Source organism: Candidatus Binatia bacterium (assembly GCA_036504975.1).
GTDB lineage: Bacteria > Desulfobacterota > Binatia > UBA9968 > UBA9968 > JAJPJQ01.
The window spans coordinates 1-50,872 of the sequence record DASXUF010000110.1; the positions used below are offsets into that span (position 1 = coordinate 1).

The window sequence follows — 50,872 nt, forward strand, 5'->3', positions numbered from 1 at the left end:
CGCGCCTACGGCCTGGATAAAATCGAATCCAAAGACTTTCCCGCCGAGGAGCGCCTCACCGCCGCCGATTTGAAGCGCAACGAGGCGACCATCAAAAATATCCGGCTCTGGGATCATCGTCCGTTGCTCGCGACGTACGGCCAGCTCCAGGAAATCCGAACCTATTACAAGTTTGTCGACGTCGACAACGACCGGTATCTCATCGACGGCGGCTCGCGCCAGGTGATGCTTTCGGCGCGCGAGCTGTCCTACCAACACCTGCCGAGCCGCATCTGGATCAACGAGCACCTGACGTACACGCACGGCTACGGCGTCGTCTTCGGGCCGGTCAATCAAGTGACGCCCGAGGGGCTGCCGGAATTTTTCATCAAGGATATCCCGCCGGTGGCTTCGAAGCCGGCCCTCAGAGTCACGCGGCCGGAGATCTATTACGGCGAGCTGGCCAACGATTACGTTTTCGTGAAGACCAAGGCCAGCGAGCTGGACTATCCTGCCGGCGACCAGAACGTTTACACCAATTATGAAGGGAGTGGCGGGGTCTCGGTTGGATCGTTCTGGCGCAAGCTGCTCTTTTCGGCGCGCTTCGCAACGCTCCGAATCGCGCTCTCCAACGACGTCACAGGTCAAAGCCGGATTCTTTATCACCGCCAGATTCAAGAGCGTGTGGCCAAGATCGCGCCATTTATCAAGTTCGACCGCGACGCCTACCTCGTGATCGCTCAGGGCGGCCGGCTTTTCTGGATCATCGACGGCTATACGACATCGAGCCGCTATCCCTATTCGGAACCGGTGCCGAAACTGGGCAACTACATTCGCAACTCGGTCAAGGCCGTGATCGACGCCTATAACGGCGCGGTGGACTTCTATGTCAGCGCTCCAGACGATCCCATCATCCAGGCGTATGGCAAAATCTTCCCCGGCCTGTTCAAGCCGCCGGAGCAGATGCCGGAAGAGATCAGAGCCCACATCCGATATCCGCAAGACTTCTTTACCGTGCAGGCGCACATGTACGCGACCTACCATATGCAGGACCCGCAGGTTTTCTATAACAAGGAAGACGTGCTGAGTATTCCGCATAGAAGCATCGGCGGGCGGGAAACGGAGATGGAGCCGTACTATACGATCATGCGCCTTCCCGGCGAGACGCGGGAAGAGTTCGTTCTCCTGCTGCCTTTTACGCCTAACAAGCGCGACAACATGCGTGCCTGGCTGGCGGCGCGGAGCGATCCGCCCAACTACGGCAAGTTGATCGCGCTCGATTTTCCCAAGGCCAAGCTGATCTATGGGCCGAGACAGATCGACGCACGCATCGACCAGGACGCGGTGATCTCGCAGCAGCTTAGTCTTTGGAACCAGCGCGGCTCGCAGGTCATTCGCGGCAGCATGCTGGCGATACCGATCGAGGCGTCGCTGCTTTACGTGCAACCGCTTTATCTTGCGGCGGAGAAAGGATCGCTGCCGGAGTTGAAGCGGGTGATCGTCGCCTTCGGCAATCAGATTGCGATGGAGGAAACCCTGGAGCAATCGTTAGACCGTATTTTCGGCGGCAGATCGGCGCAGGCAAGAGCGCCCGAGGGGCGTGAAGCGGTGAGCAAGGAAAAAACCTTAGCCAATCAAGCCGCGGAGCACTTCGCACGCGCTCAGGAATATCTGCGCCAGGGGAATTGGGCGGCGTTCGGCGAAGAGTTGAAGCGCGTTGAGGAGCTGCTGAAAGAAATGGCAAGGCAAAAGTAAAAAGTTCGGCAGGAGTTTGGTAGATTGACAACGCTCGGGATTCTGAAAAGAAATAAAGAGAAGTAAAGAACGGAAGGCCGCATAGGTTTCTGTTAGCGCGATTTCGCGCAGCGGAGGTGAATATGTACGGCGCCAAGACTCTTGACCATGTCGCTTTTCCCGTCCGTGACTTGGAACGATCGGAGAAGTTTTATCTTGAGACGGTCGGACTCAAGTTCATGACGCAGCGGAAAAACGCCGACGGCTCGCCGCGGCACACCTACGTCCTGGCCGGCGAGAATATCGTCGGCTTGACGCTTCCCGGCGTGCAGGTTCCGCGCTCGACCACGGGCGCGCCGCGCTACGGCATCGCGCTGGATTCGGAGGAGAGCTTCGATGCGACGGCGAAAAGAATTCAAGCGAGCGGGGTTCCAACCGGCTCGGTCGCCGAACATGAATCGGACTCTCCGTGGATCAAATCCCTTTGCTTCGTTGATCCCGACGACAATCACATCGAAATATGTCTGCGCCGCGGCGGGCCCAGCGGAACGTGCTTGAGCCACGTGATCTTCGAGACCAAAGATCTGGCCAAGACGAGCCGTTTCTGGACCGAGGCGCTGGGACTCAAGCCGCTTGGGGACGAGCGCGGAGAAAAGCTCTTTCAGTTCGAGAACGAGCAGATTTTAGGAATCAAAGAAGTAGCGGAGCTGTCGGAGCGAACGAAAAAGAAAGGCCGGGCCTGTCACGTCGCCTTCAACGTGAGCCAGGAAGATTACGATCGCATGGTCACTCTCATCACGGAATTGGGCGGGCGTTCTCTTGGGGATCACCGCTCGACCGACGGTCTTCGGCCGCCCGGCGAGCGCAGCATCTATTTCTTTGACCCGGACAACAACTATCTTCAAATCACTGCCCACGGGGCGGAAAATTGGGATCTCATGTCGGACGAGGAGAAGTGGCGCCGGATTCAGGAGAACCGGGCGAAGCAGGGAAAAGGAATATCCAGCTTCGACGCAGGCAAAACGCCTGGCCGGTGAAAACGTTGGCATGCCGTCAGGACGCCTGGGTGTCTCTCTCCGAGCCGATGCGATACGTTCGGCTTACACTCAACGGTAAGTACCGAGAGTGTTTCTCTGTTCTGCTTGAATTTTCTCATCCCACGCATCGGCTCTCCGAGAAACACCCAGGCGTCCTCTGCGATCTTTTGACTCTCTGAAAGAGATTTTTTTGCTCAAATGGAAAAACCGATCATTCCGACTTTTTCCCGGCACGAGATGGAGCGGCGCTGGAGCGCGGTTCGCGCCGAAATGCGGAAGGCGAACCTCGACAGCGTGATCGGCCTTCCTGCTCAGGGCCACTGGGACCAGTTCGGCGCCGACACGCGCTATCTCACGCAGGTCGGCGGTTTTCAGACCGAGGTTGGGGTTGTCTTTCCGCTCGAAGGCGAGGTGACGGCGGTCGTCCGCGGCGCGAACGAGGTAGAGTGGTGGGGTTTGGCGCAGGACTCGGTCAAAGATATCCGTCCCTCGCGCCGCTCGTACGGCGAGCCGGTGATCCAGCGCCTGAAAGAAATCCGCGCCGAGCGCGTCGGCGTCATCGGCCTCGCGGGTCTGGTGCGCGCTCCGGAAGGCATAGTGCCGTGGGGAACCTATGAAAAGATTCGCGCCGCGCTGCCGCAGATCCGCTTCGAGAACGCGACGGATCTCCTTCAGGAGGCGCGCTCGGTCAAAAGCGCCGAAGAGATCGCTTTTATAGAAAAAGCCGGCGCGATCATCAGTAAAGCGATTGATGCGATGATGGAACTGGTCCGGCCCGGCGTGCCGGAAAATTATCTCATCGCCGAGATGTTGCGGGAGATCGCACGGCAGGAAGGGGAGCCGATCACCATGCTGCTTTTCGGCGCGGGCGGGCCGGAAGTGCCGTGGGCGCAGCGGGTGCCGACGGCGCGGCCGCTCAAAGCCGGCGATCTCATCAATACGGAAGTCGAGGCGAAATACGGCGGCTATATCGCGCAGGCGCTGCAGCCGATTTCTCTCGGGCCGCGGCCCAAAGATTTGGAGAAGATGTTCGACGTGACGCTCGCCGTATTTAAAAAAATGCTCGGGCTGTTGAGACCCGGGCTCGTGTTCGGCGACGTGGTTGCGTTCTATCAGGACGAAGTAGAGGCCGCCGGCTTCGAGCCGGGCGAAGCGTTGATGCACGGGCGCGGGTTGGGCGAAGACGCGCCGATGCTCCGGGGCGCAATTCGAGATTTTCCCGCGGCGCGAAAAGAGCTCAAAGAAGGTCACGTCTTCATCTTGAAGCCGGCGGCGAGAAAAGGCGAGATGAGAGATTCCATTCGCGCGGGCGACACGGTCGTGATAGAGGGAAACGGTGCGCGGCGGCTGGGGAGACGAGAGCTCAAGTTCATAAGCTTATAGCGGTGGAGTGGCGGACGATATGATTCGAGTGGAAAATTTGTGCAAATCTTTCAAGACCCAGGAAGGCGGGGTGGACGCGCTCGCCGGCATCGATTTCGAGGTCAAGCCGGGAAGTTTTTTTACTCTCCTCGGCCCATCGGGCTGTGGCAAGACGACGACGCTCAGAAGCGTCGCCGGCCTGGAGCGTCCCGACCGCGGCGAGATCACCATCGGCGAGCGCAAGGTCTTCTCTTCGAGCGAGGGACTTTTCGTTCCCGGCAACAAGCGCGACGTCGGCATGGTCTTTCAGTCGTATGCGATTTGGCCGCACATGACGGTTTTTAAAAACGTCGCGTATCCGCTCAAAGCTAAGTACCGGCCGCGCGCTGAGGTTCAGGAGAAGGTACAGAAGGCGCTCAAGCTGGTCGGCCTCGAAGAGCTGGGGGACCGGCTCGCGCCGCGGCTTTCCGGAGGGCAACAGCAGCGCGTGGCGCTCGCCCGCGCCTTGGTTGCCGAGCCCAAGGTCCTGTTGCTCGACGAGCCGCTGAGCAATTTGGACGCGAAACTCAGAAACCAGATGCGCTGGGAGTTGAAAGAGCTGCAGCGGCGTCTGCGGACGACGACGCTCTACGTCACGCACGATCAGGTGGAGGCGCTGGCGATTTCCGACGAAATCGCGCTGATGAACCGGGGCCGGATCGTTCAGCACGGCACGCCGCGCGAAATCTACTCCAGGCCGGTGAACGAGTTCGCCGCCGATTTTATCGGCGCCGCCAACATCGTCCGGGGCCGGCTCGTCGAAGGTCCGGACGCGCGTGGCCGGGCGCGCGTCGAGACGACGATCGGAACGCTCGTGGCGACGTTGAAAGGCGGCCCGGAGCCAACCGGAAAGGAAGTTCTGATCGCATTCAGACCCGAGCAGGTCGTGATATCCAACGACGGGCCGCTCGTCTCCGGCGACAACGTTCTCCACGGAGAGTTGCAGGGTTATACCTACCTCGGAGAGTCCACCGAGCTACACGTGCTGGTCGGGCAACAGAAGGTCCAGGCGAAAGGTCCGCCCAACATGACACTTGAGCGCGGCGCGCAGGTTTCGCTCCAGATTCCCGTCGAGGACTGTCTCGTCATCAGGAGCGGCGAAGTCTAGGTCAGTAGGCGGAAAGCAGACCGCAGAAGGCAGGGAAAGAGGGCTGCGTACTGCTTACTTACCAGAAGCGGCTCAAAATTTTATCCCTGACAATTTATAGTGTAGTATAAAAGCCATGAGCGCGGTTTACGTCGCCGGCGTCGGCATGACCAAGTTCGGCAAAAGCGCTCAGACGCTGCTGGAACTCTTCTCGGAAGCTGCCACCCTGGCTTTATCGAACTCGCCGGTTCAAGAGATAGACGCGCTTTATATCGGCGCGATGAATCCCGAGGAGTTCACCGGCGAGAGCAACATCGCCGCTCAGGTCGCCGGGACGCTCGGCGTGTCGGGAATCCCCGCGGTCCGTGTGGAGACCGCCTCTTCCGCCGGCGCCTCGGCGCTGCACGCCGCCTGTCATGCCGTTGCCGCGGGGTACTATCGCAGCGTGCTCGTCGTCGGCGGCGAGAAGATGACCCATCTCAGCACCAGCGCGGCGACCCGCATCCTCGCCGAAGTGATCGAGCGTCAGGAACGCCTGTGCGGCGCGACGATGCCCGCCCTGGCGGCGATGATCACCGAGCGCTATCGCAAGCGCTATCGTCTTTCTCTCTCGCAATTGGAGCGGGTTCTCTGCCTCGTGGCGATGAAAAATCATCAGAACGGCGCGCTCAATCCCCGCGCGCAGTTTCAGAAGCCGATCACCAAAGAAATGTACCTGGCGAGCAAGCTTGTCTCGACGCCGCTCAGGCTTTATGATTGCTCGCCTATGACCGACGGCGCGGCGGCGGTGATCTTGACGGCGGAAAAAACCGATCTGATCGTCTCCGGCATCGGCCAGGGGACGGGCCCCGCGGGTCTGAGAGAAAGAAAATCTTTTACCTCTTTCGAGGCCACACGGATGGCGGCCGAGCGCGCCTATCGGATGGCCGGGATCTCGTCCAAGGACATCGACTTTGCGGAAGTCCACGACGCGTTTACTCCGTTCGAGATCATCAGCACCGAGGACCTGGGTTTTTTCCCCGCCGGCAAAGGATGGCAGGCGGTGGAGGAGGGCAAGACTTCCGTCGACGGCGCATTGCCGATCAATCCATCGGGCGGTCTCAAATCGCGCGGCCATCCGGTCGGCGCCAGCGGAGTGGCGCAGGTGGTCGAGGTTGCCGAACGCTTGAGAGGCAACGTCAAGACAAAGCCTAGGCGCGAACCGAGACGGGCGCTGGCGCAAAGCACCGGCGGGCTTGGAGCCAACAACCTCGTGACGATTGTCGAGCGCGTGGACGGTGCTCGCGAGGCAAAATCTTGGTCGCCTGCGCCGAGCCTTGCCAGGCCGCTGCGGCGGCAGACGGCCGCTGCCGCTCTGAGCGAGGAAGGGCGAATCGAGACCTTCACGATCCTCTACGTTACGCCCGATGGATTTCTGCCTCCTCTCGCTCTGGCGCTCGTGCGCGATCGCGCCGGGCAACTTGTCATGGCCCAAGGAGAGGATATCGGCCATTTAAAGATAGGCCGCGAAGTCTACCTCCGACAGCTCGACGGCGGCTATGTTTTTACGGTGAAGAGCCAGCTGCTGAAGGTAAAAGAAGCGATGAGGCAGCTTGTGCGCGGATTGCCGTCGCTGCCGCTCCGCGCAAAGAAAACGCCCGGTGTGAAGGAGCAGTAGTGATCGGCAGAGGGGAAGACCGCGCCGAGAAGCGCTTTCGGTCGCTTACCCGGCTCATCGCCGAGGAGCTGAAGCGGGCTATTGTATCCGGCAAGCTGGCGCCCGGAGAAAGACTTTCCGAGGACCAGTTGACCGCTTCACTGAAGGTCAGTCCCGTGCCGTTGCGCGAGGCCCTGCGCTCTCTGGAGGCGGAAGGCTATGTAACCTTTTTGCCGAATGAGCACGTGGTCGTAAGCAAGCCCACCATGGAAGAAATCGAGGACGCCTACTCGATCACCGGCGTGCTCGAGGGATTGGCGACGCGGTTGGCGGTAGAGCGGGCGCGCCCCGAGGAGGTCGCGCGGCTGAGGGAGTTGCACCGGCTGCTCAAAGAAGCCTATAGAGCCAAGGACGCGGAGCGGTACTTCGAGGCCAACAGCCGCTTTCATCGCTTCATCGCCGAGCTGGCCCGCAACCAGCGCCTCTATCATCTCATCGTCCAGATGCGCCAGGAGATCCGCAAGGCTCGAATCGTCTCGCTGCACCTGCCGCAGAGGCTCGACTATTCCATGCGCGAGCACGATCAGATCATGGATGCGTTCCTCAAGAAAAATTCCGAGCTGGCGGAGGCCGCCGTCATCAAACATCTTCAGAACCACGTGGAGGCATTAAAGAAAGCGCTTCACGGCGCGCCCGGCCGGCCGCCCTGAGAGAAATCCATGGCGAGTCTTCTTGAAGTCCGCGGTCTCAAGACCTATCTCACCACGTCGCTCGGCGTCATCAAGGCGGTGGACGGCGTGTCGTTCGACGTCAAACAAGGCGAGACGGTGGCCATTGTCGGCGAGAGCGGCTGCGGCAAATCGATGACCGCGCTGTCGATCATGCGGCTCATCCCGCGCCCGCAAGCCGCCATCGTCGGCGGCGAGATCCGTTTTCAGGGAAACGATCTCCTGAAGCTCGACGACGAGGAGATGCGGCGCACCCGGGGCGCCGAGCTCGCCATGATCTTTCAAGAGCCGATGACCTCGCTCAATCCGGTTCTCACGATCGAGCGGCAGATCACCGAGACGCTGGAGGCGCACCGGCCGATCTCCAAGCCGGAAGCGCGGAGCCGCGCGCTCGAGCTGCTCCGGCTGGTGGGCATCCCCGATCCCGCCGACCGCCTGGCCGGGTATCCGCATCAATTCAGCGGCGGCATGCGCCAGCGCGTGATGATCGCGATCGCGCTCGCCTGCAACCCCAAACTCATCCTCGCGGACGAGCCCACGACGGCGCTGGACGTGACAATCCAGGCGCAGCTTCTCGAATTGATGCGCGGTCTCAGCAAGCAATTCGGCGTCGCGCTCGTCATCATCACGCACAATCTCGGTGTCGTCGCGCGCTACGCCGACCGCGTCAACGTGATGTACGCCGGTAAAATCATCGAGCGCGGCAGCGCGGCCGAGATCTACCGCGACCCGCGCCATCCCTACACGATCGGCCTGCTCCACTCGGTGCCGCGCCTCGACCAGCCGCGGAAATCGAAGCTCGAGCCGATCGAGGGCCAGCCGCCGGACTTGTGGAATCTGCCGCCGGGCTGCAGCTTCGCGCCGCGCTGCCGCTTCGTCGTCGAGAGGTGCGCTGAGGAAGCGCCTCCGCTTAGACAAGTTCAAGACGAACATCATTCCGCGTGCTGGGTCGCGGAAAACCTAAGCAAAGATATTTGAAATTTTCAGTTTGATTTTGGGTTGCGGGGTCAGAAAAACGATGACTCGCGCAAAGTCGCAAAGGACGCCAAGCTCGGAGACATAAGACTATATTTTTCTTTGCGCTCTTTGCGCCTTGGCGCGATAAATCTTCTTGCAGTCGTTGTGTTATAACATTTCAAAGGCAGGAGTCTCAGGTCATAAGTTTTTAGTTCGCGGTTTTTAGTTATGTCGGAAACTCAAAACTCAAACCTCAAAACTCAAAACACTGCTATCGTCGAGGTGCGCGGCCTCAAAAAATATTTTCCGGTTACGAGCGGCGTCATCACGCAGCGGATCGTCGGCTGGATCAAAGCGGTGGACGACGTGAGCTTTTCCATCCGCCGCGGCGAGACCTTGGGGCTGGTCGGGGAATCCGGCTGCGGCAAGACGACCACCGGCCGCTGCCTGCTTCAGCTCGAACGCCCCACGAGCGGCAGCGTGCTTTTCGAGGGACGGGACCTCGCGCGCATGAGCGATGAAGAATTGCGCCCGCTCCGCCGGCACATTCAGATCGTCTTCCAAGATCCTTACAGCTCTCTCAACCCGCGCATGACGATCGGACAGATCATTGCCGAGCCGATCCACGTGCACGCGCTCGCGCAGAACGGGACCAAGCGCGACGACCGTGTGGCCGAGCTTTTGCGCGTGGTCGGACTGAACCCGATCATGGCGCGCCGCTATCCGCATGAGCTTTCCGGCGGCCAGCGCCAGAGGGTAGGCATCGCGCGCGCTCTGGCGCTCGAGCCCAAGCTCATCGTGTGCGACGAGCCGGTCTCGGCGCTGGACGTCTCGATCCAGGCGCAGATCATCAATTTACTGGAAGAGCTGCAGGAAAAGTTCGACCTCACGTATCTCTTCATCGCCCACGACCTCTCGGTCGTGCGCCACATCAGCGACCGCATCGCGGTGATGTATCTGGGGAAGATCGTCGAGATCGCGGACCGCCTGGAGCTTTACGAGAATCCGCTCCATCCTTATACGAAAGCGCTGCTTTCGGCGGTTCCCGTGCCCGATCCCATGATCGAAGCCCGGCGCGAACGGATCGTCCTCGGCGGCGAGGTGCCGAGCCCTTCGAACCCGCCTTCAGGCTGCGTCTTTCATACCCGTTGTTCGATCGCCATCCCGGATTGCAAGCAGGCCGTTCCTGAATTGAGGGAAATTAGGCCGGATCACTGGGTGGCCTGCGCTCTGGCGTGAAATTACTCGCAGAGATTCATGGCCCCATCTCTTTGTGAATCGCGCGGAGCGTCGTGAAGTCGTAAACCTGCTCGGGGGCCACTTCACGCTCGACCTTGAGGGTCTTCCTCTGCAGCGCGATCGTCTTTTCCTGGAGCGCGCGTGGAATCGTGCCGTCGGCGGACATCCCTCGCTGCGCCGCCTTATAAGCCTCCGTAGCTTCGCTTTCCGTTACTTTCATCGCATTGGCCATTCTGCTCACGGCTTCCTTTTCGTTCGTCTTAAACCAGAAAAACCCTTTGAGCGTGCCGCGGAGAAAACGGCGCATAAAATCCGGCCGCTGAGCGAGCGTTTTCTCCGCAACGACGACCCCGGCGGTGACGAATTCGAGATGATCGCCGTAGAAGACGAGCTCGTGAAAGCCGTTTTTCTTGGCGATCAGGCTGTCGGTTTGATTGAGCACGGCCGCGTCCACGGCGCCCGCCATCAACGCGGCCAGCCTGCTGGGGGTGGGCTCGACCGCGCGCAGCGCGACGTCGCGCTGGGGATCGATCCCGCTTTTAGCCAGTAGCTCACGTGTCATCTGATCCAGGGCCGCGCCGAAGCTTGAGACGGCAATTTGTTTCCCCTTGAGCTCCTGCAGCGTTTTGACGTTCCTGGCGAAGAGCCAGTTGAGCGGGCGCGTATCGAAGACCATGACGATCCTGAGCGGCAGACCTCTTAAGATAGCGCCCGCGCCCTGGCCGAGGATCTGGCTGGCGTCGAAGTTGCCGCCGACCAGGCCTTGAATACCCGGCAACATCCCGGCCTGAACCGCCAACACCTCGAGTCCTTCCTCGTGGTAAAAGCCTTTTTCAATCGTGTAGCGATAGAGAAGAGTATTCGCGCTGATGCCGGCGGATATATGGATGTGCGCCCTTTCCGACGCGAGCGACGCGCCGGAAAACATGAGCCTCGACCCCAGGACCGCTATGAAGATGCTCCGATGCTTCCAGCTAGAAGCCATATTTCTCTACGGCGGCTATCGCGGTCTGGAGAGCGGATTTTAGTTGCGGTCTGCCGCTGACTTCCTTGTAAGCCGCGACGACCGGACCGTCACGCAGAACTTCCTCGACCGGAAGCGCCCGCTGAAGCTTTCCACGCTGAACCATTTCAGCGACGATTCTATTTACCGCCTCCGGCGCGACGCCGCCGTCTATCGGCAGCGCCCAACTGTCCAGCCGATCAGGCGACGTGACGATGGCGAGCCGGCGCTCGTCTTCGTTGTGTGTATTGGTTTTCCTGAGGCGCGCCTCAAGCTCCTTCAAATAATCGTAATTTTCGATATCGCGCATGAACCAGAAAGCGCGGATGATGGCGCGGAAGTACGCGCGTAATTCTTCGCCGCGCTGCTCGATCGTTTTGGCAGTCGCGACGGTTATTTTTCCCGGCCGCTTCGGAAAAATCTTGTTTGGGTCGAGGATCATCGGAAAGCCGTCCCTTTCAAGCTGATCGGAAAAAGGCGGCTGCGAGGTGACGGCGTCCACCTTTCCGGCACGGAGCATCTCGGCGTGGGCCGGGTTGTTGCGGTAGCCGAAGACCGGATCGTAGATCCATTCGACTTCGGTCTCCGGATCGACGTCGGCATCGCGCAGAGCTTGATGGATGAAGACCTGTACCAGGCCTTCTCGCTCGCGCATGCCGATCCTGCCGCCGCGAAGCGCGCTCATGTCTTTCACGCGCTTGGCGCCGTACCATTTCAGAAACGGCGTGTAGCGCCAACCGCCGACGATGTAACAATCCGCTCCCTTGGCGCGCTGGGAGATCGCCGCTTCGACGTCGACCGCGGTGGCGATGTCCACGCCGCGATTTTTCATCGCCAGCGCGAGCCCTTCACATTCCAACGGGCCCGGAATCAAGCCGCCCGCGTCGTAACGGTATGCGCCAAGCTTCTCGTCGCGAAAAAATCTCTGCTCCTCGGCGACGAAGATAGCGATCTGGTGGCCCACGTGGTAATTGCTGTTGGCGATGAGAAGAGGCTGGTCGAGCGCGCTCATGATTCAATTCATTTTCCGTGTGGCGCGATCATAGTATTGGCGATCGGAGGCAGTCAAGCATTATGCGTAGCGCCCGGCGAAGAGGCGGACCGCGTTCCCGGCCTTTGTGGTACCTCTGGCAAACTCTTGACTTTGCGAACGGAGATGGACTAGGTATTCGCAACGACACTGGTGTCCGGCTGCTCAAGCGGGGCGATGGTCGTAGACCCTAAAGGAGGTACTCAACGATGAGTGACAAAACCGGACGGCTCATTGCCGTTACATGCGGCGCGATTCTTTTTCTGGCGATGCTGATTTTCTCGCCGCCTGCCGAAGCCGCGCAGGCGGAGAAGGTCCGCACCGGCGGCGAGCTCGTCTTCGCCGTGGGTGGCACGCCTCCCTCCTTCGACGGTCACCGGGAAACTACTTTTGCGATGCTGCATCCGGTCTCGCCTCACTACAGCACGCTTCTACGCTTCGACCCGCAGGCGTACCCAAAAATAATCGGCGACGTGGCGGAGGATAAATGGACGATCTCCAAAGACGGGCTTACCTACACGTTCAAGATTCGCAAGGGGATCAAGTTCCATGACGGAAGCGATCTCACGTCCAGAGATGTGAAAGCAACTTACGACAAAATTATTTTTCCGCGGGAAGGTGTGGCCAGCGCCCGGCAAGCCTCTTATGCGGTCGTGAAAAAAATAGAGGCGCCGGACCCCGCCACCGTGGTCTTTGAGCTGAAGCAGTTGTCGGCCTCGTTCATCGCCAACCTGGCTTCGCCGTGGAATTTTATTTACAGCGCCGAGAAACTCAGTCAAGACCCGCGCTGGTACGAGAAGAACATCATGGGCTCGGGACCGTTCGTTTTCGTCGAGCACGTGGCCGGCTCGCACTGGATCGGCAAGAAGAATCCCAACTACTATATGAAAGACCGCCCCTACCTGGACGGCTTCAAGGCTATTTTCATTCGCGACACGGCGCCACGCGTCGCCGCGGTCCGGAGCGGCCAGGCGCTCATCGAGTTCCGCGGTTTTAACCCCGCAGCGCTCGCTGACGTTACGAAAACCGTGGGGAAAAACGCCGTCGTCCAGGAAAGCCCCTGGATTTGCAATCTGACGGTCACGATGAACAGCGAGAAGAAACCCTTCAACGACGCGCGCGTGCGCCGCGCCTTGAGTCTCGCCATCGATCGCTGGGGCGCGTCCAAGGCGCTCTCCCAAATCTCGCTGATGAAGTACGTCGGCGGAGTTTTCCGTCCGGGCTCGCAGTTCGCGACGCCGGAAGCGGAGCTCACCAAAGTGGCTGGCTTCAGTAAGAACATCGACGCGTCGCGCAAGGAAGCCCGCCGCTTGCTCAAAGAAGCCGGAGTGGCCGAGGGATTTTCTTTTACGCTCAAGAACCGCAACGTGAAAGAGCCCTACGAGGTTACGGGGGTCTACGCCATCGATCAATGGCGGCAGATCGGTCTCAACGTCAACCACGTCGCGCAGGAAGAGAATACCTACTTCAACGATTTGCGCCAGGGGAACTACGACGCCGCGATCGATTTTGCCTGCGATTTCATGGACGAGCCGGATCTGCAACTGCAAAAGTTTCTGAGCGCCAAGAAAAGCTCTCTGAATTACGCCCGCTATAACGACGACGAGTTGGACGAGCTATACGACAGGCAGAGCCGCATGACGGCGCTTGCCGATCGTCTGAAGGTTCTGAGACAGTTCGAAAAGAGAGTGCTGGACGAGCAAGCATACCAATTCCACATCCTGTGGTGGCAGCGCATTGTCCCGCATTGGGCGAAAGTCAAAGGCTGGAAGATCACGCCGAGCCATTACGTGAACCAGGACCTGAGGGACGTTTGGATCGCCGAATAACCAAGTAAAAAGGAAAAGGTAAAAAGGCAAAAACGATGCAGCTCGTTTTTACTCATACCTTTTACCTTTTGCCTTGAGATGTGGCAGTACATTCTTAAACGCCTCTTGTTGATGATTCCGACGCTGCTCGGAGTCGCGGCTCTGGTTTTTCTGCTCTTGCGAGTGTTGCCGGGCGACATCGTCGAACTCAAGTACGCGGGCAGCGGCACCTTCGCGCCCAGGCAGGTCATCGAGGTGGAGCGGAAGCAGCTCGGTCTCGACAAGCCGCTCTGGCGGCAATTCGTAAGCTGGATGTGGGGCATCGTCCGCTTCGACTTCGGCACTTCCATGTGGACCGGGAGGCCGATCGCTCACGAGGTCGCGATCCGTCTCGAACTGAGCCTCGAACTTGCGCTCATGGCGACGTTCGTCGCCGTTCTCATCTCCATTCCTCTCGGAACTCTGGCGGCCCTCAAACAGGACACCTGGATCGATTATTTCGTCAGGGTTTTCTCCATCGCCGGTCTGGCCATCCCCTCTTTCTGGCTCGGCATCCTCATCATTCTTGTTTTCATCATCTTCTTTAAATGGCTTCCGCCTTTGACCTTCACCTCGTTTTGGGTCGATCCCAAGGCGAATCTCACGCAGCTCCTCTGGCCCGCGCTGGCCGTGGGGTATCGTTATTCGGCTGTAGCCACGCGCATGACGCGTTCGGCGGTTCTGGAGGTGCTGCACGAGGATTACATCCGTACGGCGCGGGCGAAGGGGCTGTGGGAGAAAGTCGTGCTGACGCGCCACGCGCTCAAGAACGCACTGCTGCCGGTCATCACGGTGCTCGGTCTCGAGTTTGCGTTTCTCGTCGGCGGCTTGGTCGTGACGGAACAGGTATTCAACTTGAACGGCATCGGCAAGCTCTTTGTCGAAGCGATCAGCCAGCGGGACTACACGATGGTGCAGAGTCTCGTGCTGCTGACTTCCTTTGTGTTTATCTTCGTCAACTTCATTGTCGATCTCGTCAACGCGTGGCTGGATCCGCGCATCCGCTACCAATAGCGGGCTCGCCTATGTCCGGAGAAACGGCCGTCGCCGCCCATTCGTTTTCCAGAACACTGTCGTTGAATCGCTGGGCCGTCGTGGCTTTGCGCTTCGCCCGCCGCCGACCGCTCGGCGCCGCCGGAGCGGCGATCATCGTCATCATGATCGTCGCGGCCCTGCTGGCGGGTCTCATCTCTCCTTATGACCCGTTGACGACCGATTATGCTGCCATGCTTCAGGCGCCGAGTTGGGCTCATTGGTTCGGCACCGACGCCTTCGGCCGCGATGTCTTAACGCGCGTCATTTACGGGGCGCGGACGGCTCTCCTCGTGGGCTTTTGCTCTTCCTTTTGGGGCGCGACTCTAGGCGCTATTATCGGGGTCACCAGCGCTTACTTCGGCGGCAAGGTCGATCTGATCGTTCAGCGCTTCATGGACCTCTTGCTCTCGTTCCCATTGATCGTGCTGGCCTTGGTGGTCGTTGCGGTTCTAGGAATCGGCACGGTCAATGTGATTTTAGCCATCATGGTGCCGATGATTCCGCGCTCTGCCCTGGTCGCGCGCAGCAGCGCGCTCTCTCTCCGACAGACTCCGTTCATCGATGCGGCGCGTGCTTTGGGCTTCGGCCACACGCGGATTATTTTCCGCCACATGCTGCCGAACGTCATGGCGCCTTATCTCATCATGCTCACGGCGTTCCTCGGCCAGGCGATTTTGCTCGAAGCTTCGCTCTCTTTTCTCGGCCTCGGCGTGGCCGAGCCGGTGGCGGCGTGGGGACTGATGCTCCGCGGCGCTGCCGTGGAATTCGCCGAGCGCGCGCCGTGGATGGCGATTTTTCCCGGCATCGCGATCAGCCTCTCGGTTTTCGCCTTTAATCTCTTCGGCGATTCTCTCCGCGACGCGCTCGACCCGAAGCTCCGGGTGTCCTAGTGGACTGGTTCACTTAATTTGGCAACGCCGTTCTGGTTCGACAAGCTCACCACGAACGGCGTTTTCGTAGTCCGTTCGCACTGAGCCCGTCGAAGTGCGAGGGAGCCAGCTGTGCCTATCGCCTGTATTTGAGCCTTGCCAGGTTCCCCGCAAATCGCGTAAGATTCGCGGAAAACATGTCGAGTAAGGCAGATTGAACGATACGCTCAAGGGCCTTCATGCTGACTCCGGCTCCGCTTGTCGTTCCGCCAGATGAGCTAGAATCGACTTTCGGCGGAGGAGTTCCGAAGCTTTGGTATTGTGGAGAGCTCGCACTCCTTAAGAATCAGCTTCTGGGGGTAGTTTCGGCTAGAGAGATTGAGCCGGACTTGGCGCTAAAAACCGCTGAACTGATTGAACAGTTGACCTCGATCAAGGTTACCTTCATTGGAGGGTGGCACTCTCCGCTTGAAGAAGAAGCGCTGCGGATTCTACTTCGTGGTCGCGCTCCGATTGTGTTTTGCGTTGCCAAGACTCTGGAAAAATTCGTGCCGTTGGAAGATGTCCGGACGGTCGTCGCTCAGGGACGCGGATTGTTGCTGACACACTGTAGCCCAAAGGCGAGGCGGATCAGCAGAGATGCCTCGTTAAGACGGAACGAGATATTCTTGAGTCTCGCCAGGGCGTTGCTGGTGCTGTCAGCGCCTCCTCGCAGTGCGTCCGCAAAGCTCGCCGAAGGCGCTGTGAAGCTCGGCAAACCGGTTTTTGCGATTGATCATCGAGTCAACCAGGATTTGTTGGCTTCCGGCGTTTTGCCGGCGACGTTTGAAAACATCAGCCAAGCCTTTCAATGAGAAACTATGGCCACTGCAAAGACACTTGAAGACATCATCACCGAGCAGGCGCCGATAGTTTGCGAACAGATCGAAGCGGCGGTTTCGTTCGCCGATTCGGAAGAAGACCTTCGCATCGAATGCGAGAAGGCCATCGAGGTGTTTCGCAAGGAGGCCGATCTTCCGGAGTTGAAAGGTCACCACGAGGTAACGATCGGCAAAGGCCGGGCCGACTCGGTCTATGATTACGTTTTTATCGAGTACAAAAAGCCCGGCCGGCTGAAAGAGTCGAACGATACGCCGGGAAACCGAGAAGTTATCAAGCAGCTTCAAGAGCGAGCAAAGGCGTTCAAGTCCGAGCTGAAGCGAGATCCCAAAGAACTTTTCGGAGTCGGGACAGATGGCAACTTTTTCATCACCGCGAGATACCGGAGCGGTCGCTGGGAGATCAGTCCTGCCAGAGAGCGATCCGTTCATGTCGTAGAGGATTTCCTCAGAAAGCTCTCAAGTCTCGGCGTTGCCGGTAAACCATTCCTTGCCGACTATTTGGCCGGAGATTTCGGCGCAGAGAGCGAGCGCAAGCTGGCCCGCGAGGGAATCGAAAAACTTTACTGGCGCATCCGCGAAGCCGAAAAGGAGCCGGAAAAGTATCCCAAGGCCAAGGTCCTCTTCGACCAGTGGAGAATTCTCTTCGGTGAGGTCTGCGGTTATGACATTAAGAACCCCAGCAGCAAGATAAAACAACTAGGCGAATTCTACGGCGTCGGGAAAGACCCGAACCCAGCCGCTCTCCTCTTTGCCGTTCACAGCTACTATGCGCTTTTCATGAAATTCCTGGCTGCAGAGATCGCCACCACGTTTAACCCTTTGAGCGCATCGTTTCTCGCGCGGCTGCATCAAACGGGGTCCTCGGAAAGATTGCGCGGGGAGCTGCGAGAACTGGAGGACGGCGGCATCTACCGCCACCTTGGCATTAAGAATTTCTTGGAAGGCGACCTGTTCAGTTGGTACCTGGATGCATGGGATAACGACGTCGAAAGAATCATCCGCCAGATGGTGGCAGCTCTCGACGAGTACGATCCTAAAACTCTAAGCATCGACCCTATCGAATCCCGCGACCTCCTAAAGAAACTCTACCAGCAACTATTTCCAAAGACGGTCCGCCACGATCTCGGCGAATACTACACACCCGACTGGTTGGCTGAGGTTGTCATCGAACGAGTCGGCTATGACGGCGATCCCGACAAAAGGGTTCTCGATCCAGCTTGCGGTAGCGGGACCTTCCTGGTGATGGCGATCAATAAAGTCCGGGAATATGCCGACAAGCATATGATTCCCAAGCACGAACTGCTGCCCAAGATTCTCAACAACATTATCGGCTTCGATTTGAACCCGCTCGCTGTCATGGCTGCGAGAACAAACTATCTCCTCGCATTGCGCGAGCTGTTAAAACTTGGGGGTGAAATTGAGCTTCCGATTTATCTCTGCGATTCGATTATGACGCCTGCTGAGTATGGCGAGTTAATTACGAAAGAGGGAACTGTTACTGGCGGCATTGGAAAGGTCAAGGAACTGAAAACGAGTGCTGACCGATTTATGATTCCGACCGAGATCTCCCAAAGCCGGCAGACAGTAGCTGCATACACGGAGGAGCTGGAGCATTGCGTCAGAAACGATTACTCGGAGGATGAGTTTATCAGCCGATTGAAGGGCCAGAGGATTCCACTGGAGTCTGAAGAGTTGCATAAGGTGCTCTACCGCCAAGTTGTCAAGCTCAAGAAGCAAAATCAAAACGACATCTGGGCGCGGATCATCAAGAACAGCTTCGCGCCTCTGTTTACCGAACGGGTTGATTACGTGATTGGGAACCCACCATGGATTCGCTGGGGTTACCTACCTGAAGACTACCGGGATCAAGCAAAGCACCTATGGAGGAAATACGGGCTTCTCGCCAAGAAGGGCCTTGAAGCTATCATGGGAACAGGCGAATTGGACTTCTCCATGCTGTTTACGTACGCCTGTATTGATTCTTACTTGCTTGATCACGGCAAAATGGGTTTCCTGATAACACAGGAGGTCGTAAAATCTAAGGGAGCTGGTGAAGGTTTTCGACGATTCAGACTAGGACTAGAGGGTGTACCTTTCCAACTCTGTACATTCCACGACTTCGTAAAAGTCAGTCCATTCGAAGCGGGCAATAAAGCTGGTCTTATTATTGTCGAAAAGGGCAAGGAGACCGCATACCCCATTCCCTACTACGTGTGGAAAAAACGGGCAGGCATCCGCCAGATTGATAATAGCCTGCCTCTAGATGAAGTTTTAAAATTCATCGAGTGCGAAGTACTCTCTGCCAAGCCGATAAGCAGTCCAACAAGCGCATGGCAAACCGCGTCACCCGCCCAGAATCAAGTCTTGGACAAAATAAAAGGGCGTGGAAGTTACCGAGCAAGATGTGGCGTTTCAGTTGACCCGTATGGAGTGTTTCTCGTCGAGATGACGCAGGTCATAAGTCCAGATACTGTACTTGTATCAAACTTGCCTGAACTTGGTGACGCAAGTATTCCCAAACTTCCTCCGCAGGCAATTGAAAATACCTATCTGTATCCTGCTGTGAGAGGAAAAGATATACACCGCTGGATGGCAAACCCAGTTTATGCGGCGATCATCATAAATAAGAGTACAAAGCGGGCTGACATACCCTCGGAGTCTGAGGTTAAAACTAACAGCCCTAAAACATATGCCTTTCTCCGGACCTTGCAGGATTCGGCTCTTAAACGGGAAAAATACTGGCGCTACTTTGCCAAACCGCAACACTCGAAGGCACTTCTGACTACAGACCAGCAAGGTAAGAATCAAAAATATTTTCGGTTGCGCGAGCAATTGTCAGACGGCGGAGCGCTGTACGATGTTTCTGAGGCTCCCTTCTATACACTTTTTAATGTGGGCCCCTACAGTTTCTCCCCATTCAAGGTGGTTTGGCAGATGGGGGCGAATCAAATGAAGGCTGCGGTGGTTTCCACTCATGCCTTTCACGCTAGTGGGAAGTCTACGCCGCTCCAAGTAGTAATTCCTTGCACTGGTACTACGTCCTATGCTTCATTCCAGGTTGGGACAGAGGCACACTATGTTTGTGCACTTATGAATTCGTCGCTTGTTGGGGCACTGCTCAAGTCGTTTTCCTCGGGAGGGCGCGGATTCGGTGCTCCTTCAATTCTCAGTAATATTGCTGTTCCGAGGTTTAACTTCCAAGATAAGACTCATAAAACTCTTTCTGAACTCTCGGTGCAAGTGCACGAATTGACTACGGCGAAGAGGACGGATGATCTACCGAAGATAGAATTGGAGATTGATCAGGTGGCGGCGGGGATGTGGGACATCACATCGAAAGAACTTGAGCAAATCCAGAAAACCCTCAAGGAAAAATAATTTTCAGTCTGTCGGCTTTGAGTAAGAAAATGGACCTTCAAGTAGGCGACTCTGTAATCGGCACTAATCCAAGCCTCCGGCCTTACGGCGCTGGGCGGGTGCTGATGGTGAAGAACGGAATTGCGAAGGTCGAGTACTCGCCCGGGCTTTTCTCGGAACCGCCGCTTTATGCGCATACCAAACTACTGAAGATAGAAGAAGCAGAGAGGGTGCCGGCCCCTTTGGAGCTGGCTTTAAAGGGCCAATGGGAAAAAGAGACGTGGCGCTTCGATCTTAGGCAGATGGCCGCGCGGTTCCTGACGGGAAACATCGGCGGACAATTGAGCGACGCCCGAACGGAAATACTACCGCACCAAATTTTTGCGGCCCATAAAGTTGTAAGCAGCCCAAAGAGACGGTTTTTGCTTGCCGATGAGGTTGGTCTCGGCAAAACCATCGAGGCGGGGATGATCTGGCAGGCATTGGCCCAACGCGGTCAGGCAAAAAGAACTTTGATCATTTGTCCGGCGGGACTGACGGTTCAATGGCAGGAGGAGATGCAGGACAAGTTCGGGCAGTTCTTTGAAATCTTCCAGCGCGACTTTCACACGATCAACCCGCGCATCTGGGACCTGAAGGCGTGCGCGATCGCGTCGCTCGATTGCCTGAAGCGCAAGGAGCACAAGGAAAAGCTTCTCGAAAACCGCAAGTGGGATCTGATCATCTTCGACGAGGCGCACCGTTTGAGCGCGAGAGACTACGGAGAAGCCAAAACGGAGAAGACGCAGAATTACCGCCTGGCCGAGGATCTGGGAGAACACACGGACGCCTTGCTTTTGTTGACCGCCACTCCGCATCAGGGAGACGCGACCCATTCGCGCTTTCGCCATCTGCTCGGATTGCTGGATAACGAGATCGATTTCGGCGGCTTGGAAGACGGCCAGGTAACGCTTTGGAACTATGCCGTCAGGGAACCGAGAGGCAACGGCTATCGGCCCTACAAGGACTACATCTTACGGACACCGAAGCTCAACGTGACGGATTCCCAAGGAAGAAAAATCTTCCGCGGCCGCGATACGCATCCGCTCCGCTTCCCCATGTTCAAGGACGAGGCGGAATTCTACAAGGAAGTCAGCCGTTATATCTCCGCCGGTTATCGCATGGTGGAACACCTTAAGGATCGTAACAAGAAACTCGCGATCGGCTTCGTGCTCACGGTTTTCCAGAAACTAGCTTCCAGCTCGACGCATGCAATCAAGGCGGCTCTTTATGGCCGGAAAATGCGCCTACAAGATAAATATCGCCGGCTGCCCGATTCCGTCGATCGCTTGGAATCGCTTCTTGAGGAGGCGGACGAGCGCTTCGAAGGCGAGATGGAAGAGAAGGCCGCTTGGCGGCTCAAGACCGAGGAAGAGTTCGTTAAAGACGAGCTTGTGCAATTGGAACGGCTGATCGCCATGCCGGTCAAGCAGGATCGAAAGCTCGTCGAGCTGAAGCAATTGATCAAGCGGGTCTTCAGCGAAAGCGAGAGAGGGGAGCAAGAGAAGGTTTTGGTCTTCACGGAGTACAGGAGAACTCAGGACCATCTGGTCGAGGAGTTGGAAAAGAGCTTTGGCAAAGGCTCGGTCGTAGTGATCAACGGCGACATGAAACTGGACCAGCGGAAAACCAGCGTGCAGCGGTTCCGAGAGAATGAAAACGTCCGCTTTATGGTCAGCACCGAGTCGGGCGGCGAAGGCATCAACCTTCAATTCTGTCACGTCCTCGTGAATTACGACCTGCCTTGGAACCCGATGAGGATCGAGCAGCGCGTGGGGCGCATCTACCGCTTCGGCCAAACCAAGAGAGTTCAAATCTACAACTTCAGAGGCAAAGAAACCGTGGAGGATAAAATCTACGGCTTCCTCGAACAAAAAATTGAAATTGCCGCGAAGGCTTTAGCGAAAGTCACCGGGGAAGACCCGGAGGACATCAAAACCACGATGCTCGGTCAACTGGAGAGCGAGGTGGATTACAACTCGATCTACAAGCGCGCCATCGTCGAGCAGGACATCGAACAATCCAAAGAAGAGATAGAAGAGGGGGTCAAAAAAGCCCAGCTTGCGTATGAGATAGCGACCAACAGCTTGTTCCGAGATGTCTCCGGCTATTCCTTCGCCAATTACGAAAGGGAACTGAAAGCGGACGTGGACCTTGAGGCGTTGAGGGAATTGACCGAGCGGTTCTTGCAGCACCATCACCGCCAGGTTCAGAAGAAAGACGGTTTGTTTGAATTCCTCACGCCGGAAGACCTGCGCGGGCCCGGCATCGACGAGCGGTTTACCAAAGTGACCTTTGACCGCAAAGCGGCCATAGAAAACCCTGACCTTACCTTTTTTGCGCTGGGCCATCCCTTTGTCGATAGCATGCTCAAGACTTGCGGGGACGTGAAATTTGGCGGTTATTGCGCTCGACGGCATATCCGGGACGTGAAAGCGGGCCCGGCCTGCGGATACGCTTTTAATTTCATCGTCCGGCAACGAATTCACCGGGATGATCATGAGGAGTTTTTGTTTGCGCTCCATCCCATCTTTGTCGGAGATGACGGTACGATCGACGATATGACAGCGAAGTTGTGTTTGGAACGCTATAGCGATTCGCTCGGCGGAGAAATCGAAGTGAACCTCAAACCCAGCGATGCCTTTGAAATCGCAAAGGCACGCCTTCAGAAACAGGTTAAAACTATCTGGGATTGGGAAGAGGACGTATCCTTGCTTAATCTCGCCTTGGTCGCGATAGGGTCGTGAGTTTTCAGCGCCGTGGGTTAATTCCCCGCCGCTTGCTGGGCGGTGTTGGTTCGTAGCCCCGCCAGAGCCCGTCATTCCCGCGTGCTTTTAGCGGGAATCCAGGCGAACTTCGGACTGGACCCCCGATTATAACATTCGGGGGTGACAACTTGGGATAAATTATCCGAGGGGCCTCTCGATCTCCCGCAGCTTGCTGCGAGGTTGTTCCTTAAGTGCCGAATGACCCGGACTCTCAGGTTTACCTGCCTTCGATTCCACCAGGTTTTATTTTGGCAGCGAGAAGAAGAACGTCGCGCCTTTGCCCTCCTGGCTTTCCGCCCAGATCCTGCCCCCGTGCGACTCGACGATCATTTTACAGATGGCGAGCCCGAGCCCCGTGCCTTTGTGCTTGGAGGTCTTGCCGCTTTGGGTCTGGCGGTATTTCTCGAACAGGTCGCCCATTTCGTGCGCCGGAATTCCAGCGCCGCTGTCTTTGACCCAAATCGTCGTCTCGCCCTCGTTTTTCTGCGCGGCGCCGACCTCGATCGTGCCGCCCTCGCGGGTAAACTTGATGGCGTTGCTGATCAGGTTGGTAAAGACCTGTCCCAGGCGCGCGGGATCAGCGTTGACTCGAGACAGAGGCGGTTCGGTGCGGCCGGTGAGAGAGATCTTTTTCTCCCGGGCCAAGATAACGTAATCGTCGAGGCTCGCGCGGATCAGTCGCTCCACGTCCACTTCCTCCTTGATCAATTCCAGCCGGCCGGCTTCGATCTTGGAGAGATCGAGAAAGTCGTTGATGAGGTTCAACAAGTTGCGGCTGCTGGCGCTGATCTTGAATAGCCAGGTCTTTTGATCATTGGTGACAGGACCGACCAGACCGTCTTCGACGATGGCGGCGCTCGACATGATCGCCGTAAGCGGCGCCCTGAGATCGTGGACGATCATGGCGGTGAAATCCGCCTTGAGCTTTTCCAGTTCCTGGGCTTGAAGCTTGGAGGCGAGAATCGGCTCCAGCTCGCGGGCGGCGATCGCGAGCGTCTGCCGGGTTTCGTCCGTGTAGAGCGAGCGGTTGGCGGTAAAGACCGATAGACCGCCTTCGACGGCGGCGGAAAAGCGCGCCGAAAGCATGGCGAGCTTCCTCCTCTCCGCCGGCGCCTCGGCGCTCAGCAGCTCGGGGTTGAGCATATTCATCCGCGGCGACTCTTTATCCCGCGGCGGCACGAGATTTTCTTCCAGCAGGGTCTGCCGGGCAATTTCCAGCCACGCGGCCGGAACCCGCTCCGCAAAGTGGACTATCGTCATCGGCCCATTGGGCGCGCGCATCGAGAGCACGGCGATCTGATAATCGATGAGGGATTTAAAAAATTCGAAGAAATTGTTTAACACGGCGATGAGGTCGCTGGTCGAGCGGCCGGTCTCGCGGATGCGATTGCTGATGGTCGCCTCGAACAGAAGACGGTCCAGCAAATCGGTCAGGCGCGCGTGTGCGGTCTGGCGCGCGAACGGCACGGCGCCCTTGGAGACGGGCTTGTTCGTCGTCTTGCGCTTTTTCTCCGCCAGGAGTCGGGCGACCTCTTGTTCGAGTGGCCCCGTGCCGGTCCCTTTGAGTACGTAGCTGTCGGCGCCGGCCTCCTTGCCCCAAAAGCGGTGTTCCTGCTGGTCCAGGGTCGTAAGCAATATGATGGGCAGGTCCTCCGTCGCGGAGTCGTTCTTCAAGAGCCGGCAGACCTGATAGCCGGTCAGCTCGGGCATCACGATGTCCGAGACGAGGAGATCCGGGCTCTCGCTTTGAACGAGGTGAAATGCCTCCAGGCCGTTGCTCCCCTGCACCACCTGGTAGCCCCGGCGCTCGAGGGCCAAGGCGATCGTGCTGCGCTGCGTACGGCTGTCGTCGACGACCACTATTTTTGCGGCCATGCGGTTTTTCCCTCCTCTCTCAGGAAGGCTGCCTGGATGATCTCGTCGGCGATCTTTTCCAGGGGACTGACGATTTCCGCTGCGCCGGTGATCATGGCTTCCCGCGGCATGCCGAAGACGAGCGAGCTGGCCTCGTCCTGAACGATCGTCCGCCCCCCGGCGGCGCGGATCTTTTTCAATCCTTGAGCCCCGTCTTTTCCCATCCCGGTCAACAAGACGCCGATCGCCTCCGCGCCGTAGATTTGCGCCGCCGATTCCATAAGGCGATCCACGGAGGGGCGATGTCCTTGAAGCGGCGGGTCGTCGGTGAGGGTGAATTTCTTTCCCGCGCTGATTTCGAGGTGATGGTTGTCCGGCGCGATATAGACGTTCCCGTTGCGGAGCGAGACTCCGTGGACGGCGAGCCTTACCGGCAGCGAGGACTCGCGCTCGAGCCATTGCCGCAAGCCGGCAACGAAGCCGGGCGCAATGTGCTGCACGATGGCGATCGGGATCGGGAAGTAATGGGGCAGGGCTTTTAAGATTTTGGCCAGCGCCGGGGGGCCGCCGGTCGAGGCGCCGATGATCACCACTTCGGCTTTGGCGGGCCGATTGACCTCGGTCCTTGGCGCTGCGGAGGGCGGCGCGGGTTTGTTGACCAACCGCATCGGATGGACGTGCGCCACGGTTTTGACGCGGAATATCAACTCCTCGCCGATCTGAGAGAATCCTCCCGGTCCGATGCCGCTCGGCTTGCCCATGATGTCCACCGCGCCGCACCGGAGCGCTTCGAAGGCCACCTCCGAGTCGCGGCTTTCGATCATTTGGCTCACGACCAGAATAGGAACCGGACGGGTCGAAGCGATGATTTTCGTCGCTTCCAGCCCGCCCATGAGCGGCATGTTGAGGTCCATCGTCATGACGTCCGGATTCAGCGAATTTCTGAGATCGATGGCTTCCTGGCCGGTTTTTGCCCAGCCCACGACCTCGAGGTCGGGATCCTGGCTCAATAGATCCCGCATCATGGCGGCGATCGAGGGTGAATCGTCGGCGATCAAAACTTTAATCATAAGAAATTAAAAGACGTGTTCGTGTCCGTGCTCGTGTTGGTAAAGAGGGTTCTGCTATGCGCACGATCACGAGTCACGAGCACGCTTCTTTCTGTTTACGCGAAGCGTTGGACGATCTCCAAAAAACGCTTCTGGTCGAAGACCGCCTTGGTGAGGTAGGCGTCGGCGCCCGCCTCGATGCCGCGTCTCTTGTCCGCTTCGGTTTGCAGCGCCGTAACCAGGATCACGGGCAGGTCTTTGAAGCGCTGGTCTTTTTTTATCCTCTCGGTCAGCGCGAAGCCGTCGAGGCGCGGCATTTGGACGTCGCTCACGACGATGTCGAAACTTTTCTCGTACAGCTTGATCAGACCGTCCTCGCCGTCCACGGCCGTCGTCACGTCGAAGCCGGCCGCTTCCAGAATATTTTTTTCCAGCGTGCGGGTCGTAAGCGTGTCTTCCACGACGAGCACGCGTTTCTTGGCCGCCGGACGCGGCGCGATCGAGCGGACCGAAATCGGGGCGGCGGTCTTGGCCTGGTGCGAGACCGAGCGCAGCAGCTCGTTCGGGCTTAGGATCAACGCGATTTCGCCCTTGCCGAGAATGGTCCCGCCGGAGAGCAGCGGGACGTGGCCGAAAAATTTTCCCAAGGCCTTCACCACGACCTCCTCTTCTCCCAGCAGGGCTTCGACGCCGAACACCACTCTTCCTTTGCCGCCCTGCAGCAGAAGCGCGGGGATCGCGGCCTTCCGTTCGACATCGACTTTAGGCAAGTTGAGAACATCGGAAAGCCAGGCGAAGGCGAGGGGAGTCCCATCGATCACGACGGCGGTTTTGCCTTCCACGTGGACGATGTCGTCGGGCGCAAGGAGCAGGGTTTTTTCCAGCGCGTCGGTCGGGAGGCAGAAGACGTCGCCGCCGCATTGGAAGAGCAGCGCGTGGGTCGTGCTGAGGGTGAGCGGCAGCGACAGCGTGAAGGTCACGCCTTCCCCGGGTTTGGATTCCGTCGCGATCGAGCCCTTGAGGTTCTCCAGCCGCTCCAGGACCGCATCGAGGCCGATGCCGCGCCCGGAGATCTCGGTCACTCCGGCGGCGGTGGAAAATCCCGGATGAAAAATGAGATCCAGCACCTCGTCGTCGGGCCAACGCTGGATTTCCTCGGCCGAGGCGAGCCCCTTTCGGACCGCAGTCTCGGCGATGGCCTTGCGGTCGAGCCCTTTGCCGTCGTCTTTGACGACGACGAGGATCTTCGTCCCTTCCTGGCGCGCGCTGATGACGAGTTTGCCGCAGGCGGCTTTTCCTTTTCGCTCCCGTTCTTCGGGCGGCTCGATGCCATGATCGATGGAATTGCGCACCAGATGAATGAGCGGCTCGCGCAGCTCTTCGAGGATTTTCTTGTCCAGTCGGGTGGAGGTCCCCTCCAGCGCGAGCTCCACCTCTTTCCCCAGCTCGTGGCTCAAGTCGCGGACCATCCTGAAAAAAGGCTCCAGGATCGTGGAAACCGGGAGCAGGCGCAAATCGCGCACGCCTTCGTGAATGCCGTCGACGAGAAGCTCCAGCCGGCGGGTATTGTCCGAAAGCCGTTGCAGGGCTCGGGAAAGGTCGTCGCCGACTCTTTCGATGCGGCCGAAAGACGGGCTATGGGTTTCGCGCGCGAGCCTGCGCCGCCATTCTTCCAAGGAGTCCAGTGTGTCTTCGATCTGCCGGAGATTGTCCAGTGCCTCGATCTTGGCGACCAGAAGCTCTCCCGCCTGGTTCATCAGGTTGTCCAGCCGGTCGGTCTGGACCCGGATGCTGCTGAGGGCGCCGCCGCCGTCGCGGCTCGCCGGCGCCCGCGCTTCTGCCGCGGGAACGCGTTCTTTGGATTCGGCGGTCGCGGCGATTGGAATCGTCGCGTCGAGCGTTTTTTCTCCGGCGGCGACGCGTAGCTCATCGATCAACGCGTCGATGCTCGGCGGTTCCGCGCCTTCTACCAACGCGCCGAGAGCCTGAGTCACGGCGTCGATGTCGCGATACATCGCCTCCATCATCGCCGGCGTCGCTTCTCTTTCGCCGCGGTTCAACTGGGTGAGCAGGGTTTCGAGATAATGGGCGAGCATCTCGAGGTTTTTAAATCCCATCATCCGCGAAGCGCCCTTCAAGCTATGCGCCGAGCGCAGGATCTCGTCGATCGGCGCCTGTTGGGGCGCGCGCTCGAGCGCGAGGAGGCCGTCGTTCAGCTTCTGGATGTGCTCGTCGCATTCCTCGCGGTAGATCTGAAACAGCCGCTGATATTCTTGATCGCCCGGTTCCATTTTCAGTTTTTGGTGGTCTCGAATATTTCGAAATGGTCTCCCTCGGCGGTGCGGAACCGCTTGACCAACTGATCGAGCGATTGGCCGAGGGTCATCAATTGAGAGGCGGCGAGGTTGGTTTCCTTCGTCCCGATCACGGTCTCTCTCATGCCCTGATCGATCGCGCGCATCGCATCCGAGACCTGGTCCGCTCCGATGGCCTGCTGGCGCGTGGCGAGGGTGATTTCTTGCACCGATCCCATGGTCTGCTTGATCGTCGCGGTCACGCCCTGAAGCGTCTCGCCCGCCTGGAAGATCTGCCGGACGCCTTCTTCGACGCCTTTATTGCCCTCTTCCACGGCCAGGATCGTGTTCTGCGTTGCCGCCTGGATCTCCTGGATGATCGCGCCGATCTGCGCCGCCGCTTTCTGGCTTTGATCGGCGAGCTTGCGCACCTCGGTGGCGACGACGGCGAAGCCTTTGCCGTGCTCGCCCGCGCGCGCGGCCTCGATGGCCGCGTTCAGCGCCAGCATATTGGTCTGCTCGGCGATGCTCGACACGGTGAGAACGATCGAGCTGATGCGCTGAATCTGCTCGCTCAGGTTGAGAATGCTGTGGGCGATTCCCTGGGATTGGACCTTCAGGCGGTTCATCTCGTCGATGCCTTTTTGCACCGCCCGGTTGCCTTCTTCGGTGAGCCGGCTCACTTCGCGCCATTGCGCGGACATCTCGTCGGCCGTTTTTCCCACCTGATTGGACGATTGAGCCAGCTCCTGGATCGTGGTCGTGACCTGGTTGATCGAGGCCGCCTGCGACGCCACCGTGCGCTCCTGTTCTTCGGCGGCGGCGGAGATCTGGCTTGCCGCCGAGCTGGTGTTCTGGACCATCTCGGTGATGCGAATCACGATCTGGCTGAGGTCCTGGGCCATTTGGTTGAGCGATAGGGACAACATTCCTAGCTCCGATGAATCGTGAGCAGGGAGCGTCACGGTGAGATCGCCCTGAGCGACCTGTCGGGCAAAGCCGACGCCTTCCCGGATCGGGTTGGAAATCGTCCGGGCGATGACGATCGAAGCCCATCCCACCACCAGGAAAGTAAGGACGATGATCGACGCCACCACATAGCCCAGCTTATTGATCGGCGCCAGCCCTTCGGAAGCGTCCATTTTTGCGATCAGGACCGCGCCGATTTCAGGCAAAGGCCGGAACGAAGCGATGGCCGGGACGCCGCGGTAGTCTTTGAAGAACTCATGTCCCTTGTTTCCCTGGAGGCCGAGACGAATCGGGTTGCTGTCGGGAACGGTTTGGAGCACCGTCGATGGCTCGGAAAAGCGCGACTGCGTGAGCATCCTGAGTTCGCGATCGATGAGGACGGCTTCGCCGGTCTGTCCCAGGCCGGAGCGCTCGTCGATCAGCCGATCGATGGGCCGGAGCTCGACCTCGAGGATCACGCGGCCGACCACCTTCGCATTGTTGTCGTGGACGGGACTCACGACCATCATGACGTGCTGCTGGGCGATCGGGGAGAGAAACACCGGGGTTACGTGGGCAAGCTCGTTTCCGATCGGCTTGGCCAGGCCGAGCTCGCTCAGATTTTTTCCCTCCTGAGGCAGGATGCGGGAGCTCGAGACGAGGACTTTGCCTTCGCTATCGACGATCAGCACGTCGACGTAGGAAGGGTTGGTCTCTTGCCGCGCGACGATCAGGTCCTTGACCCTCTGGGTTCTCTCGGCGTCCGTCTTTGCGGCGAGGTTGGGATAGATCACCCTGAATGTGGGGGAAACGAGATCCTTGACCGCCTGACTGGCGGAGAGGCTCCCCGCGTCGGCCAAATGGGCTTTAAACCAGGCGGTGAGGATGTAAGCCTTGTTATCGGCGACGGCGTCGAGCTTGTTGGCGATCTCTCCCTGGAGGCTCGCGCGGCTGCTGGTGTAGGCGATGATCCCGATCGCGAGAATCGGGCCCAGCGACAGGAACAGGAACCAGAACGTGAGCTTCCCCCTTACGGTGGCGGGCATCAACTTCTGAAAGAAGGCGCGCGGCCAAAACCTTTTCATTTTTTTCTCCTAGAATTGTTCCGAGCCTTCTCGCCCCGGCCCCGCGAAACGGGGATCGGCGACGATTTTTTCCACGTCGAGCAGGCTCAGCAGCCGTCGCTCGGTCAAGTACACGCCCCGAATGAAAAGCGCGCGCTCGGGCTCGAGCGATAGAGGAGGCGGCTGAAGCTCCTTGGCGGGAAACGTAAGGATGTCCTGGGCTTGATCGACGGCAAGCGCCAGCTTGTTTCCTTGAAGCGAAAGGACCAGAATGGCGGGAAGCAGCGCCGCCATTTCTCTCTGGCCGAGACCTACGACCGGTCCCAGATCGACCACCGGCACGAGCTCGCCCCGGAGATTCATCAATCCGGCGAGGTGGGGCGGCGCGGAGGGCAGACGGCGTAGCGGCGTCGCCTGACGCGTTTCGGCCAGGTACTTGAGCTCGACTCCGTAAAGCTCGCCGCTCAATACGAACGAGAGGGCCGATATCTTTTCACCGCTTTCCTCGGGGGCCGGCACCTCGCTCAAGATCCGGGCCCGCTCGCGCAGGAGCTCGGCAAAATCCTCGCGCCCATTCTCGCCGCCGTCCACAATTATGTTTTTGTCATCCATCGGTCCTCGGGGTTTGCCAATCTCCGAGCTCGTGCGCCTCGATGACGGAGAAAATCCGCCCGGCGTTCAAGATCGGGACGAGCCGCCCTTCCCATTTCGCCACGCCGGCGATGAACTGGCTCTGCAGGCTGCCCAAAAAGGCGGAGAAGTCGGGGGCGGGCTCCGTCTCTGCGGACGAGATCTGGACGAGCGAGAGCGCCTGATCGACGATCAGCCCGAAGAGCTTCTCTTGATAAGGAGTCACGAGGATCGCCGTCTTGCGGTCCCATGGACGGCGGCCGAGTCCCATGCGCCGTCTTAAATCGATCGCGGTGACGACCTTTCCGCGCAGGTTGAAGATGCCGGCGACGAAAGGCGGAGCATCCGCCAGCGGCGTAAGCTCGGGGAGCGGAACCACTTCGCGCACCTCGTGAATGGAAATCGCGTACGATACCGGCTCGAGGGCGAACGTAAGCAGTATGAGATCATCCTTCATGGACGAGTTCCTTCATGGACGAGTTCCTTGTCCACCAGCGTGAGCAGTTGGCGGCTGGTGATCCCTTCGGCGCCGGGCAAATGGTCCGAGAGGGGAGCCGAGGCGAGCAGGCTTTTGACCACGGCGAAGTTGCGCCGCGCCTGGTGCGTTTTCCCCTGGGCTTTGTGAATCTTGCCGAGATAAAAATGACCCAGAGCGAAGTTCGGGTCGATGTAAACGGTCTTCTTCATCGCGGCGAGGGCATCGTCCGTTTTGCCCTCTTCCATCCACAAGAGTCCCATGAAGTAGTGGGCGCCGAGATTCAGCGGATCCAATGTGACGGTCCGCTGGAGCCAATAAGAGGCCTCGCCCAGATGGTGGCGGTCGGCGGCGAGTTGGCCCAACAGAAAGCAAACACTGGAATCACGCGGGTTCTTCTCCGCCTCGGCGGCGAGCAACACCAGGGCCGCGTCCACCTCGCCTTGAGATATCAAGGCCACAGCCTTAACTACGGGATCGTCGGGCCTGTTGGGCTCCACCGCGGCGGGCCTATGGATTTTCTTTATCGGAGCTTGCGGCGCTGGGCGCGGCAGGGGCGCGGTCCAGACGAGAGCAAGCGGGCCGGGAGAGTGGGCGGCCGCTTGGGGCGACGGCTTCTGATAAACGATGGTCTCCGGAAACACCCGGGCTTCGAAATGTCGATACGATGCCTGGGAATATTCCGCCGCTCCGGTTACGAGGAATCCTCCTTCATTGAGGCACTGGTGAAATCGACTAAGGATTTTTTTGATCGTATGCGGGCGAAAGTAGATCGTGACGTTGCGGCAGAAGATGATGTCCAGATCTTTCGTTCCGTTCGACGCCGCGGGATACGGGTCGCTTTCGAGGTTCAGCGGACGAAACTTCACCAGCGAGCGAACGCGGTCGTCCACGCGGCGCGATTCTTTCTTGACCGGGCGCCAGTACTTCCGGATCAGCTCTGGATCTACGCCTCTGAACGACCAGGGCCGGTAGAGGCCCCGCTCGGCGTGTTCGAGCGCTTCGAGGTCGATGTCCGTAGCGAGAATGTCGATCTCCCACGGCAGCAGGAGCGCGGGAAACTTCTCATACAGCAGGATGGCGAGCGAGTACGGCTCTTCTCCGGTGGAGCAGCCGGCGCTCCAGATCCGGAGCGTTTTCTCCCCGCGGGATTTCTTTTTCTCGACGAGCTCCGGGATGAGATAGTCCTTCAGCGTCTGGAAATGGGCGGAGGTGCGAAAAAAGTAGGTCTCGTTGGTGGCGATCGCCGCCACCAATTTGTCGAGATGGGCGATTCCGGCGGAGCTGCCGGCGTCGATGGCGCGAATGATCTCCTGGGGCGACGCCGTCAAAAGCGCGGCATGGAGTTCTTTAAATGGCTCCTCCAGGCGGCCTAGCTTCTCGTCGGGGAGGTAGAGTCCCGTCTTTTTCTCCAGTAAGTCTCTCAGCCGGAGGAGGTCGGCTCGGGTGTAAGCCAGAGATGAGTTAGACATCTCTGGGCAAGGGTAAATTTTGACTCTGGGAAAGTCAAGTTGATTCTCAAAAGCAGGAGTGATTTATAGCGGTGAATATGATATTCAAAGGACGTTCATGGTCGACGTCGCCGCCAATTGCCGCGAAGTCTTGGAGCGCATGGGCGAAGCGGCTTCACGCTCAGGCAGGAATCCGAAAGAGATAAAACTCCTGGCAGCTTCCAAGTCCCAAACCGTCGACAAAATCCGGGCGGCGATCGGGGCCGGGATCCGGCTCTTCGGCGAAAATTACGTCCAGGAGGCCGAGGCCAAAAGATCCGCTCTCGGGGGATCGTTACAACGGCCATCCGCCATGGGCGGATCGGTCGAGTGGCACATGATCGGCCACCTCCAGCGCAACAAGGTCAAAACGGCTTGCGATCTTTTCGCCGTGATACAAACGTTGGACAGCGTGGAGCTGGCGCGGGCGTTGGACAGGGAAGCGAAGCAGAGGGAGCGGCCCGCGCGCGCTTTCATCGAAGTCAATCTGGCCGGCGAGGAAAGCAAGAGCGGAGTCGCCCGAGGACGCGTCGCGCCGCTGCTGGAGGAGATCGGCAAACTGTCTTATATAAGGATAGAAGGCTTGATGGCTGTGCCGCCCTTCCGCGAAAGTCCCGAAGATGTCCGGCCCTATTTCCGCGCGCTCAGCGAGTTGCGCGACCGGCTAACGACGCTGAAAGCGCCGAACCTCGATCTCAAGGAGCTATCGATGGGTATGACGCACGACTTTTCGGTTGCCATCGAAGAAGGCGCGACGCTCGTACGCATTGGAACGGCCATCTTCGGCCCGCGGACTGCGTAACGGACTCTATGTTCATTGTAGCCAACCTCGTTGAAGCCTTAGCGGCGGTATTGAACACGTTGCTCTGGCTCTACATGTGGATCATGATTGCGCGCGCGGTGATCTCTTGGGTCAACGCCGATCCGTATAATCCGATCGTCCGCTTTCTCTACAGCGCGACCGAGCCGGTTCTTTACCGTGTGCGCCGGCTGTTTCCGCTCTACGCGGGCGGCATCGATTTTTCTCCTATAATCGTGTTCGTGGTGATTTACTTTCTCCAGCTATTCTTAATCCGCTCGCTTTACGACTTGGCGCAATCGCTCCGCTACGCGAGTTGAAAATGAAACTGTTGTTCGTCGGCGATATTCGCGAGAACCAGCAGGTCGACACGGTATTCATGTGCGCGGCCAAGAACCAGGGCGTGACCAAATCCGGCAGCGGCTATCTGATCCTCAAGCTCCTCGATCGCAGCGGCGAGATCGAGGGCAGGGTATGGGACCGGGCGAACGATCTGGCGCGAGGATTTGAGAAAAGCGACTACGTGCGCGTGCGCGGCCAGGCGACTCTCTACCAAGGGAAGCTTCAGATCCGCGTGCATGACGTAGTTCGCGTCAACGAAACCGAAGTCGCGGCCGAGGACTTTCTGCCCAAGAGCCCATACGATCCCGAGGTGATGGCGGAAGAACTGATGACGATATTACGGGGCATGAAAAATCCTCATCTGCGCGCGTTGACCGAGGCGTTTTTTGCCGACGACGCTTTCATGGACCTGTTCAAGCGGTCGCCGGCGGGAAAAAGCATTCATCACGCCTATCTCGGCGGCCTGTTGGAGCACACGCTGTCGCTGCTCAAGCTCATCCTCAAGGTCGTCGAGAATTACCGCGGCATCGACGTCGACCTGCTCCTCGTCGGCGGATTCCTTCACGACATGGGCAAGATCTACGAGTTCTCCTACGACCGCGCGGTGGAGTACACCGATAGCGGCCAGCTCCTGGGCCACCTCGTGATGGAGGTCGAAAAGGTCGACGAGAAAATCCGCTCGCTGCCGGAGTTTCCGCCCGAGCTGGCGCTGCTCGTCAAGCACATGCTCGTGAGCCACCACGGCCAGTATGAGTTCGGCTCGCCCAAACTACCCCAGACGGTCGAGGCGGTGATTCTCCACTACCTGGACGATCTGGACGGCAAGATTCAAAGCATCCAGTACCTGATGGAAAAGGAACCGGGCGCGCGCTGGACCTCTTTTCACCGCGCCTATGGACGGAGCTTTTTTCGCGGCGAGGGCGGCGGGAAGAAAGATTAAGTCCGGTAGCTAATTCGCGGGGAAATCAGCCATGAAAATGTATTTAGCAGGATCGTGGACCGACAAGCCGAAAAAAATCGAAGTTCGGAACCCGTATGACAATTCGGTCATCGACATCGTGCCGAAGGGAGAAGCCGCCGACATCGAGCGTGCGCTCAGCTTCGCCGAGCGCGGCGCCAAAGTCATGGCCAAGCTCTCCGGTTATGAGCGCTGGAAAATTTTGCGCAAGGCCGCCGATCTCATGGCGGCGCGCAACGAAGAGCTGGGCCGGATCATTTCCCGGGAAGAAGGGAAAGTCATCACGGAAGGGCGCGGGGAAGCCAATCGCGCCGTCGAAACGATGATGGGATCGGCGGAGGAAGCGAAAAGAATTCACGGCGAGACGGTGCCGCTCGACGGCGATCCCTCGGGAAGTAAGAAACTCGGCTTCACGCTCCGCGTGCCGTGCGGCGTCGTCGCGGCGATCAGCCCGTTCAACTTTCCGCTGAACCTCGTCTGCCACAAAGTCGGGCCGGCGCTGGCTGCGGGCAATTCGGTCATCGTCAAACCGGCGTCGGATACTCCGCTCTCGGCCCTGAAGCTGACGGAGTTGTTGCTCGAAGCCGGCCTGCCGCCGGAGGGCATCCAGTGCATCACCGGCCCGGGCGGCGAGATCGGCGACGCTTTGGTCGCCGATAAGCGCGTGCGTAAAGTCACTTTCACCGGCAGCCGGGAGGTCGGCGACCGGATCTGCCGCATCGCCGGCATCAAGAAGGTGACGATGGAGCTAGGCTCGAACAGCCCGCTCATCGTCATGTCGGATGCCGACTTGGACAAAGTCGCCGCCGCGGTGGTGGCGACCGGATACGCCAACGCGGGACAGGCCTGCATCTCGACTCAACGGGTGCTCACGGCAAGAAAAATCTACGGCGATTTTCTCGGCGCGCTGAAGCCTAAAGTGGAATCGTTGGCGACGGGCAACCAACTCGACGAAAAAACCAAGGTCGGACCGATGGTCAAAGAGAGCGAAGCGTCCCGCGTCGAGGATTGGATTCAGGAAGCGGTCGCAGGCGGCGCGCGGTTGGCGGCCGGCGGCGGCAGGCGCGGCGCCATCTACGTCCCGGCGGTCGTGGCCGACGTGAAGCCCGATATGCGCATTTCCCGCGACGAGCTATTCGGTCCCGCCGTGGCGGTTACGCCGTTCGATACGATCGAAGACGCGATCGCGCTCGCCAACGACAGCGTGTATGGTTTGGCCGCCGGCATCTTCACCGAGAACGTCGAATGGGCGATGAAGTTCGCGCGCGAGGCGGAGGCCGGGAACCTCCATATCAATTGGGGGCCGCAATGGCGTGTCGATCTCATGCCTTACGGCGGCCTCAAAGAATCCGGCTTCGGCAAGGAAGGCCCGCGCTACGCCGTCGAAGAGATGACTGAGCTCAAGATGATCGTGTTCCACCTGAACAGTTAGCAGCAGTTCGTGTCCCCCGACGGCAACAGTTGAGTAAGCAGTACGCAGAAAGCAGTAGTCAGAAAAAACTCGGGTTTCTTTTGCTGCTTACTGCATACTGCCGACTGCCTACTGGATTCTGCCAAACAGCCAACGGACAAAAATGAGAACCGACGGCCGCAAAGATAGAGAACTGAGGTCCATCCTCATCACTCCCGGCTATATCAAGCACGCCGACGGCTCGGTGCTGATCGAGGTCGGCGATACGCGCGTGATCTGCACCGCCAAGCTCGAAGATCGCGTGCCGCCGTTTCTCCGCAACAGCGGCAAGGGATGGATCACGGCCGAGTACGGAATGCTGCCGGGTTCTTCGCAGGAGCGGATCGCGCGCGAGTCGTCGCGCGGCAAGATCGGCGGCAGGACGCACGAGATCCAGCGGCTCATCGGGCGGAGCTTGCGCGCGATCGCCGACTTAAAATTATTTGGCGAAAAAACCGTCTGGATCGATTGCGACGTGATTCAAGCCGACGGCGGGACGCGGACCGCCTCGATCACCGGCGCGTACGTGGCGCTTGTCGAAGGAGTGCGCCGCTGGGTAAAGAACGGAATCATCGAGAAATCGCCGGTGCGCGATGCCGTGGCCGCTGTAAGCATCGGGATCGTGGACGGAAAAGTGCTTCTCGATCTCAACTACGCGGAAGACAGCCGCGCCGAAGTGGACATGAACATTGTGATGACCGGTTCGGGCAAGTTCATCGAGGTCCAGGGAACCGCCGAGCACGTGCCCTTTACCAGGAAGAAGCTCGACCGCCTGACCGAGGTCGCCCAACAGGGTATACGCGAGCTCATCAAAGCGCAGAAAAGGGTATTGAATGAAATGTATTTGACGAAAAGTGTTTAGAAAAATTTAAGTTTGCCGTCTTTCTGCCGATAGAAACGCACCGAGGAGGTTTGCAACAATGAGGAAGCGCGTGCTGCTGGTCGAAGATCACCCCGACACGAGCGACATCATACAGCGCGAATTGAGCGTTGTCGGCTACGATGTGCTGATCGCCGAAGATGGCCATCAGGCCGTGGCGTTCGCCGCCCATTTGCTTCCCGACGTGATCGTCATGGATATGAAACTGCCGAAGTTGAGCGGCCACGAGGCAACGATGCGTATTCGCGAGAACTCGAAAACGGCCTCGATACCCATTCTCGCCGCTACCGCTCTGACAGGACCCGGAGAACGCGAAAAATGCCTGGCCGCAGGCTGCAACGACTACCTGGCCAAGCCCTTCACCTACAGAGAACTCGACCAGGCGATAAGAAAGCTCCTCCAGCAAGCCAACGCTTCGAAAGAGAATGTGTCCGAGCCGGTCGCGACCAAGACGGGAAGCGGCTCGGAAAGAAGATAACCCCTCAGATCCCAATGAATGGAGCTTTTAGTAGCTACCACCAATGAGGGCAAACTTGCGGAGATCGAGGGATCTCTCAGGGAACTACCCGTTCAAGTTCTTCCTCTAGGAGCGCTCAAGAACCGCCCGAGCGTTGTTGAAGACGGAAAGACATTCGAAGACAACGCGCGTAAAAAGGCCCGCACGTTGGCTGCGTTCTGCGGACGTTTGACATTGGCGGACGATTCCGGGCTGGAAGTGGACGCGCTCGGTGGGGCGCCGGGCGTGCACTCGGCGCGCTACAGCGGCGAAGATGGCAATGACGCCCGCAATAACCAAAAGTTGCTTCAAGCTCTGTCGAGCGTTTCTGAGGAGAAGCGCGGTGCGCGCTTTGTCTGTGTGCTCGCTTTGTGCGCGCCTTCAGCGTTGGGTGGTGAAGAGTGGCTCTTCCGCGCGGAGTGTGAAGGCAGGATTACTTTCGCTCCAAGAGGAAAGAACGGCTTCGGCTACGACCCGCTGTTCTTTTATCCGCCGCTGGGTTGCACCTTCGGCGAGCTCGAACGTGAAGCCAAGAGCCACGTTAGCCACAGAGGCCGGGCACTAAAACAACTCATCGAAGCCTTATCCTCGCTGCCGTCGTTCCAAGGAAGACCTTGACTCCGATTCCAGTGGAGGCAGAGATTTTTCGGGGTTGATTTCAACCTTTGCCTGTGTAGAATGAATTGGTTTGGCTTTGACGGGGCGTAGCGCAGCCTGGTAGCGCACCTGCCTTGGGCGCAGGGGGTCGGACGTTCAAATCGTCTCGCCCCGACCAAAATAGTGAGCAGTGAGACGTGAGGAGTGAGCAGTAAAGAGGCGGCGGTTGTGGAGACTGCTTACCGCTCACTTCCTCACTGCTCACTTTTCAAGGCGCCAGTAGCTCAGGTGGATAGAGCAACGGCCTTCTAAGCCGTAGGTCAGGGGTTCGAATCCCTTCTGGCGCGCCAGTCTGTTTGCGATGCGGTGAGTGTAGCTCAATTAGGTTAGAGCACTGGACTGTGGCTCCAGGGGTTGAGGGTTCAAATCCCTTCACTCACCCCAAGCCCTTCGGGATGGCAAATCTCAGATTTCAGATCGCAAAGATTTTGAAATCTGAAATTTGAGATCTGAAATTCCGAGCGCAGCTCGGATGCGGGCCGCTAGCTCAGTTGGTAGAGCAGCTGACTCTTAATCAGCGGGTCCTCGGTTCGATCCCGGGGCGGCCCACCATTTTAAACATGCATTTGTACGACTCCCGGTTCCAAGCGATGCCGCCGTTTCATTCGCTTTAGCCTTGACTTAGCAGCGCTGGTTTCCTACTCTTTTTCTTCAGCCTGGTTGCTTTCAGAATTCCGATCAGAGAATGCGAGAGTGGCGGAACTGGCAGACGCACTAGACTTAGGATCTAGCGGGCAACCGTGGGGGTTCGAGTCCCCCCTCTCGCACCAAAAAGCCATCTACACCCGATGAAAATCGACGTTGACGTGGTCAGTCCGACCCAAAGAAAGATCCGCGTGGAGCTTCCCGGCGACGCCGTCAAGAAGGAGTTTCTGAGCGTGTATGAAAACCTGAGCCAGCGCGCGAAGATCAAAGGTTTTCGACCCGGGAAAGTTCCCCGCTCCGTCTTACAGGGGGTGTACGGCGACGAAGTTAAAGGGCAGGTGCTGACGCGCCTCGTGGAGCAATCGCTCGGCGAGGTCTTCAAGCAACGCGGGCTGAAGGTTATTTCGGAGCCGGAAGTCGAGACGGACGCCCTTGAGGAGGGGAGAGACTTTGTGTTCTCGGCGATGGTAGAGGTGAAGCCCGATATCGAGGTGAAAGACTATCGTGGACTGGAGCTAAAGAAAGCCCGGCTTTCAGTCGATGATGATCAAGTGGAGCGAACGCTTGAACGTATCCGGGACGCCTACGCCCAGTTGGTTCCCGTGGAAGACCGTGACGTCGTCGAGCGCGGCGATTTTCTCACGCTCGATTTTGTTGGTTCGATCGACGGCAAACCGCTTCCCGGAGGAAAGAGCGAGAACTATTCGTTGGAGGTCGGCGGCGGCAACACGCTGCCTGATTTCGAAGGAGCTCTCATCGGGTTGACGAAGGGTACCGAACATACTATTAGTGTGCCGTACCCTGCGGACTATTTTAATAAAGAATTGGCCGGAAAAGTGGCACAGTTTTCCGTCACCGTTCGCGAAATCAAGAACAAAGTCCTGCCTCCGCTCGACGATGAATTTGCCAAAGACCGCGGCGATTGCTCCACCCTCGAGGACCTGAAACAGAAAATCCGCGCGCAATTGGAAGCCGAGCTTAGGGAGTTCCAGACCGGGGAGCTCAAAGAGCAGCTCATAGACCGCCTCGTCGAGGCGCATTCGTTCGACGTCCCGCCGAGCATGGTCGATCGCCAGGTCCGCTATTTGCTCGAACGCCATCAGAGCCGGCAAAAGGCCCAGGGCACGGCGCCTGTCGGCGAGAAGCCTTCCACCGAAGAGTTGCGCAAGGGGTTCCAGCCTCACGCCAAGCGGCAAGTCAAGGCAACGCTCATTCTAGAGAAAATCGCCGAGCTCGAGAAGGTCGAAGTGTCGGACTCGGAGGTGCAGAAAAGGGTCGAAGAGACAGCCCGCGTCGCGGGCGAAAAGGCCCCGGCCGTGCGCCATTATTACGACCGGGCGGACGCGCGCGAGAACCTTCGGTCACAAATGATCATCGATCGCACCATCGATTACCTTTTGCAGCACGCCGCGATGAAAGAAGTGGAGCCGGCCGTTGATGCCCAGGGGAAAAACAGTTAAAATGTCTTCGAGTGGCAGGGAGTCATGGCGAGCATGAACTTCATTCCAATCGTGGTCGAGCAAACCGGGCGGGGAGAGCGCGCCTACGATATCTATTCGCGGCTGCTCAAGGACCGAATCGTCTTCCTCGGAACGGTTGTCAACGACGATGTCGCCAACGTCATCACCGCTCAGCTTCTGTTTCTCGAATCGGAGGATCCGGAGCGGGATATTTTTTTCTACATAAACACGCCGGGGGGATCGGTCACGTCCGGTCTCGCCATTTACGACACCATGGAATACGTGCGGCCGCAGATCTCGACCGTGTGCGTGGGACAAGCCGCCAGCATGGGCGCGATCCTGCTCGCCGCCGGGACGAAAGGGAAAAGGTACGCGCTGCCGCACTCCCGCATCATGATCCATCAACCGCTCGGAGGATTTCAGGGAACCGCGACCGACGTGGACATTCAGGCGCGGGAGATTCTCCGGATGCGGGAAGAATTGAACAATATCCTGGTGAAGCACACGGGACAAAGCCAAAAAAAGATAGAAAAGGACACCGACCGCGACTTTTTTATGACCGGGAAGCAGGCTCAGGAATACGGGTTGGTTGATGACGTGATCACCAACCGGCCGGTCAAGAAGTAAAGCGAGGATTGTATGCCAAAGCACGGCGACGAGCGTTCGGGAAATTTAGTTTGCTCTTTTTGCGGCAAGAGTCAGGACGAAGTCCGCAAGCTCATCGCCGGGCCGACCGTTTACATTTGCGACGAATGCATCGATCTCTGCAACGACATCATCGCGGAAGAGTGCGATCACGAAGAAGCGCTGGCTTCGTCATCAACCGTCCCCAAGCCGGCCGAGATCAAGCGGGTGTTGGACCAGTACGTCATCGGCCAGGAACGCGCGAAAAAGATACTGGCCGTCGCGGTCCATAACCATTATAAGCGCATCGACAGCCAGATGGTGACGGGGGACGTCGAGCTGCAGAAAAGCAATATCCTTCTACTCGGGCCGACCGGCTCGGGGAAAACGCTCCTCGCTCAAACCTTGGCGCGCTTTCTCCAGGTCCCTTTTACGATCGCCGACGCGACGAGCCTCACCGAAGCGGGGTACGTGGGCGAGGACGTCGAGAATATCATCCTCAACCTGCTCCAGGCGGCGGACTACGACGTGGAAAAGGCCCAGCGGGGAATCGTTTACATCGACGAGATCGACAAGATCTCGCGGAAGTCGGAGAATCCGTCGATCACGCGCGACGTCTCCGGCGAAGGCGTGCAGCAGGCGCTGCTCAAGATCATCGAAGGCACGATGGCGAGCGTGCCGCCCAAAGGGGGAAGAAAGCACCCGCAGCAGGAATTTCTCCAGGTGGACACGACCAATATTCTTTTTCTCTGCGGCGGCGCCTTTGTCGGTCTGGAAGACATCATTCGCAAGCGCACCGGCCGGAAACAGATGGGCTTCGGCGGCGAAATCGATCAGCGCGACGGCCGACGTCCGAGCGAGCTATTGCATGTAGTGCAGCCCGAAGACCTGCTGAAGTTCGGCCTCATCCCCGAATTCATCGGCCGCCTGCCGGTGTTGGCGACCTTGGACGAGCTCGAAGAGACCGCGCTGGTGCGGATCTTAAAGGAGCCGAAGAACGCTCTCACCAAGCAGTACTCCAAGCTCTTCGAGATGGAGAGCGTTCATCTCAAGTTTACCGAAGAGGCGCTAAAGGCGATCGCCAAAGAGGCGATGAAGAGAAAGTCGGGTGCGCGCGGCTTGCGGGCCATCATGGAAAACATCATGCTGGACGTGATGTACGACATGCCGTCGCAACCCAATATTAAGGAAGTGGTCGTCTCCGAGGAAGTCGTGACCCGAAACGAGGCTCCGATCATCGTTTACAGCAAAGCGGCAGAGAGCGCATAGGGAGAAAAATGGTTATGTTGTTTCGCAGCGACAAAAAGGACGACAAAGAGAAGGAAGGGACCGTTTTGACGGTGCCGCTGCTTCCCCTAAGAGACATCGTGGTCTTTCCGCACATGGTGGTGCCTCTGTTCGTGGGCCGGCAGCGCTCGATCAAGGCGCTCGAAGAGGCGACGCAAAAACAGGGGCCGATCTTCCTCTCTTCGCAGAAGGACGCCAAGACCAACGAGCCGACGGAGAACGACATCTATCGGATCGGCGTTCTCGGCAGCGTGGTGCAGATGCTCAAGCTCCCGGACGGCACCGTCAAGGTGCTGATCGAGGGCAAGAAACGGGCCCAGGTCTCGCGGTTCTTGAATCATCCGGATTTTTTCCTGGTCGAGGTGGAGGATGTCGCGGAGATCGTGGAGAAGAACACGGAAGTGGAAGCGCTCATCCGCGAGGTCCACACCACGTTTGAAAACTATGTGAAACTCAAGAAAAAGATCCCGCCGGAGATGGTCATGTCGGTATCGTCGATCGACGACCCGGGCCGCCTCGCCGACACGATCATCACGCATCTCGGCATCAAGATCGAGGACCGGCAGAATCTTTTAGAAACTTTGAACGCGTCCGAGCGCCTGGAAAAAGTTCTCGGCCACATGCGCGCCGAGATCGAAATCCTCGAAGTCGAACGCCGCATCCGCTCGCGGGTCAAGAAGCAGATGGAGCGCTCGCAAAAAGAATACTACCTGAACGAGCAGATGCGGGCGATTCAAAAAGAACTCGGCGAAAAAGACGAGTTCAAGAACGAGATCCAGGAGATCGAAGACAAGGTAAAGCAGAAAAAACTTTCGGCCGAGGCACGCGACAAGGTCGAAAAAGAGCTCAAGAAACTCAAGATGATGTCACCCATGTCGGCGGAGGCGACCGTCGTCAGAAATTACATCGACTGGATCTTGAGCCTGCCGTGGAATGAGTTTACCGACGACAAGCTCGACATCAAAGAGGCCGAGAAAGTTCTCGAAGATGACCACTACGGCCTGGAGAAAGTGAAGCAGCGGATTCTGGAATATCTGGCGGTGCAGAGCCTCGTGGGCAAGATGAAGGGGCCGATCCTCTGCCTCGTCGGGCCTCCGGGAGTCGGCAAGACTTCGCTGGGCCGCTCCATCGCGCGCGCCACGGGGCGAAAATTCGTCCGCGTTTCTCTCGGCGGAGTTCGGGACGAGGCGGAGGTCCGCGGCCATCGGCGCACCTATATCGGCGCGCTGCCGGGGAAGATCATCCAGTCGATGAAGAAGGCGGGCTCCAGCAACCCGGTCTTTCTCATGGACGAAGTGGACAAGATGTCCACGGACTTTCGCGGCGACCCGTCTTCGGCGCTGCTGGAGGTTTTGGACCCGGAGCAAAACTTCGCGTTCAACGATCACTATTTGGATCTGGACTACGATCTCTCAAGGGTCATGTTCATTACGACAGCCAACATGCTCGACCGCATTCCGCGGCCGCTGCAAGACCGCATGGAGATCATTCGAATCGCCGGCTATACCGAGCTGGAGAAGCTGAACATCGCTAAAAAATACTTGATCGGGAAGCAGCGCGAAGCCAATGGGCTTAGCTCGGGGAACGTTCTTTTTACCGACAGCTCGATTCTCGGCTTGATACGCCATTACACGAAAGAAGCGGGAGTTCGAAGTCTTGATCGCGAGATCGCTTCGATCTGCCGCAAGGTCGCCGTCGAGGTTGTCAAGAAAGATCGCAACGCCAAGATTCAAATATCGGGAAAGAGTCTCCACAAACATCTGGGCCCGCCGAAATTCCGCTACGGCAAAGTCGAGGGCGAGCAGAGAATCGGCGTCACCACCGGTCTTGCATGGACGGAACTTGGAGGTGAGTTGCTCGCGACCGAAGTGACCATTATGCCCGGCAAGGGGCAGCTCATCATCACGGGCAAGCTCGGCGATGTCATGCAAGAATCGGCGCAGGCCGCCATGAGTTACGTCCGCTCGCGCGCGATCGAGCTCGGCTTGGACAAAGATTTCTATCAGAAGCTCGATGTCCATCTGCACGTGCCGGAGGGCGCGATCCCCAAGGACGGGCCCTCGGCGGGAATCACCATGGCTACGTCTCTCGTCTCCGCCCTGATTCGCGTTCCGGTTCGCCACGACCTCGCGATGACCGGCGAAATCACACTAAGGGGAAGAGTTCTTCCCATCGGCGGTCTAAAGGAGAAGGTTTTGGCGGCCCATCGCGGCGGCATAAAAACCATCCTGGTGCCGGAGGAGAATGAAAAGGACATCGAGGATATCCCTTCCACTATTCTTAAGTCGGTCGATCTGATTCTGGTGTCGCACATGGACGCGGTTCTGAAGAAGGCTTTGATCCTCACCGACCCTGAGAGCCTCTTCAAAAACAAGACGGAACCGGAATCTAAGGAAGAGCCGCCCGGCTTCGAGGAGAAGGAAGAAGACGCCCCCGGAGCGCAAATCCTGCCCCAATAAGAGAGCTTGGCCTCGCAAACGGGTTGACCCCGAACCCGCCGGCTGTTATAAGAATCGGCATATTCTTGTGCGCTCATTTTTTGGCTCACGACGGGAGAGTCATGACTAAAGCCGAACTGATCGATTCGATAGCAAGCAAGGCCGCGCTTCCCAAGCAAAAGGCCGAAGAAATCGTCAACGGACTGTTCGACGATATCGTCGGCGCGCTGAAGAGCGGTGACAAGGTCAACATCTCCGGCTTTGGAACTTTCTCGGTGTCCGAGCGCAAGGCGCGGACGGGAAGAAATCCGAAGACGGGGGAGACGATTCAAATAGCTTCCTCTCGAGCCGCTAAGTTTAAGGCGGGTAAGGGCTTGAAAGAATCTCTCGGCTGATCCGTTCGTTTTTGATTCCAGATCGAAATCGGCATAGAGTGGCCTTGAGCAAGAACGGGCTGGTGTTTTCATCCGAAGGGGGCGGTTAGCTCAGCGGGAGAGCATCGGCCTTACAAGCCGGGGGTCACAGGTTCAAATCCTGTACCGCCCACCAGAGCAAAGTAAAAAGGCAAAAGTAAAAAGTTTTCTGATTTTTGACTTTTGCCTTTTTAACTTTTGACTTGTTCATCGGGGTCGTAGTTCAGCTGGATAGAACGCCGGCCTGTCACGCCGGAGGTCGCGAGTTCGAGTCTCGTCGGCCCCGCCATTTTATCGCGAAAGGACGAGAGGCTCCGCCGCAGAGAGGAGCGGATCCACCTCTGGCGGAGGAAGGCGAAGGGGAAGTTGCATCCCTCATTAGTTGGAGAACATGGGCACGTTTCAGATGAAAAACAGCGAGGCACTGGCGCAACGCCAGTGGTTCATCGTCGATGCCGCGGGAAAGGTTTTGGGGCGGCTCGCCACCGAAATCGCGAGGGTGCTCAGGGGGAAGCATAAACCCGGCTTCACGCGCCACGTGGATGGCGGCGACTTCGTGATCGTGATCAACGCGCGCGACGTCAAGCTCACGGGCACCAAGCCGAAGAAGAAGCTGTACTATCGCCATTCGGAATATCCCGGCGGGATTCGGGTCACCGCCGCGGAGAAAATGTTGGCCGAGAAGCCGGAGCATCTCGTTTGGTTGGCCGTAAAAGGCATGCTGCCCAAGAGCCGTCTGGGTCGCAAGCTGCGCACCAAGTTGAAAGTTTATGCTGGCGGCGATCATCCCCATGCGGCGCAAAAACCGCAAACCTTGACGATCAGAGCCTAGGAGTAAAGCGATGGCGCAAAAAGTTTTTTCGGCTACCGGAAGACGCAAAACGTCGGTCGCGCGGATCAATTTGAAAGAGGGCAAGGGCAACCTAAGGGTCAACGACCGCACCCTGGAGGAGTATTTCGGGCGTGAAACCGCGCGCATGGTCGTGCTTCAGCCTTTTCAGGTGACTCAGACAACGGGGAGTTTCGACACCGAAGTCAATGTACAAGGCGGAGGCATCTCCGGCCAGGCGGGCGCCATTCGCCATGGAATTACCCGCGCTCTTATGCAAGCGAATGCCGACTTTCGCGTGCCGCTCAAAAAAGCCGGATTCGTCACCCGTGACCCGCGCGCGGTCGAGCGCAAGAAATACGGCCGCCACAAGGCGCGGAAACGGCCGCAATACTCCAAGCGTTGAAATCCTTGCCTGAGAAAAAATCCGCTGCGAAGCACGAGACTCTGTCCGTGGCCGTGCTTGGGGCCACGGGATACGCCGGAGTCGAGCTGCTAAGAATCCTGCTCCGCCATCCTCGAGTCCATCTAACGGCAGTGACCTCGCAGCAGTATGCCGGCAAGCGGGTGAGCGAGATTTATCCGGCGCTTGCAGGAAAGTGCGACCTCGCTCTGGAAGAGCTTCAGGTCGAAAAAATCGCTTCTCACTGCGAACTCGCCTTCGCCGCTCTGCCGCACGAAACATCCATGGACGTCGTCGCCGGGCTGGTGCAGCGCTCCAAACGGGTCATCGACTTGAGCGCGGACTTTCGTTTGCACGATCCGAAGGTGTATCAGCGTTGGTATCGGGCGCACAAGGCCGCTCAGTTTTTGGACGAAGCCGTTTATGGACTGACGGAGATCCATCGTAGCGCGATCGGCAAAGCGCGTTTGGTGGCCAACCCGGGCTGTTATCCTACCGGCGCCGTTCTGGGTTTGGCACCTTTGTTCGATGAAAAAATGGTTCGGGGAACGGTCGTGATCGACGCCAAATCCGGCACGACTGGAGCGGGCCGAAGCAGCGCGGTGGACCTCTCCTTTAGCGAGGTCAATGAAAACTTCAAGGCGTACAACGTCGGCGTTCACCGCCACGCGCCGGAAATCGAGCAGGAGCTGGGCGAGTTGGGCGGCGAGCCGGTCGCCGTCCTATTCGCGCCGCATATCGTTCCCATGAACCGCGGGATACTTTCCACGATGTACGTGGAGCTCAAGAGCGCTCCCGACGAGGATGATTTGGCCAAGCTTTACCGAAAATTTTATCGGGATGAGCCGTTCATTCGCATCCTGCCGGCGGGCATGTTTCCGCAAACCAAAGACGTTCGAGGATCGAACGACTGCGCCATCGGATTCCGCTACGATTCCCCCACCGAGCGGCTGGTGGTGATCACGGCGATCGACAATCTGGTCAAAGGCGCCGCCGGGCAGGCGGTGCAGAATATGAATCTGATGTACGGGTGGGCGGAGACCGAAGGCCTTCGGGAAACCGCTCTCGTACCCTAGCGACTACTCCTCAGCAGTCGAATAGAAATACAGCCCCACCATGGCTATGGTGATGTTGGGAACCCATGCCGCCAACCAGGCGGGTATGGCGCCGCTATGGCCGAGGGAAATACAAAAAGCGAGCAAGAACCAGTAGCCAAAACCGATCAGCATGGTGAGTCCGAAGCTCAGGGTCAGGCCTCCGCCGCGGTTGTGCCGGGTGGCAAAGGGGATGGCCAGCAGCGCCATCAAGAGCGAGACAAGCGGAACCGCCAATTTCACGTGGAGATCGACTTTTTGCTCCGTGGCGTCGATTCCTTTCTCCTGGAGATCCGCGACCTGCTTCTTGAGATCCAGGAAGCTGAACTCTTCGGGATCGCGGGAGAGCAGTTTCAAATCTTCGGGCGTCTCGGAGATCGGGATGGCAACGTCGCCCTCCCGTTGGTCCATTCCGCCGTTGGGAAGCAGGACCCATTCGATCGCCCGCTGCGGCTGCCAGCGAGCGCCGTTCCAGCGCGCCGACGGCACTTCGATGAAACCTCTCAAGGTAAAATCCCGATTCAAAAGAAAGATCGTGAGCCCTTCGAGCACGCTGTTTTTCGTATCGAATCGGTTCACGCTGATAAAAGCCTCCTCCGAGCGGATCCACATGTCCTTGGTGCCGAGTAGGCTCTTCGGCTCTTTCTTTTTAACTTCCGTTTTGTAAATGTACTGAGACTCTCGGGTGAAGACGGGCACGAGCGCCTCGTTCCAGGCAAAATTGAGGGCTGAGATCAGGAGCGATGAGATAAACAGCGGCAGTGAAATCCGGTAAATGCTGAGACCGTTGGCGCGCATGGCGGTGATCTCTTGAGTACGCGACAGCATGCCGATGGAAAACAAAACGGAGAATAGGACGGCAAAGCCAAAAACCCGCGACATCAAAACCGGCAACTTATAGAGAAAATAGCGGCTCGCCGCCCACACGGACGCGCCCGATTTGAGAACGCCGTCGATCCGATCGAAGAAATCGACGATGAGATATAGGCTGGTGGTGCACAGGAGGCTGATCGCGACGACCTTTAGAAAGCCGCGGATGAGATAACGGTCCAGAATGCCGCCGAAAGACCAGGAGACGATAGCTGAGATTTTTTCCATGGGATTAGACGGTTCTTCCCTGTCGTAAGATTGCGATTCGGCGCGTTAAGGAGAAAGACCAGTCTTCCAACTTAGCTTGGATTAAAAAAGGGGATTCTTTCAGCGCCTTGCGAAAAAAATGAAACGCCGTGAGGGTGAGAACAATGTTGGGAAGCCAGGCGGCAAGCGCCGCCGGAAGTATCTGCCTTTCCCCCAAAGCCTTGCCCAGGGAAAGTAAGGCATAGTAGGTAAGCAGCCAGGATAGACATAGGGCGAAACCCCAGGACCGGCTGGCGCGCGAACGCGCCGGCACCATGACCAGGGCGACGGCAAGAAAACACAAAGTGAGCGGAGCGAAGGCGAAGGAAAATCTCTGATGGAGTTCGATCAGCTCCGCCGTGACCTGAAGGCCCTGTTCTCCTTTGCGTTGGATGGTTTTTCTTAGTCGCTCGAACGACATCTCTTTGGGCTCGGGATTTTTCTGCCGGCTGGGCCCCAGGATGTCCTCGGGATCGAGCCTGAAATCATAGGTGTTGAAGCTGGTGCGGCTGAAGCCCGGCCGCTTCTGTTGCCTCTCGTAGACCGTGCCTTCGAAGAGCTTGAAATTGATGGTTTGCGTCTCTTCATCCGAGAATATGAAAGCCACTTTGCCGAAGATGTCTTGCTCGCGATCCGCCTTGCGTCGATCGACGATGAGCACCCCCTTGGCGGTTTCCCCCGGGGGCACGAGTTCTTCGATGTATATGAGAACCTTGGGAAACTCATCGTTGAAAACTTTTTCTTTCAATCCACTGGCGACGCGATTCTTGGCGATGTCGTAAAGCGCCGTCCTGAGCGCGGCGTTTGCGCCCGGTCGAATCTGGGTGGTGATGAGCAAGGTGACCAGAGAAACAATCAAGGCGATAACGCCGACCGGCAAAAGAATTTGGACGGGGCTGATCCCGGAGGCCTTGAGCGCGAGAATCTCATGATCGGTCGACAGCCTGCCGAGTCCCAAGAATATTCCGAGCAACAGCGCCATCGGCACCGTCATTTCGAGGAACGTGGGGAGAACCAACGCGAACAACTTGCCGATTTCGAGAATGGGAACCCCGCGGTTGACCACCAACTCAACAAGCTTAAGAATGCGCCCGACCAAGAGAATGAGCGTGAAAGCCATGAGTCCGAAAAGAAAGGGAGGAAGCACTTCTGAGGCGAGATAAGTAGTCAGTGTCCGCTTCACGATGTAAACATGTTATCTGGTGCAATCTTTTTTGTAAAACGGCGCATGAGAAAGAATGGGAAATTATGGAGAAGCCGAAGCCGCTGGTTATTTTTGGTCTCAATCCGGTGCTGGAGAAGCTCAGAAGCTCGCCCGAGCAGGTATTTGAGCTCATGATCGTCAAGGGCCGCGAAAGCGCCCGTCTCAACTCCGTTATCGAAGAGGCTCGTCGCCATCATGTGCCGGTCGGTTACGTCGATGCGCACCGGCTTGATCTCCTCACCGAAGGCGGCTCTCATCAAGGTGTCGCGGCCAACACCGCTCCATATGGCTATCTTCCTTTTGCTCAACTGCTCCAGGCCTTAGCATCCGCCGCCCAGGGGCGGGTCTTGGTCCTCGATGGTTTAACCGATCCACGGAATTTTGGCGCTCTCTTGCGCTGTGCCGATGGTGCGGGCGTTTCTCATGTCGTGATCCCAAAGGATCGCGCGGTAGGTGTGACGCCGGCCGTGGTCAAAAGCTCGGCCGGAGCGGCTAACTACTTGAAAATTTATCGGGTTTCCAATTTGAGTCGTGCTCTTCAAGCTCTTAAAGAAGCCGGCTGTTGGATCGTGGGTCTCGATGCGGCGGCGCCGGAATCAATCTTCGAACGGCGCTATCCGGAAAAAGTGGCCGTGGTCCTGGGATCGGAAGGCACAGGCTTGCGTCCATTGATCCGCCGTGAGTGCGACTTTTTAGTTTCCATACCTATGCTCGGAAAAGTTTCTTCGTTAAACGTCGCCGTAGCCGGAGGAATATGTCTCTATGAACTGGCAAGGCAGCAAGGCCCCCTTCAAGCTGAGCACCGGTAAGTTTCCTGGGGGCCCTAAACAGGCAGAAAATTAGGGTAAAAAGGTAAAAAAGTGTTGACATCCAGTTGTGGAGGTGCTTTATATAATGGTTTACAATAGCTAGCCCGGGTAGCTGTCATCTGTCTAAGGGCCGTAGCCCATACATTCAAAACGGAACTTATTCACTTCTTTTTTTAAGGCCAGCAGGAGAGTTTCGCGTCGGCGCGCGGTATGGTTCGTTTCGAATTCAAAGCTGGCGTAGCTCAATGGCAGAGCAGCTGATTTGTAATCAGCAGGTTGTAGGTTCAAGTCCTATCGCCAGCTCCAGTGCAACAAGATTCGGCGGTAGCATTTGCGTTGACTCAAAAATCGTGAACGGTCGGATTCGTTTTCCAGACAGTGGAGGACCAGACAGTGGAGGAGAGGTTCCCGAGTGGCCAAAGGGAGCAGACTGTAAATCTGCCGCCGTAAGGCTTCGTAGGTTCGAATCCTGCCCTCTCCACCATCATGCGGGAATAGCTCAGTTGGTAGAGCGCGAGCCTTCCAAGCTCGGGGTCG

Annotated in this window: 41 protein-coding genes and 9 tRNA genes; 39 read left to right on the plus strand and 11 right to left on the minus strand. The window is 58.1% G+C overall.

Annotated features, from left to right (window positions below; genetic code table 11):
- From VGL70_14750 to VGL70_14785, 8 genes are all read left to right on the plus strand, one after another.
- A partial coding sequence (locus VGL70_14750) for a UPF0182 family protein (protein ID HEY3304788.1) occupies positions 1-1,734 on the plus strand: 1,734 nt, incomplete at its 5' end.
- A gap of 122 nt (positions 1,735-1,856) precedes the next feature.
- Positions 1,857-2,750, plus strand: a complete 894-nt coding sequence (locus VGL70_14755; GenBank protein ID HEY3304789.1) for a VOC family protein — start codon at positions 1,857-1,859, stop codon at positions 2,748-2,750.
- A gap of 198 nt (positions 2,751-2,948) precedes the next feature.
- A complete protein-coding gene (locus tag VGL70_14760) occupies positions 2,949-4,133 on the plus strand; it encodes a M24 family metallopeptidase (GenBank protein ID HEY3304790.1) in 1,185 nt (394 codons plus the stop codon).
- A gap of 19 nt (positions 4,134-4,152) precedes the next feature.
- Entirely contained in the window at positions 4,153-5,259 is a 1,107-nt protein-coding gene (locus tag VGL70_14765) for an ABC transporter ATP-binding protein (GenBank protein ID HEY3304791.1), read from the plus strand.
- Positions 5,260-5,374: 115 nt separating this feature from the next.
- Positions 5,375-6,895, plus strand: a complete 1,521-nt coding sequence (locus VGL70_14770) for a beta-ketoacyl synthase N-terminal-like domain-containing protein (GenBank protein ID HEY3304792.1) — start codon at positions 5,375-5,377, stop codon at positions 6,893-6,895.
- A complete protein-coding gene (locus VGL70_14775; GenBank protein HEY3304793.1) occupies positions 6,895-7,584 on the plus strand; it encodes a GntR family transcriptional regulator in 690 nt (229 codons plus the stop codon). The genes VGL70_14770 and VGL70_14775 overlap by 1 nt, the downstream gene beginning before the upstream one ends.
- A gap of 9 nt (positions 7,585-7,593) precedes the next feature.
- Positions 7,594-8,580, plus strand: a complete 987-nt coding sequence (locus tag VGL70_14780; GenBank protein ID HEY3304794.1) for an ABC transporter ATP-binding protein — start codon at positions 7,594-7,596, stop codon at positions 8,578-8,580.
- Positions 8,581-8,787: 207 nt separating this feature from the next.
- Positions 8,788-9,798: an ABC transporter ATP-binding protein gene (locus VGL70_14785; GenBank protein ID HEY3304795.1), complete on the plus strand. Its 1,011-nt coding sequence runs from the start codon at positions 8,788-8,790 to the stop codon at positions 9,796-9,798.
- Positions 9,799-9,814: 16 nt separating this feature from the next.
- Here the strand turns inward: VGL70_14785 and VGL70_14790 are convergent, their stop codons facing one another.
- Positions 9,815-10,783, minus strand: a complete 969-nt coding sequence (locus VGL70_14790; GenBank protein HEY3304796.1) for an ABC transporter substrate-binding protein — start codon at positions 10,781-10,783, stop codon at positions 9,815-9,817.
- The gene (locus VGL70_14795; protein HEY3304797.1) at positions 10,773-11,813 is read right to left on the minus strand and encodes an ABC transporter substrate-binding protein; all 1,041 of its coding nucleotides are present in this window, start codon (positions 11,811-11,813) and stop codon (positions 10,773-10,775) included. Before VGL70_14795 ends, VGL70_14790 begins: the two co-directional genes overlap by 11 nt.
- A 227-nt stretch (positions 11,814-12,040) precedes the next feature.
- Here VGL70_14795 and VGL70_14800 point away from each other — a divergent pair, with 227 nt between their 5' ends.
- From VGL70_14800 to VGL70_14825, 6 genes are all read left to right on the plus strand, one after another.
- Positions 12,041-13,660 carry an ABC transporter substrate-binding protein gene (locus VGL70_14800; GenBank protein HEY3304798.1) on the plus strand — a complete coding sequence of 540 codons (1,620 nt, stop codon included), beginning with the start codon at positions 12,041-12,043 and terminating at the stop codon, positions 13,658-13,660.
- A 78-nt stretch (positions 13,661-13,738) separates the two neighbouring features.
- The gene (locus VGL70_14805; GenBank protein ID HEY3304799.1) at positions 13,739-14,692 is read left to right on the plus strand and encodes an ABC transporter permease; all 954 of its coding nucleotides are present in this window, start codon (positions 13,739-13,741) and stop codon (positions 14,690-14,692) included.
- A gap of 11 nt (positions 14,693-14,703) precedes the next feature.
- On the plus strand, positions 14,704-15,603 hold the full coding sequence (locus tag VGL70_14810; GenBank protein ID HEY3304800.1) for an ABC transporter permease: 900 nt from the start codon (positions 14,704-14,706) through the stop codon (positions 15,601-15,603).
- Between the two features lie 218 nt (positions 15,604-15,821).
- A complete protein-coding gene (locus VGL70_14815; GenBank protein HEY3304801.1) occupies positions 15,822-16,436 on the plus strand; it encodes a DNA-processing protein DprA in 615 nt (204 codons plus the stop codon).
- Between the two features lie 6 nt (positions 16,437-16,442).
- The gene (locus VGL70_14820; protein HEY3304802.1) at positions 16,443-19,841 is read left to right on the plus strand and encodes an N-6 DNA methylase; all 3,399 of its coding nucleotides are present in this window, start codon (positions 16,443-16,445) and stop codon (positions 19,839-19,841) included.
- A 29-nt stretch (positions 19,842-19,870) separates the two neighbouring features.
- Entirely contained in the window at positions 19,871-22,606 is a 2,736-nt protein-coding gene (locus VGL70_14825) for a helicase-related protein (protein HEY3304803.1), read from the plus strand.
- A gap of 264 nt (positions 22,607-22,870) precedes the next feature.
- Here VGL70_14825 and VGL70_14830 read toward each other — a convergent pair whose 3' ends face one another.
- The 7 genes from VGL70_14830 to VGL70_14860 form a co-directional block, all read right to left on the minus strand.
- Complete coding sequence (locus VGL70_14830) at positions 22,871-24,502, minus strand: hybrid sensor histidine kinase/response regulator (protein ID HEY3304804.1); 1,632 nt, start codon at positions 24,500-24,502, stop codon at positions 22,871-22,873.
- Entirely contained in the window at positions 24,487-25,551 is a 1,065-nt protein-coding gene (gene cheB / locus VGL70_14835; GenBank protein ID HEY3304805.1) for a chemotaxis-specific protein-glutamate methyltransferase CheB, read from the minus strand. The genes VGL70_14830 and cheB overlap by 16 nt, the downstream gene beginning before the upstream one ends.
- Positions 25,552-25,646: 95 nt before the next feature.
- Entirely contained in the window at positions 25,647-27,821 is a 2,175-nt protein-coding gene (locus VGL70_14840; protein HEY3304806.1) for a hybrid sensor histidine kinase/response regulator, read from the minus strand.
- Positions 27,822-27,823: 2 nt separating this feature from the next.
- Positions 27,824-29,857, minus strand: a complete 2,034-nt coding sequence (locus VGL70_14845) for a methyl-accepting chemotaxis protein (GenBank protein HEY3304807.1) — start codon at positions 29,855-29,857, stop codon at positions 27,824-27,826.
- A 9-nt stretch (positions 29,858-29,866) separates the two neighbouring features.
- Entirely contained in the window at positions 29,867-30,448 is a 582-nt protein-coding gene (locus VGL70_14850; protein HEY3304808.1) for a chemotaxis protein CheW, read from the minus strand.
- Positions 30,441-30,923, minus strand: a complete 483-nt coding sequence (locus tag VGL70_14855) for a chemotaxis protein CheW (protein ID HEY3304809.1) — start codon at positions 30,921-30,923, stop codon at positions 30,441-30,443. Before VGL70_14855 ends, VGL70_14850 begins: the two co-directional genes overlap by 8 nt.
- Positions 30,920-32,413 carry a CheR family methyltransferase gene (locus tag VGL70_14860; GenBank protein HEY3304810.1) on the minus strand — a complete coding sequence of 498 codons (1,494 nt, stop codon included), beginning with the start codon at positions 32,411-32,413 and terminating at the stop codon, positions 30,920-30,922. The genes VGL70_14855 and VGL70_14860 overlap by 4 nt, the downstream gene beginning before the upstream one ends.
- A 97-nt stretch (positions 32,414-32,510) precedes the next feature.
- Between VGL70_14860 and VGL70_14865 the strand changes: the two genes are divergently transcribed.
- The 22 genes from VGL70_14865 to argC all read left to right on the plus strand — a co-directional run bounded on the left by VGL70_14865 (position 32,511) and on the right by argC (position 47,188).
- A complete protein-coding gene (locus VGL70_14865; protein ID HEY3304811.1) occupies positions 32,511-33,233 on the plus strand; it encodes a YggS family pyridoxal phosphate-dependent enzyme in 723 nt (240 codons plus the stop codon).
- An 8-nt stretch (positions 33,234-33,241) separates the two neighbouring features.
- On the plus strand, positions 33,242-33,550 hold the full coding sequence (locus VGL70_14870; protein ID HEY3304812.1) for a YggT family protein: 309 nt from the start codon (positions 33,242-33,244) through the stop codon (positions 33,548-33,550).
- Between the two features lie 2 nt (positions 33,551-33,552).
- A complete protein-coding gene (locus VGL70_14875; GenBank protein ID HEY3304813.1) occupies positions 33,553-34,512 on the plus strand; it encodes an HD domain-containing protein in 960 nt (319 codons plus the stop codon).
- A gap of 31 nt (positions 34,513-34,543) precedes the next feature.
- Positions 34,544-35,962: an aldehyde dehydrogenase family protein gene (locus tag VGL70_14880; GenBank protein ID HEY3304814.1), complete on the plus strand. Its 1,419-nt coding sequence runs from the start codon at positions 34,544-34,546 to the stop codon at positions 35,960-35,962.
- A 142-nt stretch (positions 35,963-36,104) separates the two neighbouring features.
- Complete coding sequence (gene rph / locus VGL70_14885) at positions 36,105-36,842, plus strand: ribonuclease PH (GenBank protein ID HEY3304815.1); 738 nt, start codon at positions 36,105-36,107, stop codon at positions 36,840-36,842.
- Between the two features lie 58 nt (positions 36,843-36,900).
- A complete protein-coding gene (locus VGL70_14890; GenBank protein ID HEY3304816.1) occupies positions 36,901-37,338 on the plus strand; it encodes a response regulator in 438 nt (145 codons plus the stop codon).
- Between the two features lie 18 nt (positions 37,339-37,356).
- A complete protein-coding gene (locus tag VGL70_14895) occupies positions 37,357-37,974 on the plus strand; it encodes an XTP/dITP diphosphatase (GenBank protein HEY3304817.1) in 618 nt (205 codons plus the stop codon).
- Between the two features lie 80 nt (positions 37,975-38,054).
- A tRNA-Pro gene (locus VGL70_14900) sits at positions 38,055-38,131 on the plus strand.
- Positions 38,132-38,226: 95 nt separating this feature from the next.
- A tRNA-Arg gene (locus VGL70_14905) sits at positions 38,227-38,303 on the plus strand.
- Positions 38,304-38,319: 16 nt separating this feature from the next.
- A tRNA-His gene (locus VGL70_14910) sits at positions 38,320-38,397 on the plus strand.
- A 92-nt stretch (positions 38,398-38,489) separates the two neighbouring features.
- Positions 38,490-38,565: transfer RNA gene (locus tag VGL70_14915), tRNA-Lys, on the plus strand.
- A 135-nt stretch (positions 38,566-38,700) separates the two neighbouring features.
- Positions 38,701-38,783 (plus strand) — tRNA-Leu (locus VGL70_14920).
- A gap of 18 nt (positions 38,784-38,801) precedes the next feature.
- Positions 38,802-40,118 (plus strand): trigger factor, encoded by a 1,317-nt coding sequence (tig, locus tag VGL70_14925; GenBank protein ID HEY3304818.1) that lies wholly within the window; start codon positions 38,802-38,804, stop codon positions 40,116-40,118.
- Between the two features lie 33 nt (positions 40,119-40,151).
- Positions 40,152-40,745, plus strand: coding sequence for an ATP-dependent Clp endopeptidase proteolytic subunit ClpP (clpP, locus tag VGL70_14930; GenBank protein HEY3304819.1), 594 nt, complete (start codon positions 40,152-40,154; stop codon positions 40,743-40,745).
- Positions 40,746-40,757: 12 nt separating this feature from the next.
- Complete coding sequence (gene clpX / locus VGL70_14935) at positions 40,758-42,011, plus strand: ATP-dependent Clp protease ATP-binding subunit ClpX (GenBank protein HEY3304820.1); 1,254 nt, start codon at positions 40,758-40,760, stop codon at positions 42,009-42,011.
- A gap of 14 nt (positions 42,012-42,025) precedes the next feature.
- Positions 42,026-44,488: an endopeptidase La gene (lon, locus tag VGL70_14940; GenBank protein ID HEY3304821.1), complete on the plus strand. Its 2,463-nt coding sequence runs from the start codon at positions 42,026-42,028 to the stop codon at positions 44,486-44,488.
- Between the two features lie 101 nt (positions 44,489-44,589).
- Complete coding sequence (locus tag VGL70_14945; protein HEY3304822.1) at positions 44,590-44,862, plus strand: HU family DNA-binding protein; 273 nt, start codon at positions 44,590-44,592, stop codon at positions 44,860-44,862.
- A gap of 79 nt (positions 44,863-44,941) precedes the next feature.
- A tRNA-Val gene (locus VGL70_14950) sits at positions 44,942-45,016 on the plus strand.
- Positions 45,017-45,092: 76 nt separating this feature from the next.
- Positions 45,093-45,169: transfer RNA gene (locus VGL70_14955), tRNA-Asp, on the plus strand.
- 102 nt (positions 45,170-45,271) lie between these two features.
- A complete protein-coding gene (rplM, locus tag VGL70_14960) occupies positions 45,272-45,712 on the plus strand; it encodes a 50S ribosomal protein L13 (GenBank protein HEY3304823.1) in 441 nt (146 codons plus the stop codon).
- A gap of 10 nt (positions 45,713-45,722) precedes the next feature.
- Positions 45,723-46,115, plus strand: a complete 393-nt coding sequence (gene rpsI / locus VGL70_14965; protein HEY3304824.1) for a 30S ribosomal protein S9 — start codon at positions 45,723-45,725, stop codon at positions 46,113-46,115.
- Positions 46,116-46,120: 5 nt separating this feature from the next.
- Positions 46,121-47,188, plus strand: coding sequence for an N-acetyl-gamma-glutamyl-phosphate reductase (gene argC, locus VGL70_14970; protein HEY3304825.1), 1,068 nt, complete (start codon positions 46,121-46,123; stop codon positions 47,186-47,188).
- A 3-nt stretch (positions 47,189-47,191) separates the two neighbouring features.
- Here argC and lptG read toward each other — a convergent pair whose 3' ends face one another.
- Positions 47,192-48,304 (minus strand): LPS export ABC transporter permease LptG, encoded by a 1,113-nt coding sequence (lptG, locus tag VGL70_14975; protein HEY3304826.1) that lies wholly within the window; start codon positions 48,302-48,304, stop codon positions 47,192-47,194.
- 4 nt (positions 48,305-48,308) lie between these two features.
- Positions 48,309-49,505 (minus strand): LPS export ABC transporter permease LptF, encoded by a 1,197-nt coding sequence (lptF, locus tag VGL70_14980; protein HEY3304827.1) that lies wholly within the window; start codon positions 49,503-49,505, stop codon positions 48,309-48,311.
- Positions 49,506-49,570: 65 nt separating this feature from the next.
- On the opposite strand from lptF, the gene rlmB reads away from it, so the two are divergent.
- From rlmB to VGL70_14995, 3 genes are all read left to right on the plus strand, one after another.
- Complete coding sequence (rlmB, locus tag VGL70_14985) at positions 49,571-50,335, plus strand: 23S rRNA (guanosine(2251)-2'-O)-methyltransferase RlmB (GenBank protein ID HEY3304828.1); 765 nt, start codon at positions 49,571-49,573, stop codon at positions 50,333-50,335.
- Between the two features lie 231 nt (positions 50,336-50,566).
- A tRNA-Thr gene (locus VGL70_14990) sits at positions 50,567-50,641 on the plus strand.
- A 92-nt stretch (positions 50,642-50,733) separates the two neighbouring features.
- Positions 50,734-50,819: transfer RNA gene (locus tag VGL70_14995), tRNA-Tyr, on the plus strand.
- The last annotated feature ends 53 nt before the right edge of the window (positions 50,820-50,872 follow it).

Excerpts from the sequence above, each read along its gene's own strand:
- rplM (HEY3304823.1), top strand. The coding sequence starts at position 45,272 with ATGGGCACGTTTCAGATGAAAAACAGCGAGGCACTGGCGCAACGCCAG.
- VGL70_14945 (HEY3304822.1), top strand. The coding sequence starts at position 44,590 with ATGACTAAAGCCGAACTGATCGATTCGATAGCAAGCAAGGCCGCGCTT.
- VGL70_14805 (HEY3304799.1), top strand. The coding sequence starts at position 13,739 with ATGTGGCAGTACATTCTTAAACGCCTCTTGTTGATGATTCCGACGCTG.
- VGL70_14875 (HEY3304813.1), top strand. The coding sequence starts at position 33,553 with ATGAAACTGTTGTTCGTCGGCGATATTCGCGAGAACCAGCAGGTCGAC.
- VGL70_14855 (HEY3304809.1), bottom strand. The coding sequence starts at position 30,923 with ATGAAGGATGATCTCATACTGCTTACGTTCGCCCTCGAGCCGGTATCG.
- VGL70_14790 (HEY3304796.1), bottom strand. The coding sequence starts at position 10,783 with ATGGCTTCTAGCTGGAAGCATCGGAGCATCTTCATAGCGGTCCTGGGG.
- VGL70_14830 (HEY3304804.1), bottom strand. The coding sequence starts at position 24,502 with ATGGCCGCAAAAATAGTGGTCGTCGACGACAGCCGTACGCAGCGCAGC.
- rph (HEY3304815.1), top strand. The coding sequence starts at position 36,105 with ATGAGAACCGACGGCCGCAAAGATAGAGAACTGAGGTCCATCCTCATC.
- VGL70_14785 (HEY3304795.1), top strand. The coding sequence starts at position 8,788 with ATGTCGGAAACTCAAAACTCAAACCTCAAAACTCAAAACACTGCTATC.
- VGL70_14845 (HEY3304807.1), bottom strand. The coding sequence starts at position 29,857 with ATGAAAAGGTTTTGGCCGCGCGCCTTCTTTCAGAAGTTGATGCCCGCC.
- cheB (HEY3304805.1), bottom strand. The coding sequence starts at position 25,551 with ATGATTAAAGTTTTGATCGCCGACGATTCACCCTCGATCGCCGCCATG.
- VGL70_14765 (HEY3304791.1), top strand. The coding sequence starts at position 4,153 with ATGATTCGAGTGGAAAATTTGTGCAAATCTTTCAAGACCCAGGAAGGC.
- VGL70_14760 (HEY3304790.1), top strand. The coding sequence starts at position 2,949 with ATGGAAAAACCGATCATTCCGACTTTTTCCCGGCACGAGATGGAGCGG.
- lptG (HEY3304826.1), bottom strand. The coding sequence starts at position 48,304 with ATGGAAAAAATCTCAGCTATCGTCTCCTGGTCTTTCGGCGGCATTCTG.
- VGL70_14755 (HEY3304789.1), top strand. The coding sequence starts at position 1,857 with ATGTACGGCGCCAAGACTCTTGACCATGTCGCTTTTCCCGTCCGTGAC.
- tig (HEY3304818.1), top strand. The coding sequence starts at position 38,802 with ATGAAAATCGACGTTGACGTGGTCAGTCCGACCCAAAGAAAGATCCGC.
- VGL70_14890 (HEY3304816.1), top strand. The coding sequence starts at position 36,901 with ATGAGGAAGCGCGTGCTGCTGGTCGAAGATCACCCCGACACGAGCGAC.
- rpsI (HEY3304824.1), top strand. The coding sequence starts at position 45,723 with ATGGCGCAAAAAGTTTTTTCGGCTACCGGAAGACGCAAAACGTCGGTC.
- VGL70_14850 (HEY3304808.1), bottom strand. The coding sequence starts at position 30,448 with ATGGATGACAAAAACATAATTGTGGACGGCGGCGAGAATGGGCGCGAG.
- VGL70_14865 (HEY3304811.1), top strand. The coding sequence starts at position 32,511 with ATGGTCGACGTCGCCGCCAATTGCCGCGAAGTCTTGGAGCGCATGGGC.
- VGL70_14815 (HEY3304801.1), top strand. The coding sequence starts at position 15,822 with ATGCTGACTCCGGCTCCGCTTGTCGTTCCGCCAGATGAGCTAGAATCG.
- VGL70_14825 (HEY3304803.1), top strand. The coding sequence starts at position 19,871 with ATGGACCTTCAAGTAGGCGACTCTGTAATCGGCACTAATCCAAGCCTC.
- VGL70_14810 (HEY3304800.1), top strand. The coding sequence starts at position 14,704 with ATGTCCGGAGAAACGGCCGTCGCCGCCCATTCGTTTTCCAGAACACTG.
- VGL70_14795 (HEY3304797.1), bottom strand. The coding sequence starts at position 11,813 with ATGAGCGCGCTCGACCAGCCTCTTCTCATCGCCAACAGCAATTACCAC.
- rlmB (HEY3304828.1), top strand. The coding sequence starts at position 49,571 with ATGGAGAAGCCGAAGCCGCTGGTTATTTTTGGTCTCAATCCGGTGCTG.
- lon (HEY3304821.1), top strand. The coding sequence starts at position 42,026 with ATGTTGTTTCGCAGCGACAAAAAGGACGACAAAGAGAAGGAAGGGACC.
- VGL70_14880 (HEY3304814.1), top strand. The coding sequence starts at position 34,544 with ATGAAAATGTATTTAGCAGGATCGTGGACCGACAAGCCGAAAAAAATC.
- VGL70_14840 (HEY3304806.1), bottom strand. The coding sequence starts at position 27,821 with ATGGAACCGGGCGATCAAGAATATCAGCGGCTGTTTCAGATCTACCGC.
- clpP (HEY3304819.1), top strand. The coding sequence starts at position 40,152 with ATGAACTTCATTCCAATCGTGGTCGAGCAAACCGGGCGGGGAGAGCGC.
- VGL70_14860 (HEY3304810.1), bottom strand. The coding sequence starts at position 32,413 with ATGTCTAACTCATCTCTGGCTTACACCCGAGCCGACCTCCTCCGGCTG.
- clpX (HEY3304820.1), top strand. The coding sequence starts at position 40,758 with ATGCCAAAGCACGGCGACGAGCGTTCGGGAAATTTAGTTTGCTCTTTT.
- VGL70_14870 (HEY3304812.1), top strand. The coding sequence starts at position 33,242 with ATGTTCATTGTAGCCAACCTCGTTGAAGCCTTAGCGGCGGTATTGAAC.
- VGL70_14895 (HEY3304817.1), top strand. The coding sequence starts at position 37,357 with ATGGAGCTTTTAGTAGCTACCACCAATGAGGGCAAACTTGCGGAGATC.
- VGL70_14800 (HEY3304798.1), top strand. The coding sequence starts at position 12,041 with ATGAGTGACAAAACCGGACGGCTCATTGCCGTTACATGCGGCGCGATT.
- VGL70_14770 (HEY3304792.1), top strand. The coding sequence starts at position 5,375 with ATGAGCGCGGTTTACGTCGCCGGCGTCGGCATGACCAAGTTCGGCAAA.
- VGL70_14820 (HEY3304802.1), top strand. The coding sequence starts at position 16,443 with ATGGCCACTGCAAAGACACTTGAAGACATCATCACCGAGCAGGCGCCG.
- VGL70_14780 (HEY3304794.1), top strand. The coding sequence starts at position 7,594 with ATGGCGAGTCTTCTTGAAGTCCGCGGTCTCAAGACCTATCTCACCACG.